This is a genomic window from Arthrobacter sp. P1_H7, assembly GCF_056405215.1.
This window is the reverse complement of sequence record NZ_JBFUCO010000001.1, coordinates 1-56,595: the sequence shown is the minus strand read 5'-3', so window position 1 is coordinate 56,595 and position 56,595 is coordinate 1. Positions and strand designations below refer to the sequence as shown.

Annotated in this window: 54 protein-coding genes, 1 tRNA gene and 1 rRNA gene (1 of these 56 only partly in view); 23 read left to right on the top strand and 33 right to left on the bottom strand. The window is 67.5% G+C overall.

The annotated features are described in order from the left end of the window. A protein-coding gene (locus tag AC1DXI_RS00280; RefSeq protein WP_476936973.1) for a pyruvate carboxylase crosses the window boundary here: on the bottom strand, positions 1-1,605 show its 5' portion. Its footprint begins 1,791 nt before the window's first position; 1,605 of the gene's 3,396 nt are visible here — the first part of the coding sequence; it begins with the start codon at positions 1,603-1,605; its stop codon lies off the left edge, out of view. Positions 1,606-1,922: 317 nt separating this feature from the next. Between AC1DXI_RS00280 and AC1DXI_RS00275 the strand changes: the two genes are divergently transcribed. Beyond that, positions 1,923-2,792: a ParA family protein gene (locus AC1DXI_RS00275; RefSeq protein ID WP_026538785.1), complete on the top strand. Its 870-nt coding sequence runs from the start codon at positions 1,923-1,925 to the stop codon at positions 2,790-2,792. Between the two features lie 98 nt (positions 2,793-2,890). Here the strand turns inward: AC1DXI_RS00275 and AC1DXI_RS00270 are convergent, their stop codons facing one another. The 5 genes from AC1DXI_RS00270 to gcvH all read right to left on the bottom strand — a co-directional run bounded on the left by AC1DXI_RS00270 (position 2,891) and on the right by gcvH (position 6,105). Next, complete coding sequence (locus AC1DXI_RS00270; protein ID WP_018772320.1) at positions 2,891-3,487, bottom strand: MerR family transcriptional regulator; 597 nt, start codon at positions 3,485-3,487, stop codon at positions 2,891-2,893. A 351-nt stretch (positions 3,488-3,838) separates the two neighbouring features. After that, a complete protein-coding gene (locus AC1DXI_RS00265; RefSeq protein ID WP_018772319.1) occupies positions 3,839-4,342 on the bottom strand; it encodes a bifunctional nuclease family protein in 504 nt (167 codons plus the stop codon). Next, complete coding sequence (gene ftsR, locus AC1DXI_RS00260; RefSeq protein ID WP_026266235.1) at positions 4,342-5,064, bottom strand: transcriptional regulator FtsR; 723 nt, start codon at positions 5,062-5,064, stop codon at positions 4,342-4,344. Before ftsR ends, AC1DXI_RS00265 begins: the two co-directional genes overlap by 1 nt. A gap of 17 nt (positions 5,065-5,081) precedes the next feature. Further along, positions 5,082-5,558 (bottom strand): FHA domain-containing protein, encoded by a 477-nt coding sequence (locus AC1DXI_RS00255; RefSeq protein WP_018772317.1) that lies wholly within the window; start codon positions 5,556-5,558, stop codon positions 5,082-5,084. A 160-nt stretch (positions 5,559-5,718) separates the two neighbouring features. Next, positions 5,719-6,105, bottom strand: a complete 387-nt coding sequence (gene gcvH / locus AC1DXI_RS00250) for a glycine cleavage system protein GcvH (RefSeq protein ID WP_018772316.1) — start codon at positions 6,103-6,105, stop codon at positions 5,719-5,721. A gap of 196 nt (positions 6,106-6,301) precedes the next feature. Between gcvH and AC1DXI_RS00245 the strand changes: the two genes are divergently transcribed. Next, positions 6,302-7,171 carry an Fpg/Nei family DNA glycosylase gene (locus AC1DXI_RS00245; protein WP_476936972.1) on the top strand — a complete coding sequence of 290 codons (870 nt, stop codon included), beginning with the start codon at positions 6,302-6,304 and terminating at the stop codon, positions 7,169-7,171. A gap of 107 nt (positions 7,172-7,278) precedes the next feature. Here AC1DXI_RS00245 and AC1DXI_RS00240 read toward each other — a convergent pair. The 9 genes from AC1DXI_RS00240 to AC1DXI_RS00200 all read right to left on the bottom strand — a co-directional run bounded on the left by AC1DXI_RS00240 (position 7,279) and on the right by AC1DXI_RS00200 (position 15,535). Next, positions 7,279-7,355, bottom strand: a tRNA-Pro gene (locus tag AC1DXI_RS00240). A gap of 148 nt (positions 7,356-7,503) precedes the next feature. Then, positions 7,504-9,054 (bottom strand): ribosome biogenesis GTPase Der, encoded by a 1,551-nt coding sequence (gene der / locus AC1DXI_RS00235; RefSeq protein ID WP_476936971.1) that lies wholly within the window; start codon positions 9,052-9,054, stop codon positions 7,504-7,506. Then, complete coding sequence (locus tag AC1DXI_RS00230) at positions 9,051-9,731, bottom strand: lysophospholipid acyltransferase family protein (RefSeq protein ID WP_476937038.1); 681 nt, start codon at positions 9,729-9,731, stop codon at positions 9,051-9,053. The genes der and AC1DXI_RS00230 overlap by 4 nt, the downstream gene beginning before the upstream one ends. 73 nt (positions 9,732-9,804) lie before the next feature. Beyond that, positions 9,805-10,548, bottom strand: a complete 744-nt coding sequence (cmk, locus tag AC1DXI_RS00225; protein WP_043423204.1) for a (d)CMP kinase — start codon at positions 10,546-10,548, stop codon at positions 9,805-9,807. Next, a complete protein-coding gene (locus AC1DXI_RS00220) occupies positions 10,548-11,657 on the bottom strand; it encodes a prephenate dehydrogenase (RefSeq protein ID WP_018772311.1) in 1,110 nt (369 codons plus the stop codon). Before AC1DXI_RS00220 ends, cmk begins: the two co-directional genes overlap by 1 nt. 2 nt (positions 11,658-11,659) lie before the next feature. Continuing rightward, positions 11,660-12,943 carry a pseudouridine synthase gene (locus AC1DXI_RS00215; RefSeq protein ID WP_243179547.1) on the bottom strand — a complete coding sequence of 428 codons (1,284 nt, stop codon included), beginning with the start codon at positions 12,941-12,943 and terminating at the stop codon, positions 11,660-11,662. Between the two features lie 110 nt (positions 12,944-13,053). Further along, positions 13,054-13,716: an SMC-Scp complex subunit ScpB gene (scpB, locus tag AC1DXI_RS00210; RefSeq protein WP_476936970.1), complete on the bottom strand. Its 663-nt coding sequence runs from the start codon at positions 13,714-13,716 to the stop codon at positions 13,054-13,056. Next, the gene (locus AC1DXI_RS00205) at positions 13,713-14,591 is read right to left on the bottom strand and encodes a segregation and condensation protein A (protein WP_476936969.1); all 879 of its coding nucleotides are present in this window, start codon (positions 14,589-14,591) and stop codon (positions 13,713-13,715) included. The genes scpB and AC1DXI_RS00205 overlap by 4 nt, the downstream gene beginning before the upstream one ends. A 44-nt stretch (positions 14,592-14,635) precedes the next feature. Next, positions 14,636-15,535: a ParA family protein gene (locus AC1DXI_RS00200; protein ID WP_018772307.1), complete on the bottom strand. Its 900-nt coding sequence runs from the start codon at positions 15,533-15,535 to the stop codon at positions 14,636-14,638. A gap of 230 nt (positions 15,536-15,765) precedes the next feature. On the opposite strand from AC1DXI_RS00200, the gene AC1DXI_RS00195 reads away from it, so the two are divergent. From AC1DXI_RS00195 to AC1DXI_RS00145, 11 genes are all read left to right on the top strand, one after another. Continuing rightward, a complete protein-coding gene (locus tag AC1DXI_RS00195) occupies positions 15,766-16,095 on the top strand; it encodes a hydrogenase maturation nickel metallochaperone HypA/HybF (protein ID WP_018772306.1) in 330 nt (109 codons plus the stop codon). A 65-nt stretch (positions 16,096-16,160) separates the two neighbouring features. Continuing rightward, entirely contained in the window at positions 16,161-17,066 is a 906-nt protein-coding gene (gene hypB, locus AC1DXI_RS00190) for a hydrogenase nickel incorporation protein HypB (protein WP_476936968.1), read from the top strand. 55 nt (positions 17,067-17,121) lie between these two features. Beyond that, positions 17,122-18,180: an NADH-quinone oxidoreductase subunit B family protein gene (locus tag AC1DXI_RS00185; protein ID WP_476936967.1), complete on the top strand. Its 1,059-nt coding sequence runs from the start codon at positions 17,122-17,124 to the stop codon at positions 18,178-18,180. Positions 18,181-18,205: 25 nt separating this feature from the next. Further along, positions 18,206-19,999 carry a nickel-dependent hydrogenase large subunit gene (locus tag AC1DXI_RS00180; protein WP_018772303.1) on the top strand — a complete coding sequence of 598 codons (1,794 nt, stop codon included), beginning with the start codon at positions 18,206-18,208 and terminating at the stop codon, positions 19,997-19,999. A 6-nt stretch (positions 20,000-20,005) separates the two neighbouring features. Next, on the top strand, positions 20,006-20,980 hold the full coding sequence (locus AC1DXI_RS00175) for a NifU family protein (protein WP_476936966.1): 975 nt from the start codon (positions 20,006-20,008) through the stop codon (positions 20,978-20,980). Positions 20,981-21,023: 43 nt separating this feature from the next. Next, positions 21,024-21,764, top strand: coding sequence for a DUF5947 family protein (locus tag AC1DXI_RS00170; RefSeq protein WP_476936965.1), 741 nt, complete (start codon positions 21,024-21,026; stop codon positions 21,762-21,764). Beyond that, positions 21,757-22,398 carry a DUF6084 family protein gene (locus AC1DXI_RS00165; RefSeq protein ID WP_476936964.1) on the top strand — a complete coding sequence of 214 codons (642 nt, stop codon included), beginning with the start codon at positions 21,757-21,759 and terminating at the stop codon, positions 22,396-22,398. Before AC1DXI_RS00170 ends, AC1DXI_RS00165 begins: the two co-directional genes overlap by 8 nt. Next, complete coding sequence (locus tag AC1DXI_RS00160; protein ID WP_476936963.1) at positions 22,395-23,936, top strand: hypothetical protein; 1,542 nt, start codon at positions 22,395-22,397, stop codon at positions 23,934-23,936. The genes AC1DXI_RS00165 and AC1DXI_RS00160 overlap by 4 nt, the downstream gene beginning before the upstream one ends. After that, on the top strand, positions 23,933-24,052 hold the full coding sequence (locus AC1DXI_RS00155) for a DUF6893 family small protein (protein WP_018772298.1): 120 nt from the start codon (positions 23,933-23,935) through the stop codon (positions 24,050-24,052). Before AC1DXI_RS00160 ends, AC1DXI_RS00155 begins: the two co-directional genes overlap by 4 nt. 8 nt (positions 24,053-24,060) lie before the next feature. Continuing rightward, positions 24,061-24,633 carry a hydrogenase maturation protease gene (locus tag AC1DXI_RS00150; protein ID WP_476936962.1) on the top strand — a complete coding sequence of 191 codons (573 nt, stop codon included), beginning with the start codon at positions 24,061-24,063 and terminating at the stop codon, positions 24,631-24,633. Between the two features lie 13 nt (positions 24,634-24,646). After that, positions 24,647-24,904, top strand: coding sequence for a HypC/HybG/HupF family hydrogenase formation chaperone (locus AC1DXI_RS00145; protein ID WP_476936961.1), 258 nt, complete (start codon positions 24,647-24,649; stop codon positions 24,902-24,904). Positions 24,905-24,957: 53 nt separating this feature from the next. Here AC1DXI_RS00145 and AC1DXI_RS00140 read toward each other — a convergent pair whose 3' ends face one another. After that, positions 24,958-25,728 carry a DUF6390 family protein gene (locus AC1DXI_RS00140; RefSeq protein WP_476936960.1) on the bottom strand — a complete coding sequence of 257 codons (771 nt, stop codon included), beginning with the start codon at positions 25,726-25,728 and terminating at the stop codon, positions 24,958-24,960. A gap of 194 nt (positions 25,729-25,922) precedes the next feature. On the opposite strand from AC1DXI_RS00140, the gene AC1DXI_RS00135 reads away from it, so the two are divergent. The 3 genes from AC1DXI_RS00135 to AC1DXI_RS00125 are packed head-to-tail and all read left to right on the top strand — an operon-like array spanning position 25,923 to position 28,918. Then, positions 25,923-27,110, top strand: coding sequence for an ABC transporter substrate-binding protein (locus tag AC1DXI_RS00135; protein ID WP_476936959.1), 1,188 nt, complete (start codon positions 25,923-25,925; stop codon positions 27,108-27,110). Further along, positions 27,070-28,176, top strand: a complete 1,107-nt coding sequence (locus tag AC1DXI_RS00130; protein ID WP_476936958.1) for a FecCD family ABC transporter permease — start codon at positions 27,070-27,072, stop codon at positions 28,174-28,176. Before AC1DXI_RS00135 ends, AC1DXI_RS00130 begins: the two co-directional genes overlap by 41 nt. Then, positions 28,169-28,918 carry an ABC transporter ATP-binding protein gene (locus AC1DXI_RS00125; protein ID WP_476936957.1) on the top strand — a complete coding sequence of 250 codons (750 nt, stop codon included), beginning with the start codon at positions 28,169-28,171 and terminating at the stop codon, positions 28,916-28,918. The genes AC1DXI_RS00130 and AC1DXI_RS00125 overlap by 8 nt, the downstream gene beginning before the upstream one ends. Before the next feature lie 117 nt (positions 28,919-29,035). Here AC1DXI_RS00125 and AC1DXI_RS00120 read toward each other — a convergent pair whose 3' ends face one another. After that, a complete protein-coding gene (locus tag AC1DXI_RS00120) occupies positions 29,036-30,409 on the bottom strand; it encodes a cation:dicarboxylate symporter family transporter (protein ID WP_476936956.1) in 1,374 nt (457 codons plus the stop codon). Positions 30,410-30,546: 137 nt separating this feature from the next. Between AC1DXI_RS00120 and AC1DXI_RS00115 the strand changes: the two genes are divergently transcribed. Together AC1DXI_RS00115 and AC1DXI_RS00110 are read left to right on the top strand one after the other, a co-directional pair. After that, complete coding sequence (locus AC1DXI_RS00115; RefSeq protein ID WP_476936955.1) at positions 30,547-32,259, top strand: sensor histidine kinase; 1,713 nt, start codon at positions 30,547-30,549, stop codon at positions 32,257-32,259. Beyond that, complete coding sequence (locus AC1DXI_RS00110; protein ID WP_476936954.1) at positions 32,256-32,975, top strand: response regulator; 720 nt, start codon at positions 32,256-32,258, stop codon at positions 32,973-32,975. The genes AC1DXI_RS00115 and AC1DXI_RS00110 overlap by 4 nt, the downstream gene beginning before the upstream one ends. A 277-nt stretch (positions 32,976-33,252) precedes the next feature. Here AC1DXI_RS00110 and AC1DXI_RS00105 read toward each other — a convergent pair whose 3' ends face one another. Next, on the bottom strand, positions 33,253-34,701 hold the full coding sequence (locus AC1DXI_RS00105) for an SLC13 family permease (RefSeq protein ID WP_476936953.1): 1,449 nt from the start codon (positions 34,699-34,701) through the stop codon (positions 33,253-33,255). Positions 34,702-34,711: 10 nt separating this feature from the next. Then, the gene (locus tag AC1DXI_RS00100; protein WP_476936952.1) at positions 34,712-35,830 is read right to left on the bottom strand and encodes a PrpF domain-containing protein; all 1,119 of its coding nucleotides are present in this window, start codon (positions 35,828-35,830) and stop codon (positions 34,712-34,714) included. Between the two features lie 241 nt (positions 35,831-36,071). On the opposite strand from AC1DXI_RS00100, the gene AC1DXI_RS00095 reads away from it, so the two are divergent. Then, positions 36,072-37,010: a LysR substrate-binding domain-containing protein gene (locus AC1DXI_RS00095; RefSeq protein ID WP_476936951.1), complete on the top strand. Its 939-nt coding sequence runs from the start codon at positions 36,072-36,074 to the stop codon at positions 37,008-37,010. Positions 37,011-37,027: 17 nt separating this feature from the next. Here the strand turns inward: AC1DXI_RS00095 and AC1DXI_RS00090 are convergent, their stop codons facing one another. Further along, a complete protein-coding gene (locus AC1DXI_RS00090) occupies positions 37,028-38,938 on the bottom strand; it encodes an AMP-binding protein (RefSeq protein ID WP_476936950.1) in 1,911 nt (636 codons plus the stop codon). Positions 38,939-39,125: 187 nt separating this feature from the next. Between AC1DXI_RS00090 and AC1DXI_RS00085 the strand changes: the two genes are divergently transcribed. From AC1DXI_RS00085 to AC1DXI_RS00070, 4 genes are all read left to right on the top strand, one after another. After that, positions 39,126-39,785: a GntR family transcriptional regulator gene (locus tag AC1DXI_RS00085; RefSeq protein WP_370124970.1), complete on the top strand. Its 660-nt coding sequence runs from the start codon at positions 39,126-39,128 to the stop codon at positions 39,783-39,785. Then, positions 39,778-41,298, top strand: coding sequence for an MmgE/PrpD family protein (locus tag AC1DXI_RS00080; protein WP_476936949.1), 1,521 nt, complete (start codon positions 39,778-39,780; stop codon positions 41,296-41,298). Before AC1DXI_RS00085 ends, AC1DXI_RS00080 begins: the two co-directional genes overlap by 8 nt. Further along, the gene (gene prpB / locus AC1DXI_RS00075) at positions 41,299-42,201 is read left to right on the top strand and encodes a methylisocitrate lyase (protein WP_476936948.1); all 903 of its coding nucleotides are present in this window, start codon (positions 41,299-41,301) and stop codon (positions 42,199-42,201) included. A gap of 62 nt (positions 42,202-42,263) precedes the next feature. Then, positions 42,264-43,403, top strand: coding sequence for a bifunctional 2-methylcitrate synthase/citrate synthase (locus tag AC1DXI_RS00070; protein ID WP_476936947.1), 1,140 nt, complete (start codon positions 42,264-42,266; stop codon positions 43,401-43,403). 93 nt (positions 43,404-43,496) lie between these two features. Here AC1DXI_RS00070 and AC1DXI_RS00065 read toward each other — a convergent pair whose 3' ends face one another. From AC1DXI_RS00065 to rrf, 13 genes are all read right to left on the bottom strand, one after another. Continuing rightward, positions 43,497-43,979, bottom strand: coding sequence for an 8-oxo-dGTP diphosphatase (locus tag AC1DXI_RS00065; protein ID WP_018772283.1), 483 nt, complete (start codon positions 43,977-43,979; stop codon positions 43,497-43,499). A gap of 35 nt (positions 43,980-44,014) precedes the next feature. Then, positions 44,015-44,794, bottom strand: coding sequence for a hypothetical protein (locus AC1DXI_RS00060; protein WP_476936946.1), 780 nt, complete (start codon positions 44,792-44,794; stop codon positions 44,015-44,017). 2 nt (positions 44,795-44,796) lie between these two features. Next, entirely contained in the window at positions 44,797-45,300 is a 504-nt protein-coding gene (locus AC1DXI_RS00055; protein WP_476936945.1) for an RNA polymerase sigma factor, read from the bottom strand. Positions 45,301-45,430: 130 nt separating this feature from the next. After that, a complete protein-coding gene (gene xerD, locus AC1DXI_RS00050) occupies positions 45,431-46,420 on the bottom strand; it encodes a site-specific tyrosine recombinase XerD (RefSeq protein ID WP_476936944.1) in 990 nt (329 codons plus the stop codon). Positions 46,421-46,470: 50 nt separating this feature from the next. Then, the gene (locus AC1DXI_RS00045) at positions 46,471-47,136 is read right to left on the bottom strand and encodes an NUDIX domain-containing protein (RefSeq protein ID WP_476936943.1); all 666 of its coding nucleotides are present in this window, start codon (positions 47,134-47,136) and stop codon (positions 46,471-46,473) included. Between the two features lie 27 nt (positions 47,137-47,163). Continuing rightward, a complete protein-coding gene (locus tag AC1DXI_RS00040; RefSeq protein ID WP_476936942.1) occupies positions 47,164-48,957 on the bottom strand; it encodes a CTP synthase in 1,794 nt (597 codons plus the stop codon). Positions 48,958-49,056: 99 nt separating this feature from the next. Then, positions 49,057-50,793: a DNA repair protein RecN gene (recN, locus tag AC1DXI_RS00035; protein WP_476936941.1), complete on the bottom strand. Its 1,737-nt coding sequence runs from the start codon at positions 50,791-50,793 to the stop codon at positions 49,057-49,059. A gap of 3 nt (positions 50,794-50,796) precedes the next feature. Next, positions 50,797-51,834, bottom strand: a complete 1,038-nt coding sequence (locus AC1DXI_RS00030; RefSeq protein WP_476936940.1) for an NAD kinase — start codon at positions 51,832-51,834, stop codon at positions 50,797-50,799. A 22-nt stretch (positions 51,835-51,856) separates the two neighbouring features. Then, the gene (locus tag AC1DXI_RS00025; protein ID WP_476936939.1) at positions 51,857-52,669 is read right to left on the bottom strand and encodes a TlyA family RNA methyltransferase; all 813 of its coding nucleotides are present in this window, start codon (positions 52,667-52,669) and stop codon (positions 51,857-51,859) included. Continuing rightward, positions 52,666-53,034, bottom strand: a complete 369-nt coding sequence (locus tag AC1DXI_RS00020) for a hypothetical protein (RefSeq protein ID WP_476936938.1) — start codon at positions 53,032-53,034, stop codon at positions 52,666-52,668. The genes AC1DXI_RS00025 and AC1DXI_RS00020 overlap by 4 nt, the downstream gene beginning before the upstream one ends. 9 nt (positions 53,035-53,043) lie before the next feature. Continuing rightward, entirely contained in the window at positions 53,044-54,033 is a 990-nt protein-coding gene (locus AC1DXI_RS00015) for an HAD-IIA family hydrolase (protein WP_476936937.1), read from the bottom strand. Between the two features lie 4 nt (positions 54,034-54,037). Further along, positions 54,038-56,116 (bottom strand): hypothetical protein, encoded by a 2,079-nt coding sequence (locus AC1DXI_RS00010; protein ID WP_476936936.1) that lies wholly within the window; start codon positions 56,114-56,116, stop codon positions 54,038-54,040. 383 nt (positions 56,117-56,499) lie between these two features. Then, positions 56,500-56,595 (bottom strand): 5S ribosomal RNA (gene rrf / locus AC1DXI_RS00005); the annotation flags it as partial.

Genomic DNA, 56,595 nt, shown 5'->3' with positions numbered 1-56,595 from the left:
GAAGGTGGTGTCCGTGACGGCCACGGCGTCCTGCGCGCGCAGGGCACGGGCAAAACCTTCCGGGCCGAGTTCCAGGAGCCGCTGGCGGGATCCTGGCCGGGCCGCGGCATCATCCAGGGCCGGAAGCTTGTCCGCCGGGTCCGTGTGGACCTTGAGTTCGCCGTTGGGCTTGTTGACCGTGACGTCGGCGAGCCAGGTCAGCAACTTGGTGCCGCGGTCTGCCGAGACCCGTGCCTTCAGCAGCTGGGGCCGTTCGTCAATGAACGAGGTGGCCACATCCCCGGCGACGAAGTCGGGATCGTCCAGGACGGCCTGCAGGAAGGAGATGTTGGTGGACACGCCGCGGATGCGGAATTCGGCGAGGGCGCGGCGGGCCCGGGCGACGGCGGCCGGGTAGTTGCGCCCGCGGCAGGTCAGCTTGACCAGCATGGAGTCGAAGTGCGGACTGATCTCCGCACCCGAGTAGACGGTTCCGCCGTCGAGCCGGACGCCGGCGCCGCCGGCCGAGCGGTAGCCGGTGATCTTGCCGACGTCGGGCCGGAAACCGTTGGCCGGATCCTCCGTGGTGATGCGGCACTGCAGGGCGGCGCCCTTGAGCTGGACGCTCTCCTGGGACAGGCCCAGGTCCGCGAGGCTCTCACCGGCGGCGATGCGCAGCTGCGCCTGGACGAGGTCGACGTCGGTGACTTCCTCGGTCACCGTGTGCTCGACCTGGATGCGCGGGTTCATTTCGATGAACACGTGCTGGCCGGCGCGCTCCCCCACCGTGTCGACAAGGAATTCGACGGTACCGGCATTGACGTAGTTCAGCGCCTTGGCGAACTTCACGGCGTCGCGGTACAGCGCCTGCCGGATGCCTTCGTCGAGGTTCGGGGCCGGGGCGATTTCCACCACTTTCTGGTGGCGGCGCTGGATGGAGCAGTCACGCTCGAAGAGGTGCATGATGTTGCCCTGGGCGTCGGCCAGGATCTGGACCTCGATGTGACGCGGGCGCAGGACGGCCTGTTCCAGGAACATGGTGGGGTCGCCGAACGCGGCGTCGGCTTCGCGCATGGCGGCCTGCAGGGCCTCCGGGAGCGCCTCGCGGGTGTCCACGCGGCGCATGCCGCGCCCGCCGCCGCCGGCGACGGCCTTGGCGAAGATGGGGAAGCCGATTTCATCGGCGGCGGCGATCAGTTCGTCCAGGTCCTTCGACGGCTGGCTGGACTTGAGCACCGGGACGCCGGCCTTGCGCGCGGCCTCGAGGGCGGCAACCTTATTGCCCGCGAGTTCCAGGACCTCTGCCGGCGGGCCGACGAAGGTGATGCCGGCCGCCTTCGCGGCCCGTGCCAGGCGCGGGTTCTCGGAGAGGAAACCGTAACCGGGGTAAATGGCGTCCGCCCCGGACTCCTTGGCGACGCGCACCACCTCATCAACGTCCAGGTACGCCCGGACCGGATGCCCCTCCTCGCCGATCAGATACGCCTCGTCGGCCTTCTGGCGGTGAATCGAGTTGCGGTCCTCGTGCGGAAACACAGCGACAGTCTTGGCACCCAGCTCGTAGCTCGCGCGGAAAGCGCGAATCGCGATTTCGCCGCGGTTGGCCACCAGAATCTTAGAAAACATACTTCTCCTGCTTCATCGCGGGCGTATCGGTAAGTGCTCACAGTGTCTAAGACCTGTGCGGGCAAACACAAATCATTGTGGCGACCGTCACAGCATTATCCGTCACGGACGCCCCGATGGGCAGGGCCCCGGCGTTGGAGCTCTCCCCGCCGGCCCGATTGGCGGGGTTCCGGCGCCCCACGCCGGATGAAACGGGTTTCGCCGGAGCATCAACATATGATGAGTGGGTGGGTGGCGCATGCACGCCCCGGCTCCGAAGAACGCAGGAGCCGGCACGACCCCGTCTCGGCAACCGGCGTTAGGTATTGGTTTTTCAAGTGCAAGTAGTGAGCATCAGCAGCCTCAAAGGCGGTGTCGGCAAGACATCCGTGACCACCGGACTGGCGTCGGCGGCATTGGCCGCCGGCATCCCCACCCTCGTCGTCGACCTTGACCCGCACGCTGACGCCAGCACCGCCCTGGGCGTGAGTCCGGACGACCAGCTCGATATCGGCAGGATGCTGAAGTCGCCGCGGCGGGCACATCTGGCGGACAACGTGGTTCCCAGCGGCTGGGTGGAACATGCCCGGCTCAACGGCCGCGGCAGCGCCAACGGCAGAAAACAGCCTGGCGCGGCAACCTCCGTGCTGGACGTGGCCGTCGGCTCTGCCTACACCGGCATCTACGACCGGCCCGACCTGGGCCGGCGCGACCTCCGCCGGCTCTCTGCTGTCCTGGCTGGTGCCGGGAACTATGAACTCGTCCTGGTCGATTGCCCGCCGTCATTGAACGGCCTGACCCGGATGGCGTGGTCCGCGAGCGACAAGGTGGCCCTGGTGGCCGAGCCCGGGCTCTTCTCGGTGGCCGGCACGGAACGCACCATGCGCGCCATCCAGCTGTTCCGGCAGGAATTCGCCCCCAAGTTGTCCCCCGCCGGCATTGTGGCCAACCGGGTGCGCAGCAGTTCGGCCGAGCACACGTTCCGGCTTGCGGAGATGGAGTCCATGTTCGGCCAGCTGCTGCTGAGCCCGCACATCCCGGAGCAGGCCAACTGGCAGCAGATCCAGGGCGCGGCCCACTCCATCCACCACTGGCCCGGAGACTCGGCCAAGAATGCCGCCGGGCTCTTCGATGCCCTGCTGCAGAACCTGCTGAATCAAGGCGGCGTGGCCCCGGCCGGTACTGTCCGCGACCGCAGCCTGCGGTAGCCAGGGACTGCCGCATACAGCCCAACAGACTGAGGCCGCCTTCCCTGTCCGGGAGGCGGCCTCAGTCGTGTCTGTACTCAGTCTTGTCGGTGGAAGCGCTAGCCGATCTTGCGGGCCGCCCGGCGTTTGCTCAGTTCGTCGTCGGGAAAGGACTGGTCTGCGGCGTGTTCGCTGGGCAGGGCTGCGAGGCTTCCTTCAACTTCGCGCCATACGCGGCCGACGGCGATGCCGAACACCCCCTGGCCGCCCTGGACGAGATCGATGACTTCATCTGCCGATGTGCACTCGTAGACGCTCGCACCGTCGCTCATGAGCGTGATCTGGGCGAGGTCTTCGACGCCGCGCTCCCGCAGGTGCTCCACGGCGGTGCGGATCTGCTGCAGGGACACGCCCGTGTCCAGGAGCCGCTTGACCACCTTGAGGACCAGGATGTCGCGGAAGCCGTAGAGCCGTTGCGAGCCGGAGCCGGCCGCGCCGCGGACGGCGGGCTCAACGAGTCCGGTGCGTGCCCAGTAGTCGAGTTGGCGGTAGGTTATGCCGGCCGCTTTGCAGGCCGTGGGTCCGCGGTAGCCCGCGTCCTCGTCCAGAACGGGAAGATCCTCGGTGAACAGCAGGCCTTGGGCACCGCTGGCGGGCACAGCAACGCCGGCCGTTGCGGCCTGCTTCAGCTCGCCTGCTTCGCCTTTCGGACTCACGTGGACCCTCCTTGTCGTGGGTTCCCCTGGGTAAGTTGCATCGGCAGCAATAGATGTGGACAGCTGCATGACACAGGATGAATACTTCATCCGTGTAATTCAGCCGGGGCTGCACTTTCCAGTGTGACTTGCGCGGCTACCGTATGCAATGGGAACTTGTACCTCCGACGTTAGGCCTGCCGGGGCCCAAGGTCAAAGACGTTGGGGCTATTCCGCGGGCGTGTCGAAAGTTTCATCCTCGACTTTAACGTTTGGTGCCGCCACAGCTGTCACGCGCGTTTCAGAAACCTCACCAGTCACAAACATGCCCGCAGTCCTGGCAGCTTCCCTGACGCGGTTGCCCGGGCAGGATCAGCCGCCGAAGTCTTCGGGTTCGACGTCGTCGAGGAACTCGCGGAAGCGCCGCAGTTCACCTTCTTCGTCCACGGCGGGTCCGGGGTGCGTGTCCTCGCCCTCGTCGTGTTCGGTGATCCGGACGCCGGCCTCATCCATAACGGCGTCGGCGCACCAGATCCGACACTTGGCGCGCAGGGCCAGCGCCAGGCCATCAGAGGCCCTGGAGCTCACGGTGGTTCCGTTCTCGAACTGAAGCTGCCCGTAGAAAATGTTGTCCTCCACCGCCACGATGTTGACGCTGACGATCGTGTGGCCAAGGGCCTCGACAACGTCAACGAGGAGGTCGTGGGTCATCGGCCGGGGCGGGATGACTCCCTGCTGGGCCAGGGCGATGGCGCTGGCCTCCGGGGTCCCGATCCAGATGGGGACGTGGCGCTCCCCATGGATTTCCTTGAGCAGGACAAGCGGCTGGTTGGACGGCAACTCAATCCGCACGCCGACAATCTCCACCTCAATCATCAGATGTCCATCCTTGAGATGCGGTCGTGGACCAGCGCCTGGTGCAAGGACAGGCAGAGGTCGCTGATTTCCCGGGCCGCCTCGGCGGCCCGGGCGTGGGAGGCTGCGTCCTTGCGGGAGGTCAGGGTGGCCACCGCACGCTCCACGAGCCCGAATTCGCGGTCGGCAGCCGCCTGGAAGGGCCGCAGGTGGCGGGGTTCCAGGCCATGGCTCTCCAGCTGGACGCAGGCCCGCGCGACCTGCAGCGCGTGTTCGTCGAACTTGCCGTTGACGTGCCCGATCAGGCCGTAGCTCAGGAGGGATTCGAGCAGCGGGACGCTCGCCCCGGATTCGGCGCGGAGCTGCTCCTCGCTGAGCCGGCGCGCCCGGCTCTGCAGCTCGGAGGCGAGCTCCTCGGAGACAATCCGCGGGGACAACGTGACGCCTGCCGGCAGGTTCTCCGGCCGTTCGCCCCGGTCGATCGCATCAAGGTAGTCCTTGATGACCTTCAGTGGCAGGTACTGGTCACGCTGGAGTGAGAGGACGAAGCGCAGCCGTTCGACGTCGTTCTCGGAATACTGACGGTAGCCGGCAGGGGTCCGCTGCGGGTTGATGAGTCCCTTTTCTTCAAGGAACCGGATTTTTGACGCAGTCATGCTGGGGAAGTCGTCGCTCAATTGAGCCAGGACTTCCCCGATGTTCAGAACCTGGGGTCCGCGCCGATCCGCATGTGCCGTGGCCACAGGCAACTACCCCGGAATCAGACGTTGCCTGCTGCGCGGGCAGGGCTGAGGTAGAAGGTGAGGCGGAATTTGCCGATCTGGACCTCGTTGCCGGACTTCAGTTCCACCGAGTCCACGCGGTCATGGTTGACGTAGGTGCCGTTCAGGCTCCCGGTGTCCACGACCTCAAAGCTGCGCGCCGTGCGGCGGAATTCAACGTGCCTGCGGGAGACAGTGACGTCGTCGAGGAAGATGTCGGCGTCCGGGTGGCGGCCCGCCGTCGTGACGTCGGAGTCCAGCAGGAACCGCGCACCGGCGTTGGGGCCGCTGTGCGCCACAAGCAGGGCCGATCCGGAGGGAAGGGCCTCGACGGCTGCCCGTTCCTCGGTCGAGAGCTTCGGCGTGAAATTGGGTTCGTCGCGCACCGGAGTGAGGTTGATCGACGTGGTCTCCGAAGCCTTCACTCCACCCGTGCCGTAACCGTCACCGGTGTCGTTCCGTTCGTGCCCAAACATTGAGTCCTCCTCATTCGTTGCAGGTGTCCCCCCTGCAAACAACGCATGCCGTCCGGAAAAGCCTCGCAGTCCCGGTAATGAGGCCCTTCGGCGGGGCGCGGCTTTGTTTTGTTATCCCAACAACACTCGCCGGCGGCCCCGGCCCGAATGACCTCTGTCTTTAGCCTACCTGTTGTTCATACTCGGATGCACTGAGCAGGGACTCGATCGCGTCGGCTTCCGCGAGCTTGATTTCGATCAGCCAGCCCTCACCGTACGGATCGGAGTTAATCAGGGCAGAATCGGTGTCCAGCGACTCGTTCCGGGCCACCACCTCGCCCGTCACCGGGGCGTAAATGTCGCTGACGCTCTTGGTGGATTCGACCTCTCCGACGACGTCGTTGGCCTTGATGGTGGTTCCGACCTCGGGCATCTGGGCGTAGACGACATCCCCGAGGGCGTCCTGGGCAAAATCGGTGATACCCACGCGCACAACCCCGTCGGCGTTGGGGGCCGAAACCCATTCGTGTTCTGCGGTGTAGGACAGGTCTTCGGGAATGATGCTCATGACGGGCCTTTCATCGGGTCAATCACCTGGGCGGCGGCAGTCGTTTGTTCTAGCCGCCGCTGAAAGTATAGGCATATCGGGCAGTGGCCGGGGAGGCATCTGCGAAGATGGTGCGATGGCAGAACATGCGCCGCTGGAGGTCGGGAATGTGAACAACCGGGGCGCCGGGACCGTCCGGGCACGCCAGGGCTAGCCCATGCCTGAGCTTCCGGAGGTTGCGGCCCTAACGGACTTTTTGGACGAGCACCTGCGAGGAGCAGTGGTGACCAAGATCCAGCCCGTCTCCTTCGCCGTGCTCAAGACGGCGGACCCTCCGTACTCCGACCTCCAGGGCAACGCGGTCACTGCGGTGCGAAGGTTCGGCAAGTTCGTCAGCATGGAAGCGGACGGGCTGCATTTTGTCTTCCACTTGGCGCGGGCCGGCTGGGTCCGCTTCACTGACTCCCCCACTGACGCACAGCTGAAAATGGGCAAGGGTCACATCGCGCTGCGGCTTACGTTCTCGGGCGGTTCCGGCCCGATGGGCATGGACCTGACCGAGGCGGGGACGAAAAAGAGCCTTGCGGTCTACGTGGTCCGCGATCCGCACGACGTACCGGGCATCGCGGCGCTCGGACCGGATCCGTTCAGTCCGGACTTCGACGTCGATGCCTTCGCTGGGATTCTCGGTTCCAGTTCCCAGCAGATCAAGGGCGTCCTGCGGAGCCAGGGCATCATCGCCGGGATTGGGAATGCGTACAGTGACGAGATCCTGCACGCCGCCAGGACCTCGCCGTTCGCGATCGCCAAGTCGCTGGACCGGACGGACGTGGAGCGACTCTACGACGCCATCCACACCATTCTGGGAACGGCGGTGGCGGAAGCCAAGGGCAAGGCGCCCAACGAGCTCAAGGACGCCAAGCGGAGCCACATGCGGGTCCACGGCCGGACCGGCGAACCGTGTCCGGTGTGCGGGGACACGGTCCGGGAGGTTTCCTTTGCCGATTCCGCCCTGCAGTACTGCCCGACGTGCCAGACGAAGGGAAAGATCCTGGCCGACCGCCGGACCTCCCGCTTCCTGAAATAGCGGAACACCGCGCAGTTTCCTGAAATAGCGGAACACTGCGAGCCCACGCGTCCGGGAAACAGAAAACCCCGCCATTCCTTCATCAGGAATGGCGGGGTTTCAGCTGTTGGTCGGGCTGACAGGATTTGAACCTGCGACCCCTTGACCCCCAGTCAAGTGCGCTACCAAGCTGCGCTACAGCCCGCTGGTTCCACCGTTCTCCGCCCGGAAGTCGTCCCGGATTCGCTCCAGGTTTTCTTCCAAGCAGTCCGGCCGAACCACCTCCAAAAGCTTACACGATCCGGGAGGGTGCCTGTGACAATTTCAGGCTGTCACGGCAAGGTGTGTCGGAATTAACGTTTCTTGCCACGCTTTTCGCGCACACGCATGTTGACCTCGATCGGCGTGCCCTCGAAGCCGAAGGTCTCCCGGAGGCGTCGGGTGATGAAGCGGCGGTATCCCGGATCCAGGAATCCGGTGGTGAACAGCACGAACTTCGGCGGCCGGCTCGAGGCCTGGGTGCCGAACAGGATGCGCGGCTGCTTGCCGCCGCGGACCGGGTGCGGGTGCGCTGCGACGAGTTCGCCCAGGAACGCGTTGAGGCGTCCGGTGGGGATGCGCTTGTCCCAGCTTTCCAGGGCAATGTCCAGGGCCGGGACGAGCCGGTCCTTGTGCCAGCCGGTCTTGGCCGAGATGTTCACGCGCGGGGCCCAGGCCACGTGTGCCAGGTCCTGCTCGATTTCGCGTTCCAGGTAGCGGCGGCGCTCGTCGTCGAGGAGGTCCCACTTGTTGAAGGCGAGCACCAGGGCGCGGCCGGATTCAACGGCGAGCTGCAGGATGCGGACATCCTGCTCGCTGAGCACTTCGTCCACGGCCAGGAGCACGACGGCGACCTCGGCCTTTTCGAGTGCGCTCTGCGTCCGCAGGGAGGCGTAGAAGTCTGCGCCCTGGGCCATGTGCTGGCGGCGCCGGATGCCGGCGGTATCCACGAAGCGCCACGTGCGTCCGCCGAGTTCGATGAATTCGTCGACCGGGTCGCGGGTGGTGCCGGCGGTGTTGTCCACCACCACACGCTCGGAACCGGCGAGCTTGTTCAGCAGCGAGGACTTCCCGACGTTCGGGCGGCCGATCAGGGCGATACGGCGGGGTCCGCCGGAGCGCTCGAGGCCTTCAATCAGGGAGTACTCCGGGAGGGTGTCCATGACGTGGTCCAGGAGGTCGGCCACGCCGCGGCCGTGCAGGGCCGAGACCGGGTACGGTTCGCCGAAGCCCAGGCCCCACAGGGTGGCCGAGTCGGCCTCCTGGGCGAAGTCGTCCACCTTGTTGGCCACCATGATGACCGGCTTCTTCGACTTGCGCAGCATCTTCACGACGCCTTCATCCGTGGCGGTTGCGCCCACGGCGGAGTCGACGACGAACAGGACGGCGTCGGCAAGTTCCACGGCCATCTCGGCCTGCTCCGCCACGCGGGCGTGGATGCCGCGGGCGTCGTGCTCCCAGCCGCCGGTGTCCACCACGGTGAAGTTGCGGCCGTTCCAGTTTGCCGAGTACATGACACGGTCGCGGGTGACGCCGGGGGTGTCTTCGACCACTGCCTCGCGGCGGCCCAGGATCCTGTTGACCAGGGTGGACTTGCCCACGTTGGGCCGGCCGATGATGGCCAGGACGGGGTCCAGTTTGACCGGACCGTCGAAGTCCTCATCGTCGAAGTGGCCGCTCAGCAGGGCGGCGTCGTCTTCGTCGAGCTCGTAGTCGTCCAGCCCGGCACGCAGCGAGGCCGCGCGGAGTTCCGCTTCGTCATCGTCCAGGGCGGCAAGGTTTTCAGCCACCTGGTCGGTGCCGGTGGGCGTGTATTCGTCTTCGCCGGCGCCAAAATTGCCGGAGGTTTGAGTCGTATCGCTCATTGCACTTTCCTTAGGTGGTGATCTGCCGGCGTCCCGGCTACTGCTTCATGACGTTCATGCGGGGATTCCGCGTGGGGCAGGGGCTGCCCGGTTCTTAGTACTGAGTCCTGGACATGGCGCGCTAATGCGGCCCGGATTTCGGTTCCCGCCCTGTCCATTGAAACACGCCCGGTCTCGCCGGGCCGGCGGCTGACGTTGATGGCCCCGCCGAAGCTGACATGCAGCCGCCGGCGCGGTGACGGCACCGTGTCCAGGTGTTCGCCGCCGATTCTTGTGCCCAGGATGGCCACGGGAACCACTGTGGCGCGGGAGTTAAGCGCCAGCCAGGCGACGCCGTTGTTGATCGCGGCGGCCTCACCGCTCCCCCGCGTGCCTTCGGGAAGAATCCCGACGCACCGTCCGGCGTCGAGCAGGCTCCGGGCCGTGGCCAACGCCGCACGGCCGCCGCGGCGGTCGACGGGCAGCTGGCCTGACGCCGCCAGGACGCGGCCGAGAAGCCCGGTGAACATCTCCTGCTTGACGAGGATGTGCATGGGCCGGGGCGAGGCGCCGAACATGACGGGCCCGTCCAGGAAGCTGATGTGGTTTCCCGCGAAGATCACGGGACCGGCCGCCGGGACGTTGGAGCGTCCGGTGACCGAGGTGCGGTAGACGAGGTGGTCCAGGATCCAGCCCACGGGCCGGCTCCACGCCGTCGTCCAGTGGCCGGGCAGGGAGTCGGGCGCTGTCTCCGGCTGTCCGGCGCGCCCCTCAGTCACCGTGGACGGCCCGGAGCGGAACAGGAGAGTGGTTGACCACGGTGTCCACGATGTCGAGGGCGGCCTGGACCGTCCCGTCAAAGTCCAGTTCGGAGGAGTCCAGGGTCACGACGCCGTCGGCGGCCGTGGTGAAGTTCACTACGGTGGAGTCCTTGGCATCGCGGTGCGTGACCTGGGCTGCCAGCTGCTCGGCGTTCTGGCTGCCGCCCAACTGGATGCCGCGGCGTCGCAGCCGGGCTTCCTCGCTGGCGGTCAGCAGCATCCGCACCTCGGCATGGGGCGCGACGACGGTGGTGATGTCCCGGCCCTCCACCACCATGCGGCGGTGGTGCTTTTCGATCAGCTCGCGCTGCCGGCGGATCAGTTCCGTCCGCGCGCCCAGGGTGGTGGCGACGGCGCTGACTGCCGCGGAAATAGCGGGTTCACGGATGGCCAGGGTGACATCGTGCCCGCCGACGCGGACGTACTCTTCCTGCGGGCTCGTGCTGATTTCCAGCGGCAGCGTCTCGGCGGCTGTCTCGACGGCGGCCCCGTCGTCCAGGTCCGTGCCGCTTTGCAGGCAGAACCACGTCAGGGCGCGGTACATCGCGCCGGTGTCGAGGTAGGCCAGTTTCAGCCGGCGGGCCACCTCCTTGCTCACGCTGGATTTGCCGGAGCCGGAGGGGCCATCGATGGCAACCACAAGGCTTTTTCCGGGACGGAGCACGTCCACTGTCTCGATGAGTTCCTGGGTCATTACTGGAGTACCCGCCATCCACGGTCGTTGAGGGCTTCTATCAAAAGGTCGTGCTTGTTGGGCAGGACGGAAATTTCCACCATCCCCACATTCTGCCCCGAAGAGTGGTCGAGGCGGAGGTCTTCGACGTTGACGCCGATCTCGCCGATCTCGGTCAGCAGCTTGGCGATCTGTCCGGGGGTGTCATCCACCAGCACCGTCAGCCACGAGTATGCCTGCGGGGGTCCGCCGTGCTTGCCCGGGATCCGGGACTGGCCGGCGTTGCCTTCGCTGATCAGCTGGGCAAGGTCCAGCCTGGCGCCGGGAGCGGTCGGTGCCTCCAGGGTGCCGATCAGCCGGTTGAGGTCCTCGCGGACTCCGTGCAGGATCTCCACCACCTTTTCCGCGTTCGCGCCCAGGATCTGGACCCAGAGCGTGGGATCGCTCGCGGCGATGCGGGTGACATCCCGCAGCCCGTTGCCGGCCAGGGACAGGGCGTGCAGGGGCGTGCCCTGCAGGCGGCTGGCCACGAGCGAGGACATCACCTGCGGCAGGTGTGAGACGAGCGCCACGGCTGCGTCGTGCTCGTCGGCGGCGAATTCGGACACGACGGCGCCGAGATCGCCGGCCAGCGCACGCGCCACCCGCAGCGACTCCGGCAGAGTCTCCTCCGCCGGGCACACGACCCACGGCATGGACGTGAACAGCTCGCCGCGGGCCGCGACCGGGCCGGATTTCTCGCGCCCGGCCATGGGGTGGGTGCCCACGTAGCGGCCCAGGTCAGCTCCGCGGCTGCGGAGATCGGCCAGGATCCCTGCCTTCACGCTCGCGATGTCCACCACGACGGCGTGCGGGTAGTCCTGAAGCGCCTTGGCAACGACGTCCGCCGTGACATCCGGCGGTGCGGCCACGACGACGAGCTCCGGCGCCTCCCCCTCGAGGCGCGCCAGCGGCAGGCCGGCGCCGATGTCGACGGCGACGGCCTGGTTGGTCGGCGAGGGGTCTGATAGGAATACAGCCACACCCCGCCCCCGCAGCCCCAGCCCGATGCTGGTGCCCAGAAGCCCGGAGCCCAGGACGAGCACCGGGCCGTTCAAGTGGCCGCGGCCGTGCGTGCGGAAGGCGGACATGCTTACAGCCCCACGGAGGCCAGCAGGTGGCCGACTTCCTGCTTGCCGAGGTTGCGGATGCTGCCCTGGCGCTGGTCGCCGAGCCCGATGGGGCCGACCTTGACGCGCACCAGGCGCAACACGGGGAAGCCGACGGCGTCGAACATGCGCCGGACGATCCGGTTCTTGCCCGAGTGCAGCACGACCTCGATCAGCACGTGGCCGGGAGTTGAGTCGACGAGCTTGAAGGAGTCCACCGAGGCGATGCCGTCCTCGAGTTCGACGCCGCCTTTGAGTTCGGCCCCCACGCCCTGCGGGAACGGCCCGCGGACCTGCACGAGGTAGGTCTTGGGCACTTCGTAGGACGGGTGCGTCAGGCGGTTGGCGAGCTCGCCGTCGTTGGTCAGGAGCAGCAGCCCTTCCGTGGCGACGTCGAGCCGGCCCACGTGGAAAAGGCGTTCGCCGTGGTGGTTGCGGACAAAGTCGCTGATGCACGGACGGCCGTCCGGGTCCTCCATGGTGGAGACAACGCCCTTGGGCTTGTTGAAGACCATGTAGACCATGTTCTCGTCCAGCTGGATGCGCAGTCCGTCGACGTGGATCACTGCCGTCTTCGGGTCGACACGCACACCGAGTTCGGTGACCACCTGGCCGTCGACCTCGACGCGGCCCTCGGCGATCATTTCCTCGCAGACCCGCCGTGAGGCGACGCCGGCGGAAGCCATGACCTTCTGGAGGCGGGTGCCGTCGGCGTCGTGCAGCTCAGACTGCGGCACCTCGGCGCGGGGTCCGCGCTTGCGGGCCGGCTTGCGCACGGGCCCGAGGTTCTGGCCGAAGCGTTCACTGCCGAAGGCGCGGGAACCGGTGGCCTTGGCCGCTCCGGCGCCCACGCGCGGCTTGGGCTTGAGGGCGCCGGGAGTGCCGGGAGCCTTGCCGAAGCCGGGCTTGCGGGCGGCTGCCTTGCGGGCTGCCTCCTTGCCGGAGGGCGCTTTCGACTTCCAGTCAGCGGAAGCCGGGCGGGCAGTCGACGGCGCGCCGTCGGGACCCTGCAGGTCCGGATCGATAAAGGCCTCTTCGCGAGGCTTGGGGTGCTTGAAGGGGCGGTCTCCGCCGCCCTTGTAGCCGGCTCCGCCGCTGCGGCCGGCGCCGCCCTGGGAGCTGCGGCCCGCGCCGCCCTTGTAGTCGGCTCCGCCGCTGCGGCCCGAACCGCCCTGTGCGCCGCGGCCTGAGCCCTGCGCTGAGTTTTGTCCGGCACTGTTACGTCCCGAACTGTTACGTGGTGAACCCTGGCGTCCCGCCTGTGTCATGACCCGTCCTTCGTTTGTTGGCCGACGGCCGCTGTCTCCCGACAACACCCGCCGACTGGGCAAAATGATTCTGCCCTAGTGGATACTCGTGCGCAGGCAGTTGTTCCTGCCTACATTCTTCCAGCGTCGTAAAACTCTTCGATGCCTTCAAGCCCCGGAAGGTGGGGTGAAAGCTGTGGCAATTCCGCCACCGAGCCGATTCCCATTCGCTCCAGGAAATACGACGTCGTGCGGTACAGGATTGCTCCGGATTCAGGATCGGTTCCCGAGTCCTCGATCAGCCCCCGCTGCGTCAGCGTCCGCACGACAGAGTCAACGTTGACTCCTCGAATTGCAGACACCCGCGCCCTAGATACGGGCTGGCGGTAAGCGATGACGGCGAGCGTTTCGAGCGCCGCCTGCGTCAGCCTGGCTGTCTGGCCTTCCAGCACGAAGTCGCCAACGATCTCGGCGAATTCAGCGCGGGAATAGATCCGCCAGCCTCCGGCGATATTCCGCAATTCAAAACCCCGGGCGGTGGCGCTGAAGCCGTTCAAACTGGCATCGTCCACATCCGGGGCATTAACAGTATAACCGTTATACTCCCGCTGCAGTTCAGCCAGCAGGGTCTCGACGACGTCGACCGTCAGGTTCAGTCCGGCTGCCAGGGCCTGGGCCGTGGCCGGTTCGTCGATCACCATCAGGACCGCTTCGAGGGCCGCGCGGGCGCCCCCTGGCAGGCTCGCGACGTCCGGCCCGGCCTCGCGGGCAGCGTCGGGGAGTCGTTCGTTCACGGTTGGTCCTCGTATTCTTCACTCAGGTTTTCGCTGCTCCACCCCTGGGTATCGGCCGTCCAGTGCACCGTCAGCTCCCCCAGCGGCAGCAGCTGGTCAAAGCCCACCGCCCGGTCGCGGAACAGCTCCAGCAGCGCCAGGAACCGCGCCACCACCACCAGCGTGGATTCGGCGTCGGCGATCAGGGCCCGGAAGCTCAGCGGCGTGCCCAGCCGCAGCCGGTTCCCCAGCAGCTCGGCCTGTTCCTTGACGCTGACGGGCGCGCCGTGCAGGTGCGCGAGGCCTACTTCGGTGGGGGCTGCCTCCTTGGGTTTGAGGGCCGCCTCGGCCAATGAGGCGAACTGGGCAGGGGTGTGCCGCCACAGCAGTTCCGGAAGCAGGGCAGCGAAGTGCCCCTCAAGGGCAACCTGCCGGGGATAGCGCCGGGCCTCAAGCTCGAGCGTGGAGCCGATCATGCCGGCCACCTGCTTGAAGGCCTTGTACTGCAGCAGCCGGGCGAACAGGAGGTCCCGGGCCTCCAGCAGGGCAATGTCCTCATCGTCCTCAACCTCGCCCGCGGGCAGCAGCCGGGCCGCTTTGAGGTCCAGGAGGGTGGCCGCAATCACCAGGAATTCGCTGGCCTCATCCAGGGCCCACTCCTCCCCCAGCTGCTGCAGGCCCCTGATGTACTTGATGAATTCGTCAGTGACCGTGGACAGCGCCACCTCGGTGATGTCCAGCTGGTGCTTGGAGATCAGGCCGAGCAGGAGGTCGAACGGGCCGGTGAAGTTGGCCAGCCGCACTTCGAATCCGGGCTTTTTGACGCGCGGTTCTGCTGGGCCCTCCGGCCCCGCGGCCCGCGCGGATTCCGCGCGCGTGTCGAGCTCCGCTGGCATGTCGAGATTCGCTGGCGGAGAAAAGGCGCCTGCCACGACCCTGGCTAGGGCGCGCCGCCGCGCGAGATCAGCTCTTTGGCCAGGCGGCGGTAGGCGTCGGCACCGACGTGGTTGCCCGCGTAGGTAGTGATGGGCTCGGCCGCGACCGTGGCGTCGGCAAATTTGATCGAGCGCTTGATGACGGTTTCGAAGACCTTGTCGCCAAAGGCCTCCACCAGGCGGGCAATCACCTCGCGGCCGTGCAGGGTCCGGGCGTCGTACATCGTGGCGAGCACGCCGTCGACCTGCAGGCGCGGGTTGAGGCGGTCCTGGACCTTGTCGATGGTTTCCACGAGCAACGCCACGGCGCGCAGGGCAAAGAATTCACAGATCAGCGGGATGATGACGCCATGGGCGGCGGTCAGCGCGTTGACGGTGAGCAGGCCGAGCGAGGGCTGGCAATCGATCAGGACGACGTCGTAGTCGTCCTCGACCTTTTTCAGGGCCCGGTCCAGCACCTGTTCGCGGGCCACTTCGTTGACCAGCTGTACCTCGGCGGCGGAGAGGTCGATGTTGGCCGGGAGCAGATCCACGTTTTCCACGCCGGTCTTCTGGATGGCGTCGCGGATGTCCACCTTGCGGTCCATCAGCACGTTGTACACGGTGAGGTCGAGCTCGTGCGGGTTGGTGCCCAGGCCGGCGGACAGGGCGCCCTGCGGATCGAAGTCGACCAGGAGCACGCGGCGGCCGTATTCGGCCAGGGCTGCGGCGAGGTTGATCGTGGACGTGGTTTTGCCGACCCCGCCCTTCTGGTTCACCATGGCGATGACCCGCGCAGGACCGTGGGAGGACAGCGGCGCGGGCTCCGGAAAGTCGCGTTGGGGCCGCCCGGTGGGGCCCATGACGGCGTCTTCCAGATCGAGTTCGGTGCCTTCCAGAGTTGCTGAACCCTGTTCGCTGCTCACGTATCTATCCACACTTTCGATGACGGTGATTGTCGTGCTTCATTTTGCCGCTTCCGGGCTCCCGGACGGGGGGGGGCCGCCGGCCACGCCCGGGGGGCGCCAAGGGCGAGGCCCGCAGGCGCGCAGCGGGGGGCTGAAGCAGGCAGGCGGGCCCGCGCTCCGGCGGCCCCGGAGATATTGAAGTTTGTACCCCGCAGGCCTACATTGAAACGACGAGGTGGCAGCGGCTCATGCACGAACTTTCGATCACGCAAAGTCTTGTGGAGGCGGTCCTGGACCGGACCGGTGGCCGCTCCGTGACGGGCGTCAACCTGCGGATCGGACCCTTGAGCGGCGTCCTCCCGGACGCCGTGCGCTTTTGCTTCGACGTCGTGTCAGCTGACACGCCGCTGGCCGGGGCAACCCTGACGATCGATGAATCCGAGGGCCGGGCCAGGTGCCGCAGCTGCCGCGACGAGTTCGTCCTTGAGGACATGTTTCTGCTCTGCCCCTGCGGCAGTGCCGATGTCGAAGTCGTCAGTGGCCGGGAACTCCTGGTCACCTCGGTGGAGGTTGCGTAGACATGTGTGCGACGTGCGGATGCGGCGACGACGCCGGCCCCAGAATTTCGGACCTCGACGGAACTGTGCACGAAATTGTGCACGACACTGCGCACGCTGCTGCAGCCCCGCACGAACATCCGCATCCCCACGATCACGAGCACGATCACGGCCATCCCCACGATCACGAGCACGATCACGGCCATCCCCACGATCACGAGCACGATCACGGCCATCAGCATCTCCAGTCCCCCGGGACAGCCGACGCCGGGCACAGCCCCGCGGCGGAAGGACGGACCCTCATCTCCCTTGAGGAGAACCTTCTCGCCAAGAACGACCTCCTGGCTGCACGGAACCGGGGCTGGCTGGAAGGACGCGGCGTCCAGGCCTTCAATGTCATGAGTTCCCCCGGGGCCGGCAAGACCACGCTCCTGGTCCGGACCATCAGGGAACTGGCCGGCGAACTGGAAATCGGTGTCATTGAAGGTGACCAGGAGACCTCGCTGGACGCCGACCGGATCCGGTCCACCGGGCGGCCGGTGATCCAAATCAACACCGGAGCAGGCTGCCACCTGGACGCCGGGATGCTGCAGCGGGCGCTGGGTGAGCTGGACCCGGTCCCCGGATCGACACTCTTCATCGAAAACGTGGGCAACCTGGTGTGCCCGGCATTGTTCGACCTCGGCGAATCGGCCCGGGTCGTCGTGATCTCAGTTACGGAGGGCGATGACAAACCGCAGAAATACCCCCACATGTTCCTGGCTGCCGACCTGGTGATCATCAACAAAGCAGACCTGCTCCCCTATGTGGAGTTCGACGTCGAGCGTTGCGTGCGCCAAGCGCGCTTGCTCAATCCCGGCGTCGACGTCCTGACCCTGTCAGCTACCACCGGCGACGGCATGGACGGCTGGCTGGAGTGGATCCGGAAGAATCCCCACCTGGCGACGGCTGCCGCCGGGAGTGCGCCGCGCTCTGGCGGACTACGCGTTTGACCGTTGACGCAACATTCGAGCCGCAGCCACAAGGCGGGCTCCGAAGGAGGCAACGATGCCTACAGCTACTGCATTGAAAGCGGAAGAAACCTTGATCCACGTCCTGTGGATCAATGCCGGACTCAGTTGCGACGGTGACTCCGTGGCCCTGACGGCGGCAACCCAGCCAAGCGTCGAGGAGATAGCCCTTGGGGCGCTCCCCGGACTTCCCAAGATTGCCATGCACTGGCCGCTGATCGACTTCGAATGCGGCCCGCAGCAAGGCGCCGACGACTTCCTCGAGTGGTTCCGCAAGGCGGACCGCGGCGAGCTGGAGCCGTTCGTGCTGGTGGTGGAGGGGTCCATCCCGAATGAGAAGCTGCACGCCGCGGGCGGCTACTGGGCGGCCTTCGGCAACAACCTCGACACCGGACAGCCGATCACCACCAGCGAGTGGCTGGACCGGCTGGCGCCCAAGGCGACGGCGATCATCGCCGCCGGGACCTGTGCGACCTACGGCGGCATCCATGCCATGGCCGGGAACCCCACCGGGGCCATGGGGGTGCCCGACTATCTCGGGTATGACTGGCGGTCCAAGGCCGGGATCCCGATCGTGTGCGTCCCGGGCTGCCCCATCCAGCCGGACAACCTGTCCGAAACCATGACGTATCTGCTGTACCAGGCCACCGGACAGGCTCCCATGATCCCCCTCGATGAGGCGCTCCGGCCTACCTGGCTGTTTGGCCAGACGGTGCACGAGGGATGCGACCGCGCGGGCTACTACGAACAGGGTGACTTCGCCACCGAATACGGGTCCCCAAAGTGCATCGTCAAGCTCGGCTGCTGGGGACCAGTGGTCAAGTGCAACGTGCCCAAGCGCGGCTGGATGAACGGAATCGGCGGTTGCCCCAACGTGGGCGGCATCTGCATCGGCTGCACGATGCCGGGATTCCCGGACAAATTCATGCCGTTCATGGACGAACCTCCCGGCGGCAAGCTGTCGACCGCGTCAGTCATGCCGTACGGCAGGACCATCAGGACACTGCGGAACATCACGAAGCACACGCTGGACCAGGAACCCCGCTGGCGCAAACCCGGTAATGATCTGCTGACCGGCGCCAAGCGGACCTGGTAGGGACCCTAGGCAGAGAGGCAATGCAATGACGTCGACGATTCCGATGCCCTCGGCGGACGGTACCGCGGGCGAGAACCTGGTGGAGATGGCCTGGGACCCGATCACAAGGATCGTCGGCAGCCTCGGCATCTACACCAAGGTCGATTTCAAGAACAACCAAGTGGTGGAATGCCACAGCACGTCCTCGATTTTCCGCGGCTATTCCATCTTCATGCGCGGCAAGGACCCCCGGGACGCTCATTTCATCACGAGCCGGATCTGCGGAATCTGTGGCGACAACCACGCCACCTGTTCCTGTTACGCGCAGAACATGGCCTACGGGGTGAAGCCGCCCCACCTCGGCGAATGGATCGTCAACCTGGGCGAGGCTGCCGAGTACATGTTCGACCACAACATCTTCCAGGAGAACCTGGTCGGCGTGGACTACTGCGAGAAGATGGTCTCCGAAACCAACCCGTCGGTGCTGGCCAAAGCCGAGAACACCCCGGCCCCGCACGCCGCCGAGCACGGCTACCGCACCATCGCGGACATCATGCGCTCGCTTAACCCGTTTACCGGGGAGTTCTACCGCGAGGCGCTGCAGGTGAGCCGGATGACCCGGGAAATGTTCTGCCTCATGGAGGGACGGCATGTCCATCCCTCCACGCTTTACCCCGGCGGCGTGGGCACCGTGGCGACGATCCAGCTGATGACGGACTACATCACCCGGCTCATGCGGTACGTGGAGTTCATGAAGAAGGTCGTACCGATGCACGATGACCTCTTCGACTTCTTCTATGCTGCCCTGCCCGGGTACGAGCAGGTGGGGTTGCGGCGCACCCTGCTGGGCTGCTGGGGGTCCTTCCAGGATCCGGAGTTCTGCAATTTCGCCTACAAGGACATGACGGAGTGGGGCCGGAAGATGTTTGTCACCCCCGGCGTCGTGGTGGACGGCAAACTCGTGACCACGGACCTGGTGCGGATCAATCTGGGGATCCGGATCATGCTGGGCTCGTCCTACTACGAGGACTGGGGCGACCAGGAAATGTTCGTCACCCGCGATCCGCTGGGCAACCCGGTGGACCGCCGGCATCCCTGGAACCAGCACACCAACCCGCGGCCGCAGAAGCGCGACCTCGAGGACAAGTACAGCTGGGTGATGTCGCCGCGGTGGAATGACGGCGAAAGCAACCTGGCGCTGGATACCGGTGGCGGCCCGCTCGCCCGGCTCTGGTCGACCGCCCTTGCCGGGTTCGTCGACACCGGCTACCTCAAGTCAACGGGCAGCAGCGTCCAGATCGAGCTCCCCAAGACTGCGCTGAAGGGCCCGGTGACCCTGGAATGGAAGATCCCGCAGTGGAGCAACACGCTGGAGCGGAACCGCGCCCGGACCTATTTCCAGGCTTACGCGGCCGCCGCCGCACTGCACTTCGCCGAAAAGGCCCTCGAGGAGATCCGCGCCGGCCGCACCAAGACGTGGGAGTCCTTTGAGGTGCCGGAGGAAGCCATCAGCTGCGGGTTCACCGAAGCTGTCCGCGGCGTGCTCTCGCACCACATGGTGATCCGCGACGGCAAGATCGCCAACTACCATCCCTATCCGCCGACGCCGTGGAACGCCAGCCCGCGCGATTCCGAGGGAACACCGGGCCCGTATGAGGACGCGGTGCAGGGCCAGCCCATCTTCGAGGAGAACGACCGCGATCATTTCAAGGGCATCGACATCATGCGCACCGTCCGCAGCTTCGACCCCTGCCTGCCGTGCGGCGTCCACATGTACCTCGGCGACGGGCAGACGCTGGACTTGCTGCACTCCCCCACGCAGTCGCTCACCGGTGAGTAGCCCGCCATGGACCGGGAGAATCTGTTGGGCTCGGCAGGTGAACGGATCAGTTCCCTCCTGGACGCGCTGGGCTCCGGCGGTCCGGTGGCCCGGGAGCGGGCAGAGGAACTCGTCCGGCAGGTGACGGAGCTGTACGGCGCCGGGCTGGAACGAATCCTGCACGTGCTCGATTCACAGGGTGTGCTCGGGCCCGGAACGGTCTCCGCCCTCACGTCCGACCCGCTGGTGTCCGGCCTGCTCCTGATCCACGGGCTGCACCCCGTAGACCTGCCCGGCAGGGTCGCCGGCGCCCTCGACTCCGTCCGGCCCTACCTCGGCTCGCACGGCGGGGACGTGGAACTGCTCGACATCAGCGAAGAAGGCGTCGTCCGGCTGAGGCTGCTGGGCAGCTGCCAGGGCTGTCCGTCGTCGTCAGTGACGCTCAAGCTCGCCGTCGAGGACGCGATCGAATCCGCGGCGCCCGAGGTGACCGGCATCGAAGTGGAGGAGGCGGCTCCCGCCGCCGTTCCCGCCCTCATCCCGGTCGGCGCCCTGCGCACGCGGCTGGACAGGCTGGGCGGCCCACCCGACGCCGGCACTCGCAGTGCCGCGCCGGACTGGGCGGTCCCCGACGCCGGCCTGCCGGCCTCAGGCACGTGGCAGGCGGTCCCGGCCCTCGCTGAGCTGGAGTCCGGAGCCGTGGCGGGATTCCTGGTGGGGGGCGTGGAAGTGCTCACGTGCCGGATCGGCCCGGACGTCTACGCGTTCGTGGACCGCTGCCCGCGGTGCACCCACTCCATGCCGGGCGCCTCGCTGCAGCGGGCGCTGGCGGCCCCCGTGGGCGGGGGGCTGTTGCGCTGCCCGCACTGCCGCAGCCACTTCGACGTCCGGAAGGCCGGGGCCTGCCTCGAGGACAAGGGGCTGCATCTCGATCCCCTCCCGCTGCTGCTCCGCGACGGCGTTCCCTCGGTGGCCGTCCCCACCACCGCGGACCCGCTGTGAAAGGCCGGCACATGAACGCCGCGGCACGGGAACGGAGCCGGGCATGACGGCGCCAACGGGAACCGGGAACCAGCCGGCCGGCAGCGCCGGAATCAACAGCGCCGGAATCAACAGCACCGGAGCCAACAGCGCATCGGCGCTCGCCGTGCTCCGCCGGATAGCTTCCACCCGCCCGGCCCAGACTGCCGGCGAGCGCTGCGAGATGTGCGCAGAGCCCATCCCGGACGCCCACCAGCACGTGGTGGATCTGGAGAGCCGCTCCCTGCTGTGCACGTGCCGGCCCTGCTATCTGCTGTTCACGGACTCGTCGGCCCATCTGCGCTACCGTTCCGTCCCCGACCGCTACCTCTCGTTCGAACCCTTCGAGCTCGGCCAGGCCCAGTGGGACGAGCTGGAAATCCCGGTGGGGCTGGCCTTCTTCTTCTTCAACTCGGCCCTTGGCCGGACTGCCGCCTTCTATCCGAGCCCTGCCGGCGCCACGGAGTCGGAACTTCCCCTGGACGCCTGGGCCTCGGTCCAGGCGGCCAACCCGGCCATCACCGTGCTCGCCCCTGACACGGAGGCCCTGCTGATCCGCTCCCCCGGCCCCGACCGGGAACGGGCGGACTGCCACCTGGTCCCCATCGATGCGTGCTACGAGCTGGTGGGCCGCCTGCGGCGGGTGTGGAAGGGCTTCGACGGCGGCCAGGAGTCCCGCCAGGAGCTCGCGGGATTCTTCGACCGGATCAGCAGCCGCAGCAGGCCCGCCCCCGCCGCGGCAGAGCCGGAGGGACGCCATGGTTGAGCTCGAATTCAGCGTGCTGGACATCGCCCCGGAGCCCTATGCGGCCGCACCCCAGCTGACCGCTCGCCTGCGGGTCCAGGAGAAAAGCGGCGCCGCCGTCCATGCCATGGCCCTGCGGTGCCAGGTGCGGATCCTGGCCCAGCGCCGCGGCTACAACGCCGACGAGGAAGCCGGGCTGCTGGAACTCTTTGGCAGCCGCGGACGGTGGCCCACCACGCTCAGGCCCTTCATCTGGATGCACAGCGGCGTCCTGGTCCAGGGATTTGCGGACAGCGTCGACGTTGACCTGCCGCTGCCCTGCACGTTCGACTTCGAGGTCGCCGCAGCAAAATACCTGAGCTCGCTGCGGGACGGGACGGTTCCGCTCGAGTTCCTCTTCTCCGGGACGGTTTTCACGCGCGGCTCGGCGGGCTTCGGCGTCGAGCAGGTTCCTTGGGACCGGGAATCGAGGTACGACCTGCCCGTGGCGGCCTGGCGCTCGCTGATGAACGCATTCTTCCCGAACCAGGGGTGGATCCGTCTGGACCGCGACGTCCTCGCGGCCCTGGCCAGGTACAAGGCGGTCCACGGCCTGATTTCCTGGGAAGCCGCAATCGAGGGGCTGCTGGCCGGGGCGGGTGACCCGGTACCGTGAACACCGGGCTCAGTCTGGCACGCGCCGTCGCCGATGCCGTCCTCTACGAGGGGTACCTCCTGTACCCCTACCGCGCTTCCTCCGCCAAGAACCAGGCCCGCTGGCAGTTCGGGGTGCTCGGGCCGCCGGGCGCGGCAGAGTCCGGTGCCGGCGAAGAGCCGGACATGGCAGCGGATTGCCTCCTCCAGCCGGGACCCGCCGCCCGGGTCGACGTGCATCTGCGCTTCCTGCACCTCCAGAGACGGTCCGCCGAACGCGCGGATGAAGGCGGCTTCACGCCCGTCGACGAACTCACCGTCGGCGCTTCCCGGTGGCTCAGCTGGGACGAGGCAACGGATCAGGAGATCACCCTCGGGCCGTACAGTCTCGGCCAGCTCGCCGCGGGCGTGTGCGCCCAGGTCAACGTGCCGGCGAGCGAGGACATCGAGCCCGTGCTGGACTCCGCCGGCACCACCGCCGGCAGGCTCGTGCGCCGGCGCCGGGATCTTCGTGGCGAGGTGCGCCTGATGGCGACGCAAGTGGCGGCGCCGGGGCGGGCTGCCGAAGCCGATGCCGCAACCGAGCCGGCCCACGGTCCGCTGTGGCGGCTCAGGGTCACGGTGGAGAACGCGGCGGCAGCGACCGCCGACAAGCGTTCTGCGATCGAGTACTCGTTCATCGGAGCCCATGTCCTGCTCGCCGTCCACGATGCCGACTTCCTGTCGGTGATCGATCCGCCGGGATGGGCGGCGGAGGCGGCGGCTTCGTGCAGCCAGCACCGCTGCTGGCCCGTGCTCGCCGGCCCCGAGGGGCAGCGTGATGTCCTGCTCCTTTCCCCGATCATCCTTTATGACCATCCGGCGGTGGCACCGGAAAGTACCGTGGAACTGTTCGATGCGACGGAGATCGATGAAATCCTGACCTTGCGGGTGCTCACCCTGACCGATGAGGAAAAGGCGGAAGCCCGGTCAACCGATGCCCGGGCCGCGGCAATCATCGAACGCTGCGAAAACATGACCTCAGAGGAACTCGAGCAGCTGCACGGCATCCTGCGGAATCCGCACGATGCCGTGCAACTGGCGGAGCCGCGCGGACCCGGGAGGATCGGAGGCGGCGGCTTCCCTGGCCCCTCAGTCCCGGACTATCAGGAATTTTCCGTTCCTGAGTTCTCCGTTCCCGAGTTTTCAGTTCCCGGCGGCGCCGACGCGGGCACCGACGCCGGCACGCCGTGGTGGGATCCCGCCCGGGACGCTGCCGTGGATCCGGAATCGGACACCGTCTTCATCGACGGCGTCCCGATCTCACGCGGCAGCCGGGTGCGGGTTGTTCCGCTGCGCCGCGCCGACGCCCAGGACCTCTTCTTCGCCGGTAAGGCGGGACGTGTCACCGGAGTCCACTTCGACGTCGACGGCGGAACGCACGTCGCGGTGGTCCTCGAGGCCGACCCCGCCGCCGAACTGCAGGAGTGGTACGGCCGGTATCTGTATTTCGCCCCCGAGGAACTCGTGCCGCTCGCCGCGGCACCGGCCCCGGACAACGGAAAGGAACCATCACCATGAAAGCTCTGGGCATCATGACAGTCGTGCTCCTGCTGGCCGCGGGCCTGGCGGCAGCCGTCGTCGGCCTGCGTTCAATTCCGGACATCAAACGCTACGTGCGCATGCGGAGCATGTGAGGCCCGGCGTGAGCGGGGTTCTCGTCGCGGGCGTGGGGAACGTGTTCCTTCGCGACGACGGATTTGGACCGGCCGTCGCCCGCCGACTGGCCGAGGAGGTTTCCGGCCTGCCCGGCTGGGCGCCGGAGGAGGTCCAGGTGCGGGACTACGGGATCCGCGGGCTGCACCTCGCCTACGATCTCCTGGACGGGGTGGACGCGCTGGTGCTCGTGGATGTGCTCCCGGCCCCGGCGGACGGGAGCACAAGCGCCGGAACGCTCCGGATCCTGAAGATCCGGACGGAGGACCTGGAAAGCGGCGGACCGCTGACGCCAGCCGGCCTTCGTGTCAATCCAGCCTTCGATCCGCATGGCATGGATCCGCTGGCTGTCCTCCGCCGTCTCCGTGTTTTGGGCGGATCGCTGCCGGAGACCTATCTGGTCGGCTGCATCGCGGGGCGAACGGACGAGGGCATGGGACTGTCCGAGGACGTGTCCCGTGCCGTCCCGGCGGCCGTGGAAGCAGTCCGCACCCTGGTCACAGCCCGCATCACGAACGCAGGCGCAGCGCCCGCGAGCGCGGTTCCGGATGAAGCTGGCTGAGGAGGAACCACAGATGTGTTTGGGAATACCGGGCCGGATCATCGAAGTGATCGACGGCTACAACGGGCAGCTCGCCCTGGTGGATGTGGCCGGAGTGGAGCGCAAAATCAACATTGGCCTCCTCGACGACGGCCCCTTGGCGAGCGGCACGTGGGTCCTGATCCACATGGGCTTCGCCCTGGAGCGTGTGGATCAGGATGGTGCCGACCGTGCGATGACGGGACTTGAGCTCATGGGAAGGGGCCCGGACCCCACCGACACGGTCCCGTAGCCTTCGCTCCCCACTGGCTGGACTCCCCCCACTGGCGGAACTGCAGGCGCCCGCTATTCGAGGGCGATCGCGGCGCCGCGGTGCTCCACGCCGGAGTTGGCGATCTTGAGGTGGCGCGCAAAGTAGTGCTGGAGCCGGTGGAGCTGGGCCGGCGAGAGCCGGTCGCACACCCAGTCCCAGTGGAGGGACACCATGTCCCCGGGCGTGAGGTCAGCGATGAAGCCGGACCCGGCCACGGCATACTTGGCCGTCTCGATCACCGGTTCCCCCAGCGACAGCCCCATCCCGTCCCACGCAAGGGGCCGCGAGCGCACGAGGGCGCTGTCCCCTTCGACGGCCACCACCTCGCCCCACCGGATGCGGCATTGGTCAAGGACATTCAGGGCCGTGGATGAGCGCCGGTCATCGCGCAAGAGTCCTGTCCACGGATAGATTTCCAGGACGTGGAAGCTGTGGTGCGGGACGCCGCCGGCCAGGACCCCTTCCATCAGGTGCGGGAACTGATGCCCGGTCCGTGCGCGGAAGCGGTCCTCCATGGAATTGCCGATGCTGCGCACACCCACGGTGTCCAGCAGCGTGTTTCCCACCCAGTAGGCCTCCACCACTGCGTAGTCCAGCGGGTCCGGGTTGCCGGTGGCACCGGCGATGAGCTCCAGGTACGGCCAGGCGCCGGCGAACCCCTTGGCAAGTTCGCGCAGGCCCGCGTCGGTCACCCCGGACTGTCCGTAGTGCAGCAGCGCGTCGCTGTCAGGCGGCCCGCAACTGCCCCGCGAATTCGGCGGATAAGCGTAGCGGACAAACAGTTGGGCGCCGTTGATTTCCATCCCGTGGCCTCGTTTCACAGGGGATATGAGCGAGGCTAGCACCGGCGCCCCTCGGCGAACAATGCCCGCGTTGCCGGCATTGACACCCCTGCGCATTCGGCGGATGCTGTGAGGAAATGCCGCACCGGGATCCTTGCTGTGGCCGGCGCGGAGCGAATGGCCGTTGCGCGCGGTCCTTCCCGGGAGGTAGGCCGATGAGCATCCCCGAAGCCAACCGACGATCTGTACTGGCAGCGGCTCTCTACGGCGGAGGGGCGCTGTTCCTCGCTTCCTGCGCCCCGGCCGGCACACCGCCGCAGTCAACGCCACAGTCAACGCCACAAGCAGGCACTGCAGGTACTGCGCCACCGGGTTCCGCCTCCGGCGCTGCCGGGATCCAGGTCACGGACCAGCGCGGGACCGTACTGAGTTTCGACCGCCCGGTCACCCGGGTGGTGACCATCCCCATGCCGGCCGCCTCCCTGCTGGCCGCCGTCGACCAAGGCGCCGGCCGTCTCGCCGGGATGCACAACGCCTCTTGGGTGGCGATGCGCGACGGCGCCATGGGCGCCATGTACCCGGAGGCCCTGAACATCCCGCACGACATTGCCACGACCGACTTCACGCCCAATGTCGAAAGCATCCGGGCACTGAACCCCGACGTCGTGGTCCAGTGGAGCGATGCGCAACTGACGGCACCACTGGAACAGGCCGGGATGAAGGTCCTGGGCATTACGAACACCGGCACGCAGCAGGACGTGGACACGTGGACTGCGCTCTTCGCAACGATGCTGGGGCGCCCGGACCGGGCTGTGCAGATGAAGGCGCGCAGCGACGGGCAGCAGAAGGCCATCCAGGCCGAGGCCGCCGCCCGCGGCACCGGCGGCCCGGGCATCATCTACTTCAACAGGTTCAGCGGCGGACTCAAAGTGGCCGGGAACGGCAGTTACAACGACTTCTACATCAAGCTCATCGGGGCACACAACCCCGCCACCGGCCCGCAGGGGCTCCAGGGCAAGGGCATGGTGGGCGTGGACGTCGAACAGGTCCTTGCCTGGGATCCGGAGATCATCCTGCTCGGTAACTTCGACGACGCGATGCCCGCCGACGTCTACGGCAACCCCGTGTGGCAAAGCGTCTCCGCCGTGCGCTCCCGCCGCGTCTACAAGGTCCCGCTGGGCGGCTACCGCTGGGATCCCCCCGGCCAGGAGTCACCACTGATGTGGCGCTGGCTCACCGATGTCAGTTTCCCTGCCGGCAACCGCTCCGCGCTGAGGGACGAGACAAACGGCTACTTCGATTTCCTGTACCGCTACCGGCCATCGGCGTCGGAGCTGGACAAGATCCTGTGGACCGAAGCCAATGGCACCTCGGCCAACTACCGGCAGTTCGATGCTTCGTGAGGCCCAGCCTCTGACCACGGGACACCCTGGCGGCCGCCGGGGATCGAAGCTGCGCCAGCTCATCGGTCCCTGCCTGCTCGCAGGCGCCGTCCTGGCAGCCGTGTCCGCGCTGGCCCTCGCCAGCGGCCGCTACAACGTGCCCCTCGACCACGTCGTACAGATCCTGGCCTCCCGAATAGTTCCCTTCGGCCCGGACCTTCCCGCGGCCGAGGAAAACGTGGTGCTGCAGGTCAGGTTGCCCAGGGTCCTGCTCGCCCTGCTGGTCGGCGGCGCCCTCGCAATCGGCGGTGCAGCGCTGCAGGCCGTGTTCCGCAATCCCCTGGTCAGCCCGGAGGTCATCGGTGTCTCATCGGGAGCCTCCTTCGGCGGTGCCCTGGCCCTGCTGCTGGGCCTGGGCCCCGTCGCCCTCGTGGGCGGGTCGTTCGGCTTCGGGTTGCTGGCACTGGGAATCGTCTTCCTCATCACGTCCGGGCGGGGCGGCGCCCACATCCTCATGGTGGTCCTCGGAGGAATCGTCACGGCCTCGTTCTTCTCCGCCCTGGTGGCCCTGGTGACGTATCTGGCGGACCCGTTCACCACCCTGCCCGCAATCGTCTTCTGGTTGCTCGGCAGTGTCTCCACCGCTACGTGGGCGAAAGTGCTGGTGGCCCTCATTCCGATCGCTGCCGGCGGCGTCGTCCTGCTGGCCCTGCGGTGGCGGATCAATGTGCTCTCGCTCGGGGACGATGACGCCACCGCCCTGGGGCTCCGTCCGCGCCCCCTGCGCTGGGTGGTCCTGGCCGCCGTGGCCCTCATGGTTGCCGGCGCCGTCGCCGTCAGCGGCGTCATCAGCTGGGTGGGGCTGGTCATCCCGCACCTCGCACGCATGTGGGTGGGCCCGGACCACCGCGTGCTGCTGCCGGTCTCATTCCTGCTGGGCGGGGCCTACCTGATCGCCATCGACACCATTGCGCGCACCGCCACGGCCGGGGAAATCCCGTTGGGCGTCCTGACCGCCCTGATCGGGGCACCGGTCTTCTTCGTACTGTTGCGCCGGAACCGGGAGAGGATCTGGGACGGTGCTTGAGCTGCGCGGGGCCGGGTTTGGCTATTCACCGCAGAACTGGGTGTTCAAGGATCTCAGCTTCTCGGTGCCCCCGGGCACCGTGACCGCAGTTCTGGGGCCCAACGGCAGCGGCAAGACAACCCTGGTGCGCTGCGCGGCAGGCATGCTGGCCGTACGGGAGGGTGCGGTGCGCAGGTCCGAGACGGCCGGCTATGTTCCCCAGGCGCGCGGCAGCACGTTCGGCTACCCCGCCCTGGACATGGTGGTCATGGGCCGTGCCCGCCACATCGGCGTCTTCCGCTCCCCCGGCAGCCGGGACAGGGCCGCCGCGCTTCACGCCATGGACCGGGTGGGGATCGCCGCCCTGGCCGACCGGCTGTTTCCGACCCTGAGCGGGGGCGAGCAGCAGCTGATCCTCATTGCACGGGCCATCGCCGGCGGTTCGCGGCTCCTCGTCCTGGATGAGCCGTCCACCGGGCTGGACCTGAAGAACCAGGTCAGGGTCCTACAGCTCCTGAGGGAACTTGTGCGGACCGGGATGTCGCTGCTCGTGAGCACACATCACCCGGACCACGCCCTGTTCCTCGCAGACTCGGTGGTCCTCATGGGCGCCCAGGGTGTGGTGACCGGGCCTGCCGGTCCGCTCCTCGCCGATGCGCAGCTTTCGGCGCTGTACGGCGTCCGCGTCAGCACCCTGAACTACGACGACGCCGGCACGCCCCGCCGCACGGTGGTCACCCCGTTCGGCGCCGACGAGGGCTGATCCGAACGCCCAAGCGCCCGGCCGCTGGGCTGCCGGGCGCTTGGGCGTCACCGAGCGGTATTGCGTCCGGCCGGGGCCGGGGATCGCGGCCGCGACCGGGAAGGTGCAGGCGTGCGGTCAGGCGTGCGCCAGGACCGGTTGTGCCGGCTGTGCCGGCTGTGCCGGCTGTTCGGCGTCCTGTGCACCGGAGTGGTCGGCCAGCATCGTCTCTTCGTCGAACGGCTCGGCACCGGCGAGGACACGGTCCACGCGTCCGCCGTCGATCTCCTTGACCCAGGTGCCGATCAGCACTGTGGCGACGGCGTTGCCGGTGAAGTTGGTCAGGGCGCGCGCCTCGGACATGAACCGGTCGATGCCGACGATCATGCCCACACCGCCCAGCAGTTGGGGTGCGTGCGCCTGGAGTCCGGCGGCCAGCGTGGCCAGCCCGGCGCCGGTGACGCCGGCGGCACCCTTGGAGGCGATGATCATGAAGACCAGCAGGGAAACCTGGGCGCCCAGGTCCAGCGGCGTACCCATGGCATTGGCGACGAACAGCGCGGCCATGGTCAGGTAGATGGCGGTCCCGTCCAGGTTGAAGGAGTAGCCGGTGGGGACCGTGACACCCACGACCGGCTTGGACACGCCGAGGTGTTCCATCTTCGCGATCAGGCGGGGCAGCGCGGCTTCGGAGGAGGACGTGGAGAAGATCAGCAGGTATTCGCGGCCGAGGTACTTCATGAGCTTGAAGATGCTGACGCCCGCGACCGCCTTGAGCAAACCGCCGAGGATCACGACGATGAACAGGGCGCAGGTGATGTAGAAGGCGCCCATCAGGGTCGCCATGCTGATGATGGCCTGGAAGCCGGTGGCACCGACCACCGCTGCGATCGCGCCGAAGGCTCCGACCGGGGCCAGCCACATGATCATGATGAGGATGCGGAACACGAGGGCCTGTCCGTAACCGACGGCCTTGAGGATCGGGGCTCCCTGCGGGCCCATCTTCTGCAGCGCGAAGCCGACCAGGATCGCGGCGAGGAGAGTCGGCAACACGGGAATGTCGCCCGGGATGATGCCCAGCAGGAAGTCAACGGTGCTGTCGACTGCCGCCTTCTTGTTCGGATCATAGGGGGCGAGCTTGAGGCCCTCGCCCGGGTGGATCAGGTTGCCGACCACCAGGCCGATCCCCAGGGCGAACGTGGACATGACCACAAAGTAGGCGAGCGCGAGGCCGCCGACTTTGCCGACCGTGGCGGCCTTGGCGATGGAGCCGATGCCCAGCACGATTGTGCAGAAGATTACGGGCGCGATCATCATCTTGATGAGTTTGATGAAGCCGTCGCCGAGCGGTTTGAGGGATTTGCCGACCTCGGGGAACAGCAGACCGATAACGGCACCCGCAATCACGGCTACGATGACTGCGATGTAGAGGTAGTGGGACTTGTCCAGTCCCTTGCGCTTCTTGGCCGGAGCGGCGGCCGGTGCTGCTGACTCTCCTCGTTGAGAGGCCATGGTGTTCTCCTTGGATAGGCTGGACTTGGTGCGGTCCTGGCTGTGGTCCGCTCTTGTCCTTCTTGCGTGTAACCCCATCATTGATGAGAAGGTGACGCGCATCACCCTTGCGTTCATATTGGTCATGGAAGGTGTTGATGATCCGGCGCTGGAGCATCGCCCGCAGGCTGTTTGCGGCCAATCTGCTGTTCGTGGTGGCCCTGACGGCGATCGTTGGCACGGCGGTGTTCATCGACGCGCGCGATCACGCCTACGACGAGGCCGGACGCCGGATGGCCGGCATCGCCACCACCGTCGCCGACGCCCCCTTCGTCCTGGCGGCGGCGGACACGGCCGATCCCACGGCCCTGCTGCAGCCGTATGCCCTGGAGATCATGAACGACGCCGGCGCGGATTTCGTCACGATCATGGCCCCGGACCGCACTCGCTGGACCCACCCGCGCGATGAGGAACTGGGCAAACCGTATATCGGCTCCATCGACGCGGCCCTCCACGGCCAGGTGTTCACGGAAGTCATGGCCGGTACCCTCGGCCCGTCGGTGCGCACCATCGCCCCGGTCAAGGATGCCGACGGCAAGGTCCGGGCGCTCGTGGCCGCGGGCGTGACGGTCCGGACGGTGGACGTTGCACTCTCCGGCCGGCTCCCGGCGCTGCTGGCCATCAGCCTGGCGCTGCTGGCCGGCGGTTCGGCGGCGGCCTGGCTCCTGGGCCGGTACCTGCGCCGGGTGACCCGCGGCTGGGGCCCGGAAGAGCTGGGCCAGCTCTTCGCGTACTACGAATCGGTGCTGCATTCGGTGCGTGAGGGCGTGATCCTCATCGATCCCAAGGGCAAAGTGGTGATGTATAACGACCAGGCCGCCGAACTGCTCGGGCTGAGGAAACAGTCCGCCGACGGCGTTCCCCCTTCCGGCGCGGACGGCGCCGGCGCTGCGGGGGGCGGGCGCCAGGCGGCGCCCTCCCTCGCGGAGTTGCCGCTGGCCCCCAGCCTCAAGGAGCTCTTCGAATCGGGGCGGACCGCCCTGGATGAGATCCACCTGACCGGCTCGCGGATCCTCGTGGTCAACCAGGGCCCCGCGGTGGGACCCGAGTCTGCCGGCGCCCGCCAGCGTGGAGCGGTGTCAGGCGCTGCCGTCTCTGGCGCTCCTGTTTACGGAACCGTTGCCACTATCCGGGACCGTACCGAAATCGAATCCCTGGGCAGTGAACTCGAGACCATGCGCACGCTCTCGGACGCGCTCCGCGCCCAGACCCATGAGCACGCCAACCGGCTTCACACCATCGTCTCGCTCATGGAACTGGGCCGGGGTCCCGAGGCGCTGGACTTCGCCACCAAGGATCTGGAACTCAGCCAGCGCCTGAGCGATGACCTGGTGAGTTCCATCGAGGAACCGGTGCTCGGGGCCCTGATCATGGGCAAGGCAGCCGAAGCAAACGAACGCGGCGTCGAACTGACCCTTAATACCGGCGGTTCGACGGCGGTGACGGGGCTGGCCGTGCAGGACCTCGTGGCCATCCTGGGGAACCTGCTGGACAATGCCATCGACGCCGCGGCCGAGGCGCCGGCACCCAGGCTCGTGGAGCTGACCGTCGAGACCACCGGTTCCGCCCTGGAGATCACGGTGGAGGACAGCGGTCCCGGAATCGACCCGGCGGCCGTGGAGGACGTCTTCCGGCACGGCTTCAGCACCAAGACCCCGGGACCGTTCGGACGCGGCCTCGGCCTGGCCTTGGTCCGCCAGTCCGTGCAGCGGCTGGGCGGTACCATGACAATCACCAGCCCGGCCGGAGCACTCTTCCGCGTCACGCTGCCGGTCACAACACCGCCGGTCACAACAGAGGGACAGCCATGAGCGAGATCCGGGTGCTCGTCGTCGAAGATGAGCCCATTGCTGCCGCGGCGCACGCCGCCTACATCGAGAGGCTGGACGGTTTCACCCTGGCCGGTTGCGCGCCCGACGGGCAGTCCGCCCTGCGCCTGCTCACCGAATTCTCCGCGGCCGGCAATCCGGTGGAGCTGGTCCTGCTGGACATGAACCTGCCGGACCTGCACGGGCTGGACATCGCACGCCGGATGCGGGCGGCGGGACTGTTCGCGGACATTATCGCCATCACCGCCGTGCGGGAGCTGAACATCGTCCGCAGCGCGGTGGCCACGGGCGTGGTCCAGTACCTGATCAAGCCGTTCACCTACGCCACGTTCGCGGACAAGCTCGCCAGCTACCGGCAGTTCCGCGAGCAACTGGCCTCGCCCCGGACGGGAAAGCCCGGGACCGGGGCCTCCCAAAGTGATGTGGACCAGGCCTTCGCGAGCCTGCGGGCCCCCTCCGAAGTGTCGCTGCCCAAGGGTTTGTCCGTCTCCACGCTGGAATCAGTAAAGGACTTCATCAAGCACCAGGCCGGGGCCGTGTCGGCCAGCGAGGTCATGGAGTCGCTCGGCATGTCCCGGGTCACCGCCCGGCGCTACCTCGAGTACCTCGCCGACGCCGGCACAGTCTCCCGCGCGGCCCGCTACGGCACCCCCGGCCGGCCGGAGAACGAATACCGCTGGAACCGGCCGCAGACGTAGGCCTGCCGCTCCCCCGTTCCCGCCATCGAGGGGCACTTGACGGCAATGATTCCGGTTAATGCCATGCGGTCGCTGTTGAAGTGCCAAGGCAGTGGGGCGGCGCGCGTTGCGAATAGGCGATGATCCGGGTGATCATCATTCGCCGCCCCACTGCGGTCTGGTGCTGGCGGACTCTGTGTCCAGGCCTTCTTCGTGGTTACGTGCCGCAACCGAAGGCTTCATTCAATGCGGCGGGGTCGGCCTGGACCAGGCAGCCGCGTCGCCGTTGGCCGTGCGGTTACATGATGCCGGTGGGGACCAGCAGGACCCAGGCGAGGGCCGGGGCTACGAGCACCACTCCCCCCGCATAGGCCATTAGCTGCCGGTAGACTCGCTGCCTATCGTCGTCGCGGGCGTTGGCGACGACCAGTGCACCGTCGGTGGAGAAGGGCGAGACATCCACCACCGTGGCCGCGATCGCCAGCGCCGCGACCGTTCCTGAGGCGCTCAGCGAGCTGGTAGCCAGAAGCGGACCGGCCAGGGGAATGAACGCGGTCAACAACGCCGTGGAGGAGGCGAAGGCTGAGCCGACGCCAATGACGTAACAGAGGACCAGCGCCACCAGCAGCGGTGCGCCCAGCGCCAGAGCCTGCTCGGCGAGGGTATCAATGACGCCAACATGCTGGAGCAGGGAGACATAGGTGATCATGCCGGCCACCAGCAAAACGGTGGACCAGGAGACGCCGCCTATAAACGTTTGGTGTTCCCTGATGTTTACCAGCGCCAACAGGAGTCCGGCAGAGAGCGCCACAAAGCCGATCGGCAGGTGGAACCCCAGGGTGCACACGAGCATCACCGCGATCAGTGCCAGCGTGAGGATCTGTTGCCCGCCAGGACGGCTGGTCCGGGCGGTGTCGACGTCGGCATGCTGGCCGCCTTCGCCGTCTCGCAGCCTGCCCAGGAGGGCAAACAGGACGATAGTGAGCACGGAGAGAATGAGATTCAGAGCGAAGCTTGCAATAAAGAGTGCGCCCTGGGAGATGGGAAATCCGTTCTTCAGAGCGATATCGTGCACTAGCACACCGGCAACAGACAGCGGGGAAAAGCCGCCGGCGTGCGCTCCGTTGATGATAAATGCGCCCATCAGTACGGGATGGATCCGGGACTCGTAGGCGAATCCAATGGCCGCCGGTGCCAGCAGCGCAACGGCGGCCGGTGAGAAGGTGCCCAGGGACGTGAGCGCAGCAGCGATCAGGAAAAACACCCAGGGCAGCAGCATAGTCTTGCCCCTGACGAGGCGCACGCAGGTCTGGACGATGATGTCGATGGTGCCGTTCCGCTGGGCCATGCTGAAGAAATAGGTGACTCCGATGATCGTCACGACAATGCTGGCGGGGAACTCTTCGAGGATCTGTTTGTCCGTCATTCCGAGCATGAAATAGCCGACGCCGAAGGAGGCGACCAGCCCCATCACCCCGATGTTCAGCGGCCATTTTGTGGCGACGATGAACATTATGACGAGGATGACGAGCGGGATGATTTGGACAGCGGTCATGGAGTGCTCCGGTTGCGGGGTGGCCGAGGGGTTGAAGATATCACCCCCCAGCACGAGCGCAATCAAAGCCAGGAACGCGAACCCGGCGGCCGCCGCCGCCAGTAGGATTCGGCGGCGACGGGTTGGACGCGGGGCGTCGTTGTCCCGGGTCTCGTCCGCAGCGACAGCGGTGCGGTGCTCAGTCTTGGTCATGATGGTCTCCTCAGCGGGTGGCTCCCGCGAGGGAGGCAGCGACGGCGCTGCCGGGGACCTCGGGGAGATGGATGATGGTTGTGGCGATGGTGCGGGCTGTGCGGTCGACGCCTACGAGGAGCGTCCCGTCGTGCTCCTCGCTCCAGGTCTCAATGACCCCGGCGGGGGTGCGGAGCCGGAGCGTGCTCCCCAGGGAGTCGCCCGTGATGGTGTGCAGCACGGTGCCGGGGGTGCGGGCGGCCAAGGTCAGGGCGATGCTGCCGGTGATGGCCAGGGCCGGGTGGGGCTTGCCCATGGAGAGCATCATGACGTTGGCGTCGCAGCCGGGGTCGGCCTGGGTCGGCGCGGCGACAACGGCGAGCTTGGGGATGGCCCGGGCCGCTTCGGCTGTCGTGCGGACCAGCCCCATCCGCACCGCCGCCTGACGCCGAATCTGCTCCAGGGTATCCAGCTGCAGCTCCACTCCGGCGCGCCAGCTGTCGTATCTGGCCGGGTCCAGGCCCAGCTCTTCGGCGTTGACGATCACCACGGGCGCTCCGGCGTCGACCATCGACACGGTCCAGAAGGTTCCGCCGGCGGTGAGGGTGTCAGTGGCCGCTCCGGTGGGCAGCAGCGCACCGGTGGTCCTGCCGGCAGGGTCCTGGAAGCCGAGCCCCACAGCGTAGCCGGGGAAGGGTACGCCTGGCATCCGGGCGTCCGGAACGGAGGCCAGGGCTCCGGCAGGGGTCGCCACACTCTGGACGATGATTTGGTTGGTGTTGGTGTTGCGGGTGACGATCCGGGTGACGTCTCCGTTTGGGAGCACCCAGCCCTTCTCGATGGCGTACAGACCCACCACCGCCGAGCCGTTCCCGCAGTTGCTGCCCCAGTCCACCGCGGCCTCTTCGACGCCCACTTGGGCAAAGGTGTACTCAACGTCGACGTCGCCACTGACGGGCCGGTGCAGGATCACGGCCTTGCTGGTGGTCGAGGTGGCGCCGCCGACGCCGTCGATCTGGCGCGGGTCCGGGCTGCCAAACAGCCGCGGCAGCAGCACATCGAGGCTGGTGCCCCCCGCCTGGAGATGCTCCGCTTCGAACACCCAGCACTTACTGGTGCCTCCGCGCATCCATTGGGCTTCGATCTTCATGGTGATTCCCGCTTCTCCTCGTGCCTCAGACTTGAATGAGGACCTGAAAAGAGATTGAGCCAGATCACAATTTTAGACAATGTTGGATTTTTTCAGGGGCATGTAGAATTGCTTAAATCATGGACTGCTGGAGGGTTATTCCTCGACTCCTAAGCGTCCGTTGCCAGGAATAGGGCTCGAAGTTCTCAATGGAGGCCCCGCCCCAGCAGGGAATGAACCAAAGGCGAAGAAGGGTGAAGCGTTGCTTAACGACGAAGGTCAGGATTTGTTCGACATAAGGCGGCTGGCGCTCCTGTTGGAAGTCGTGGAGCAGGGCTCCATCACAGCGGCGGCCGAGTTGATGATGTACACGCCCTCGGCCGTCTCCCAGCAGTTGCGCAAGCTCGAACAGGAGGTGGGGCAGCCCCTGCTCACCCGTCGCTCCCGCGGGGTGGTGCCCACCGAGGCCGGCCAGGTTCTGGCCGGCCACGCACGCAAGATTGTCTGGCAGATGCAGGCAGCCCGGTCCGACCTGGGCCAGATTGCCGGCCTCAGACGCGGGTCCCTGAGCGTGGGGACATTCCCAACCCTGGCCGGATCCTTCCTGCCCATAGTCATCCGGACCTTTAAGAAGCGCTACCCGGCCATCAGCCTCTCTTTGCGCAGCGCCCGCTTCGATGAACTAGTCGCAGATCTGCAGTCCGGGGTCACGGGTCTGTGCCTGCTCTGGGATTACCCCTGGAATCCGTTCCGGGACGATTCCATCCGCGTAACCGAGGTATTCCGGGAGAGCACCGTTATCCTGGTGGCCCGCAGCCACCCCCTCGCCGAGCGGGAACAGGTGAGCATGGAGGACCTGCGCAACGAGTCCTGGATCGTGCGCGCCGAGGCCCACCCCGTCGTGGAGGTGCTGCAGCGTTCCGCTCACGACGCCGGGTTTGAACCGGAGATTGCCTTCCTGGCCAACGACTACCAGGAGGCCCAGGCCATGGTCAGCGTGGGAATGGGCGTGGCCATGGTGCCCAAGACCGCCGTGGCACTTCAGCATCCCGATGTGAAGGTGCTGAGTCTGGGTTCCGCTGCCCCGCTGCGGAGGATACTGCTGGCTCAGCGGGAGGACAAGGTCTACGCCCCGGCCGAGGTGGCCTTCCACTCCACCCTGCTGGAAATCGCCCGCGAACGGGCCGGCGACTATCACTAGACCACAAGGCTCCCCCGCTACTCGGTAGCGGCAGGGCGCAGGGTCTCGAGCAGCGCCTCGATCACGCCGGCGTCCTCGATCGTGGAGGGCACCACGTAGTTCTCGCCGTCGGCGATCTGGCGCATGGTCTTGCGCAGGATCTTTCCCGAGCGGGTCTTGGGCAGGGCGTCCACCACAGTGACGTGCTTGAAGTCCGCCACGGCCCCGATGTCGCGCCGGACCAGGGCGATCAGGTCCTTGGCCAGGATGTCCTCCTCAACGTCCACTCCGGATTTGAGGACCACGTAGCCGCTGGGACGCTGGCCCTTGATCGGGTCGGCGAGGCCGATCACGGCGCATTCGGCGACCGCCGGGTGCTGGCCGATCACCTGTTCCATGGCGCCGGTGGAGAGCCGGTGCCCGGCGACGTTGATGATGTCGTCGGTGCGGCCCATGACAAAGACATAGCCGTCCTCGTCCCGGTAACCGGAGTCGCCGGTGGCGTAGTAGCCCTCGAACGCCTGCAGGTAGGAGGAAATGTAGCGGTCGTCGTTGCGCCAGAGCGTGGTGAGGGTGCCGGGCGGCAGCGGCAGGCCCAGGACGATGTTGCCTTCCGTGCCGGCCTCGACGTCGCCGCCCGCGCCGTCGACGATGTTGAGCTTGAAGCCGGGCATCGGGACGCTGGGCGAGCCGGCCTTGATCGGCAGTCCGCCGAGGCCGCGGGGGTTGGCGCAGATGGCCCAGCCCGTCTCCGTCTGCCACCAGTGATCGACCACCGGAACACCGAGCACCCGGGAGGCCCAGTGGAAGGTGTCGGTGTCCAGCCGCTCGCCGGCCGCGAACAGGGTGCGCAGGCTGGAAATATCGTACTTGTCCAGGAGCCGGCCCTCCGGGTCGGCCTTGCGGATGGCCCGCAGCGCGGTCGGCGCCGTGAACAGCACGTTGACTTTGTGGTCCTGGATGACCCGCCAGAAGGCGCCGGCGTCGGGCGTGCCCACCGGCTTGCCTTCGTACAGCACGGTGGTGGCGCCGGCCAGCAGCGGCCCGTACACAATGTAGGAGTGGCCCACCACCCAGCCGACATCCGAGGCGGTCCACATGACGTCGCCGGGGCCGATGTCGTAGAGGTTTTCCATGGTCCATTTCAGGGCCACGGCGTGGCCGCCGTTGTCCCGCACCACGCCCTTGGGCGAGCCGGTGGTGCCCGAGGTGTAGAGGATGTACAGCGGGTCCGTCGCCGCGACGTCCACCGGGGCGGCAGCCTCGGCGGAAGCCATCTCGGCATCCCAGTCGAGCCACCCGGGGTGCCCGGCCGCCATGGAGGAAACCGACGAACCGAAGCCCTCCCTGGCTTTGACCAGGACGGGCGTGTCCGGGGCGCCGGCGATGCCGAGGGCCTCGGCGACGGCGGGCAGGTATTCAATCCGGCGCGACGGCTCGATGCCGCCGGACGCCGTCACCACCGCCGCCGGGGCCGCGTCACGGATGCGGGCGGCAAGTTCCTTGGGGGCGAACCCGCCGAAGACGACCGAGTGCACGGCGCCGAGCCGTGCGGTGGCGAGCATCGCGATCGCCGCCTCGGGGATCATCGGCATGTAGATCACCACACGGTCGCCCTTGCCGACGCCGCTGCGGCGCAGGACACCGGCGAACCGGGCCACGAGGTCGGTCAGCTCCGCATAGGTGTAGCTCTGCCGGGTGCCCAACATCGCAGAGTCGTAGACCAGGGCGTCCTGCTCGCCCCGGCCCTGGGCGACGTGCCGGTCGAGGGCGTTGTACGACGTGTTCAGGACCCCGTCCGGAAACCAGTCGTAGAGCGGCGCCCGGCCCGCATCGAGGGCCTGCCGCGGTGGCGTCTGCCAGGAGATCCCGCGCGCGGCCTCCAGCCAGAACTCTGCGGGATGTTCCAGGCTCCGTTCGTAGGCGGCCCGGTAGCTCTTGGTGACCATGACGTACATCCTGTCCACGACGTTGTGATGCAGCCATGGTAAACCGGGGCAGACCGGCGATACAAGGGTTATGTATACAGTACTCAGCTATTTCTCGGCTGCAACCGGCAATTACTGGGCAAAGCGCCGCCGCGTGTATACACTGTTGGTGTTCCATCCCGACAAAACCACCACCGAAGGAGGCAGGATGCGCGCCAGCGACAAGGCCTACGCGGCCCTCCGCGACGACATCATCGAATGGCGCCTCCTGCCCGGAACCGTGCTCGCGGAGGTGGAACAGTCGGCGCGCCTCGGCATCTCCCGCACCCCGCTGCGGGAGGCCCTGAGCCGGCTCACCGCCGAAGGGCTGACGACGACGGCGGGCGGGCGCGGCGTCGTCGTCACCGACATTTCCCTGGACGACATCGACGAACTGTTCGAACTGCGCGAAACCCTCGAAGGCAGGGCCGCCGCCCTGGCCGCCGAGCGCGGCGACCCCGCAACGTTCGAACAGCTGCGGCGCGAACTGCTCCAGGCGCCGGAACTCATCGGCGGGCAGGATCCGGCCCTGCACGACTACTACGGGCTGGTCGGACGGCTGGACGCGGCCATCGACGCCGCCATCTCCAACGCCTATCTCGTCCAGGCCATGCGCAGCCTCCGCGTCCACCTCGTGCGCGTCCGGCGCCTGGCCGCCGACGACGCCGCCCGGCTCACGGCCGCGGCCGCCGAGCACGCGGCCATCGCCGAGGCGATCGCAGCCGGGAACCCGCGCCTGGCCGAGGCCGCCACCACGCTTCACCTGCACCGCAGTCTTTCGCACGTCAAAGCCACCCATACACCTCAGCAAAGGGAGCACCATGGTTAAGGAACACCACGTCCGCGTTTACAAGAGCGAGGAAAACCTGGGCCGCGGGGACCAGCTCGCCTACAAGATCGCCAAGGTCGCCGCGGATCCCGTGGAGGTCACCGATGAGGTCACCGACATGGTGATCAACCGGATCATCGACAACGCGTCGGTGGCGATCGCGTCGCTGAACCGCGCCCCGATCGTCGCGGCCCGCGCCCAGGCCCTCACCCACGGCCCCAGCACCGGCGGCAAGGGCTCCAAGGTCTTTGGCATCGAGGAACGCGTCTCCCCCGAATGGGCCGCCTGGGCCAACGGCGTCGCGGTCCGCGAACTCGATTACCACGACACCTTCCTGGCCGCGGATTACTCGCACCCGGGTGACAACATCCCTCCGATCCTGGCCGTCGCCCAGCACGTCGGCTCCAGCGGCCGGGACCTGGTCCGCGGGATCGCCACCGGCTACGAGATCCAGGTCAACCTGGTCAAGGCCATCTGCCTGCACAAGCACAAGATCGACCACGTGGCCCACCTCGGCCCGTCCGCCGCCGCCGGCATCGGCACACTGCTGGGCCTCGACGTCGAGACCATCTTCCAGTCCGTCGGCCAGGCGCTGCACACCACCACCGCCACCCGGCAGTCCCGCAAGGGCGAAATCTCCACCTGGAAGGCGCACGCCCCCGCGTTCGCCGGCAAGATGGCCGTCGAATCCGCGGACCGGGCGATGCGCGGCCAGACCTCCCCCGTGCCGATCTACGAGGGCGAAGACGGCGTGATCGCCTGGATGCTGGACGGCCCGGACGCCTCCTACACCGTGCCGCTGCCCGAGGCCGGCGAGGCCAAGCGGGCCATCATGGACACCTACACCAAGGAACACTCGGCCGAATACCAGGCCCAGGCGTGGATCGACCTCGCCCGCAAGCTCAACGGCGAACACCCCGAGGTCACTGACCCGGCCAACGTCGAGTCCGTGCTGATCAAGACCAGCCACCACACGCACTACGTGATCGGCTCCGGCGCCAACGACCCGCAGAAGTACGATCCCACGGCCAGCCGCGAGACGCTGGACCATTCGATCCCGTACATTTTCACCGTCGCCCTGCAGGACGGCACCTGGCACCACGTGGACTCCTACGCCCCGGAACGCGCCGCCCGCCCCGACACCGTGGAACTCTGGCACAAGGTCACCACGGTCGAGGATCCGGAATGGACCCGGCGCTACCACTCCCTGGACATCGCCGAGAAGGCCTTCGGCGGCACCGTGGAGATCACGCTCAAGGACGGCACGGTCATCACCGATGACATCGCGGTGGCCGACGCCCACCCGCTGGGCGCCCGGCCGTTCGCCCGGGAGCAGTACGTCAACAAGTTCCGCACCCTCGCCGCCGGCCTGGTGGCCGATGAGGAGATCGAGCGCTTCCTTGCCGCCGCCGCGCGGCTCCCCGAGCTCGCCGCCGGCGAGCTGGACCAGCTGAACATCCAGGCCGCCGACGGCGTGATCGACCTCGCCGGCGCCCCGAAGGGACTCTTCTAAATGTTGTATTCGAAGGTCACGCCGGAGCAGAAGCGCATCCGGTTCCGCGAACTCCTCGCGTCCGGCACCATCGCCCAGTTCCCCGGCGCGTTCAACCCGCTCTCGGCGCGGCTGATCGAGGAGAAGGGCTTCGCCGGGGTGTACATTTCCGGCGCCGTCCTCGCCAATGACCTGGGCCTGCCGGACATCGGGCTGACCACCCTCACGGAGGTGGCCACCCGCGCCGGACAAATCGCCCGGATGACGGACCTGCCGGCCATCGTCGACGCCGACACCGGCTTCGGCGAGCCCATGAACGTGGCCCGGTCGGTCCAGGAACTCGAGAACGCCGGCCTGGCCGGCTGCCACATCGAGGACCAGTTCAACCCCAAGCGCTGCGGCCACCTCGACGGGAAGAACGTCGTGGACCTGGAGACCGCCACCAAGCGGATCCGGGCCGCGGCCGACGCCCGCCGCGACCCGAACTTCCTGATCATGGCCCGGACCGACATCCGCGCCACGGACGGGCTCGAGGCCGCCCAGGAGCGCGCCAAAGCGCTCGTGGAAGCCGGCGCGGACGCGATCTTCCCCGAGGCGATGAAGGACCTGGCCGAATTCCAGGCCATCCGCGACGCCGTCGACGTCCCGGTCCTGGCCAACATGACCGAATTCGGCCAGAGCGCCCTGTTCACCGTGGAGGAGCTGGCCGGCGTCGGCGTCAATATGGTCATTTATCCGGTGACGCTGCTCCGTAGTGCCATGGGCGCTGCGGAGCGTACTCTGGAATCGATTAAGGCCGACGGAACCCAGGAGGCACAGGTTGGAAGCATGCTGACCCGTGCGCGTTTGTACGATCTCGTTGATTACGAGGCTTACAACCGTTTCGATACCGGAGTCTTTAATTTCCAGATCCCCGGCAAGTAAGCCCCGCATAGAACCTCCGGCACGTGCCGGTATACAGGCGTTAGGAACAAAGGAGTTTCAGCATGGCTGAACAGGACATTAAAAAGGGCCTCGCCGGCGTCGTGGTAGACTACACCGCGGTCTCCAAGGTCAACCCGGACACGAACTCGCTGCTGTACCGCGGCTACCCTGTCCAGGAACTGGCTGCCAAGTGCAGCTTCGAGGAAGTCGCGTACCTGCTCTGGAACGGCGAACTGCCCAACGCGGAGCAACTCGCGGAGTTCACCGCCCGGGAACGCGCCGGGCGGGCCCTGGATCCGGTCGTCAAACAGGTGATTGACGCGCTGCCCACCACCGCCCACCCCATGGATGTCTGCCGGACTGCCACGTCAGTGATGGGGGCCCGGCACCCCCTCGCCGAGGACGCCTCGCGCGAAGCCAACCTGGCCAAGGCCATCGATCTGTTCGCGGCAATGCCCGCCGTGGTGGCCTACGACCAGCGGCGCAGGCGCGGCCAGGACGTGGTGGAACCCCGCGAGGACCTGGGCTACGACGCCAACTTCCTCTGGATGACGTTTGGTGAGGAAGCCGTTCCCGAAGTAGTCGACGCGTTCAATGTCTCCATGATCTTGTACGCCGAGCACTCCTTCAATGCCTCCACTTTCACGGCACGGGTCATCACATCCACGCTCTCGGACCTGCACTCGGCCGTGACCGGCGCCATCGGCGCCCTCAAAGGCTCGCTGCACGGCGGGGCCAACGAGGCCGTCATGCACACCTTTGACGAGATCGGCATCCGGCCGGAGGAGTCACTGGAGGACGCCCACGTCCGGGCCAAGGCCTGGATGGAGGACGCCCTGGCCCACAAGAAGAAGGTCATGGGCTTCGGCCACCGCGTCTACAAGCACGGCGACTCCCGGGTGCCCACCATGAAGGCCGCCCTGGACAAGATGATCGCGCACTACGGCCGGCCGGAGCTGCTGGGCCTGTACAACGGGCTCGAAACGGCGATGGATGAGGCGAAGGGGATCAAACCGAACCTCGACTACCCGACCGGACCCACGTACCACCTCATGGGCTTCGACACCGCCACCTTCACTCCGCTGTTCGTCGCCAGCCGCATCACGGGCTGGACGGCGCACATCATGGAGCAGCTGGATTCGAACTCCCTGATCCGTCCGCTGAGCGAGTACAACGGCGTCGAGGAACGGCACCTGGCGTAGCAGGGCTTCCTGCGAAACGCACGAGACCGGACAGCCAGCACGGGCCGGCCACCCATTGATGGGTGGCCGGCCCGTGCTGCTTCGTCCCGGACCTCAGCGTGGCGGGATCCGGACCGACGCCACGGTCTCGTTGTCCTCGTTGAGGACCACGACGACGTCGATCGTTTCACCTGCCAGCGCCGGGGGCAGCCAGTGCCCCGCATCCTGCCACATCCGCTCCAGCGGTAAGAACGCTGCGTCGAACCACTCGGGCGTGATTTCCGGGCTCTCGGCGGGTTCGCCTTCCCACCGCCGGGTGGTGAAGAGCCGGCACGACATGTTCCAGTCCGGCCTAGCGGGAAAGATGAACTCGACGATGCCGGCGTGGGCCAGGTCCTCTTGGAGCACCACGATGCCGGCCTCTTCCCAGACCTCGCGGACCACTGCCTCGGCGTCGCTCTCCCCCGGCTCCACGTGGCCGCCGATGCCCACGATTTTGCCGATGCCGAAGCCGGTCCTTTTCAGGCCCAGCAGCACCTCGGTGCCGGTCCCCGCATCACGGAGCGGGAAGCAGAGAGTGACTGGCGTGAGCTTCATGTGCCCAACCCTATAGCTGCCGCAGGCTGCCGGCGCTATCCGGCGGCCGGACCATCGCCGACAAGCTGTGGCCTCAGTTCGACGGGTATCCCCTTATCCGCGAATTCTTTGTCCATGGCCTGCTGCGGCGTGACTTGCTGCCCGTTTTGCGAGACATCATTGTTCAAAGCCTGGAACTTCCAGGTGAAGACGCTGGACCATTCCTGCCGGAAGTCGCAGAGGAAACGCCCGTTCTGCAGTTTGGCAATCTGATACCACGCGTTGCCGCCGTCGAGCCCGAGCGCCCGGACCCCATCATCGGAGATGGAATACGCGAGCCAGCCATCGGCGCAGCCCAGCACCGTGTAGTAAGCCTGCTCGGCGCCGGGAATCGGTTGGATTGCCCGTTCCTGGTCATTGCGCTGCTGGTCGACGTTCGCCATGGTGCAGGCGACGCCGCCGGTGCTCAAGGCTCCGGCTGCGGCACTCGCTGTGGGGGACGATGCGGCCGGTGAGGCAGTGGACGGGGTTGGGGACGACGGCGACGGGCTGGCGGAGACCGTCGGCGCCGGGATGCCCGTCCGGGCCGGCCCGGGTGCTGGTTGCGGCATCAGATTGCCGCCGACAACCACCGCGCCAACGACGGCTGCAGCGGCCAGTACAGTTGCGGCCGCAGCCCGGACGGCATTGCGTCGCGCCGGAGTGCGCCCTGCCAAACGGACGATATTCGGATCCGTGGAAAATACGATCGAGCGGGCAGGGTCGCTTCCGGGCTCTGCTCCCGGCGCTCCCACCCGAGGTTTCGCATCCTTCATGAGCTGTTCGATGCGGTCCATGGCTAGTCCTTCCGTTCGGTCATCAGATGTGAGGGGGCAGCTTTCGCGAACGCCCGGCGTGCACGGTGCAGGCGAACCGCAGCAGCGGAAGAAGAACATCCCAGCGTCTGCGCCAGTTCAGCGATGGTCAGCTCGTCCCAGTAGCTGAGCATGAGGACCTCGCGGTCCCGCTCCCGGAGCTGAACCAGCACCTCTGCCACGGCGGCCCGTTCTTCATCGTTCGGCTCGGGGACTTGGTGGCGGACCTCATCTTTGAGCCGTTCGACGAGTTCCTGGCGGCGACGGCGGCCCTTGTACTCATTGCCGATCACATTCCGGGCCGTCGCCAACAGCCAGCCAATGCCGGGCGGTTCGGCGAGCTCCTTTTCCCAGGCAATTCTGAAGACGTCCGCAGCCAGTTCCTCGGCGCGATGCCGGTCACTGATACGGCAGGCAATGTAGCGGTATACCCGCGCGGAGTGCTGAGTGTGCAGATCAATGAATGCTTGCTCTTTGGCAGCCAACATGGTGGTTCCCCCGGACATCGGATGACTTCTTCCTGATGTCTAAGTGTCCTGTGAATGGTGTTTTCTTACACGGACCGGCAAAAAAGTTTGCAGGAGCCGGCGCACCGTGCCGGAACCCGCGGACTTTGCCTTAGCCCAGGGCGCGCGGGTGTGCGGCGGCGTAGATCTCCCGCAGCGTATCCGCCGTCACCTGGGTGTAGACCTGCGTGGTGGTCACCGAGGCGTGCCCCAGCAGTTCCTGGACCACCCGGACATCGGCGCCGCCTTCCAGCAGGTGGGTGGCGAAGGAGTGCCGCAGCGTGTGCGGCGAAACGTCTTTGGTGATGTGGGCCTTGTCCGCCGCCGCCTTCAAAATGGTCCAGGCGCTTTGCCGGCTGATCCTGCCGCCGCGGGCGTTGAGGAACAGGGCAGGGGTGCCCTTGCCCTTGGCGGCCAGCAGGGGCCGGCCGCGGACGAGGTAGGCGTCCAGGGCGCGTGCCCCATAGGACCCCAGCGGGACGAGGCGTTCCTTGGAGCCCTTGCCGAAGAGCCTGACGATCGCGGGCCCGTCGCCACCGTCTGACTCGCCGGCGGTTTGCAGGGAGATGTCGTCAACATCCAGGCCCACGGCTTCGCTGATGCGGGCACCGGTGGAATAGAGGAACTCGAGCAGCGCGCGGTCGCGCAGGCCGGTTGCCGTATCCGTACCGGCCGCCTCCAGGATCCGGGTGACCTCGTCGACGCTGATGGCCTTGGGCAGCCGCTTGCCGGGCATGGGCGGGTGGACGTCGCTGGCCGGGTCGGTGGTCGTGACGCCTTCGAGGGCCCAGAACTTGTGGAGCCCGCGCACGGCCACCACCGTCCGGGCCGCCGAACGGATGCCCAGGGCGGAGCCGCCGTCGGACCCGTCGGAGAGCGCCTGAACGAAGCCGGTGACGTCGTGCCGGGTGATCTCGGCCGGGCGCTCCCGGCCGGCGTGGGCCAGATGCCTGGCGTAGCGGGCCAGGTCCCGCCGGTAGGCGGAGAGGGTGTTGGCCGCGAGGCCCCGCTCCACGCCCATGTGCTGCAAGTAATCAGTGATTGCGCGGTCGATCGCCGTCAACGGCCGGGCGGGCGGGCGCTCGGGAGCAGTTGCCTGCACCGGGGCCGGATGTTGAACAGGAGCCGGCGGCTCGGCAATCAGCGGTTCCACTAGCGGCGCTGGCTGGGATGGGCGGGCCAGGGCGCGTCGGCCGGGCGGAGGCTTTCAAAGTTGCCCGCGCGGGCGGCGGCAGCGGCCAGGACGCCGACGACGGCCGACGGGTTGTGCAGGCGGCCGTCAAGGACCGCCTGCACGGCCTCGTCCAGCGGGGTCCAGTGCAGTTCGATTTCGGCTTCCTCGTCGGTGCGGACGTGCCGCTCATGTCCGGGCACCTCGCCCAGGCCGCGGGCCAAGTAGATGCGGATGGCCTCGCTGGAGGAGCCCGGGGAGTTGAAGAAGTCCGCCAGCACGTTCCAGCGGTCCGCCACGAGGTCCGCTTCCTCGGCCAGTTCGCGGGCGGCCCCGACGACGAAGTCCTCCCCTTCGACGTCAAGCAGCCCTGCGGGGATCTCCCAGAGGTCCATGCCGACGGGGTGCCGGTACTGCCGGAGCAGCAGCACGTCGCCGTCGTCGTTCATCGGGAGAACCGCCACCGCGCCGGGATGGTCGATGTAGTCCCGGACCAAGGTGTCGCCGTCGTCGTTGAGCTGGAAACTGTCGCTGACGACGTCCCAGATCCTGCCTTCGTACACCTTCCGGGATGACAAAAGACGGCGCGGGCTCGGCTCATCCGAAACCTGCCGTGCAGCATTGGGGGTCTCAGACATACCGGGCATCGCGCCGTCCTTTGATTCAGTTGGAAATTACTTGGACGCTGCTGCCGACGAGGGCTTGGGCGCGGGTGCCGGGGCATCGGCCTTTGCGCTGGCGCTGCTGCTTGCAGCGGGCGCGGCGTTTGCGGCCCGCTGGTGGCCAAGGGCAGCCTCGATCAGGCCCGCGAACAGCGGGTGCGGGCGCGTGGGCCGCGAGCTGAGCTCCGGGTGCGCCTGCGTGGCCACGTAGTACGGGTGGACGTCGCGGGGAAGTTCCACGAACTCGACCAGCTTGCCATCGGGCGACGTTCCGGAGAACGACAGGCCCTTGGCGGCGATCTGGTCGCGGTACTTGTTGTTGACCTCGTAGCGGTGGCGGTGCCGTTCGCTGACCTTCGTGGCGCCGTAGGTCTCGGCGACGACAGAGCCTTCGTCGAGCTTGGCTTCGTACAGGCCCAGGCGCATGGTGCCGCCGAGGTCGCCCTTGCCGTCAACGATGTCCAACTGCTCTTCCATCGTGGCGATGACGGGGTACTTGGAGTCCGGTTCGAACTCGGACGAGGATGCTCCCTCGAGGCCGACTACGTTGCGGGCGTATTCGATCACCATGCACTGCAGGCCCAGGCACAGGCCCAGGACGGGGAGCTTGGTTTCGCGGGCGTACTTCAGGGCGCCGAGTTTGCCTTCCAGGCCGCGGATGCCGAAGCCGCCCGGAACGCAGATGGCGTCGACGCCGGCCAGGGACTGCACGGCGCCTTCGAGGGTTTCGCATTCGTCCGAGGGGACCCAGCGGATCTTGACCTTGGTGTCGTTGGCGAAGCCGCCGGCGCGCAGGGCCTCCGTGACGGACAGGTAGGCGTCCGGCAGGTCGATGTACTTGCCCACGAGCGCGACCTCAACTTCGTGCTTCGGGTTGTGGACGGCGTCGAGCAGCTTGTCCCAGCTGGTCCAGTCCACATCCTTGAACGGCAGGTCCAGGGCGCGGACGATGTACGAATCCAGGCCTTGGGAGTGCAGGGTCTTCGGGATGTCGTAGATGCTCGGTGCGTCCGGGCAGCCGATCACGGCGTCGATGTCGACGTCGCACATGCGGCCGATCTTGTCGCGCATCGGCTGCGGGACTTCGCGGTCCGACCGGATCACGATTGCCTCGGGCTGGATGCCGATGGAGCGCAGCGCGGCAACGGAGTGCTGCGTCGGCTTGGTCTTCAGCTCCTGCGACGGGCCGATGTACGGCACGAGGGACACGTGGAGGAAGAACACATTTCCGCGGCCGATGTCCTGGCGGACCTGGCGGGCGGATTCGAGGAACGGCTGGGACTCGATGTCGCCCACCGTGCCGCCGATTTCGGTGATGATGACGTCGGGGGCGTTCTTGCCCTCGGCGGGAAGCCGCATGCGCCGCTTGATCTCATCGGTGATGTGCGGGATGACCTGGACGGTGTCGCCGAGGTATTCGCCGCGGCGTTCCTTCGCGATGACGGTCGAGTAGACCTGGCCGGTTGTGACGTTGGCCGATCCTTCGAGGTTTTCATCGAGGAAGCGCTCGTAATGGCCGATGTCCAGGTCCGTTTCGGCGCCGTCGTCGGTGACGAAGACTTCGCCGTGCTGGAAGGGGTTCATCGTGCCCGGATCCACATTCAAATAGGGATCGAGCTTTTGCATTGTTACAGACAGACCGCGTGCCCGCAGGAGGTGGCCGAGGCTCGAAGCCGTCAGTCCCTTACCGAGCGAGGACGCTACACCACCGGTGACGAAGATGTGTTTGGTCGTCTTGGACGAGCCCGGAAACCGGGAATTTACACGAGAGTTTGATCGCTGCACCACGGGGTTTGAGCTTATCATCAATTCGGCCTTCCACGGGTTCCTTGGCGGGATCCCGATGTGATTGTTGTCCTAGCAGCGGTCCTTGCGGGATTCCTTGCGGAGGTCCCTCCGGCCCGCCTAGCTCTGCGGGAGGAGTTTGGCGTCGTCCAGCAGCTCCTGGGCGTGGGCCTGTGCTGATTCGGAGTCCTCTTGGCCGGCCAGCATGCGGGCCAACTCGCGGACGCGCTCAGCCTCGTCCAGCAGCTGCACGTCGCTGGAGGTGAAGCCGGTGGCGGTAGCGCCGTCAGCGCCCCGCACGGAGGTCTTGGTGACCCTGATGTGCTGGTTCGCGAACGCGGCCACCTGCGGCAGGTGGGTCACCACGAGGACCTGGACGTGCTGGGCCAGCATCGCCAGCCGGCGCCCGATCTCGACGGCGGCACGGCCGCCGACGCCGGCGTCGACCTCGTCGAAGACAAACGTCGGGACGGGATCGACGGCGGCCAGCACCACCTCGATGGCGAGCATGACACGGGAGAGTTCACCGCCCGAGGCGCCTTTGCCCAGCGGCCGGGCGGGAGCGCCGGAGTGCGGCTGCAGCAGGAAGGAGATCTCATCGGCCCCGAACGGTCCCAGCTGGCCTGTGGGCTCCACGTTGATGACCAGGGTGGCATCTGCCATGGCCAGCGCCGTGAGCTCGGCGCTGACCCGCGCGGAGAGGTCTTTGGCTGCCTTCGTGCGGGCCTTGCTGATCGCGGCGGCCTTCTTGCGGAGCTCGGTTTCTGCCCGGGTGACCTCGGCGTCCAGCGATTCGATCCGGGTGGAGTCGTCCTGAAGTTCCTCGTGCCGGGCCCGGGCCTCCGCGGCCCAGACCAGCACCTCGTCGATGCTTGGCGCGTACTTGCGGACCAGCTTGGCCAGCGCGGCCCGGCGGTCTTCGATTTCGGCGAGCCGTTCCGGGCCCTCCGTGTCAAGGGCGGCCTGGTAGCTGGCGAGTTCCGCGGCAATGTCGTTGAGCAGGAAACCGACCTCGGCCAGCCGTGCCGCGGCAGAGCCCAACTCCTCGTCGTGTTCGGCTACGTGCTCCAGGGTGCGTTTGGCGGCGTCCACGAGGGTGGTGGCGTCGGCTTCTTCACCGAAGTCCTCGGCGATGAGCGCTTGGTGGGCGGTGCTGGCCGCGATCCGCAGTTCCTCGACGTTGGCCAGTTTCACGGCCTCGGCCTTGAGGGCATCGTCCTCCCCCGGCTGCGGGTCCACGGCGTCGATCTCGGCGAGGGCAACCTGCAGCGACTCGGCCTCGCGGAGGCGTTCACGCGCGGCACTGCGCAAGGAGTCCAGTTCGCCCTGGCTGGCATGCCAGTGGGCGTGGAGGTCCTGATAGGCGGCAAGTGCGGCCGCAAGGCTCTCGCCCGCGAACTTGTCCAAGGCGCCGCGTTGCGCCACTGGGCTTTTGAGCCGGATCTGGTCTGACTGTCCGTGCACCACCACGAGGGTTTCGCCAATTTCGGCCAGCACCCCGACCGGCGCGGCGCGTCCGCCCAGATAGGCGCGGCTGCGGCCGTCGGCTCCGACGCTGCGGGCAAGCAGCAGTTCCACACCGCCGTCGAACTCCTCCACCTCGGCCCCGGCTTCCCGGGACCGAGCGACGGCAGCGTGGCCCGCGTCGAGCTTCAGCACGGCCTCGGCCGAGGCGCTCTTCGCGCCGCTGCGGACGGCGCCGGCGTCGGACCTGGCGCCGAGGAGCAGCCCGACCGCGGTGACCACCATGGTCTTGCCGGCGCCGGTTTCACCGGTCACCACGCTGAGGCCCGGGCCCAGCGGCAGGGTGGCGTCGGTGATGACGCCGAGGTCGCGGATACGCAGTTCTTCAAGCATGGTTCACTTCTCGGTTGAGGGATCTGGCGATGGATCGGGCCCGTCAGCAGTTCCCTCGTGGCGCGGCGAGGGCAGCGGCGGCATGGGACGGGGCGTGCGGATGATCGGGAGGGGGCCGGTGTGGATGGCCCGGGTTTGGGGCACGGGGCCGCGCCAGCCCTGGATGGGGAGCTGGAACTTGCGCACGAGCCTGCCCGAGAAGGGGGTCTGGTGTGTCCTGGCCAGCCGGACGGGCGTCGCGGAGCGGGTCACTTCGACGCGCGCGCCGGGCGGCAGATCCACCGAGCGGCGGCCGTCGCACCAGAGGACGCCCTGGGCATCGGTGCGGTTCAGGATCTCGACCGCGAGCCTGGACCGGGGCGAGACCACGAGCGGCTTCGCGAAGAGGGCATGGGCGCTGATCGGCACGATCAGGAGGGCCTCGACCTCGGGCCACACCACAGGACCGCCGGCGGAAAACGCGTAGGCCGTGGAGCCTGTGGGCGTGGCCAGGACCACGCCGTCGCAGCCGAATGAGGTCAGGGGGCGTTCGTCGACTTCGGTGACCACCTCCAGCATCCGTTCCCGGTTGCCCTTTTCGATCGCGGCCTCGTTCAGGGCCCAGGTGTGCCAGATCTTCTGCCCGCGGACCCAGACCTGGACGTCGATCGTCATGCGCTCCTCCACCGTGTAGTCACGGCTGGCGATCCACTCGACGGTCTGGGCGAGGTCGGCCCGTTCGCTCTCGGCCAGGAATCCCACGTGGCCGAGGTTCACCCCGAGCAGCGGCACGTCGACTTCGCGGACCAGCTCGGCGGCCCGGAGGATGGTGCCGTCCCCGCCGAGCACCATGACCAGTTCCACCTCGGGCAGCTTCACGTGGTTGTGAAGGACCTCGACCGGGTGGTCGAGCCGGCCGAAGAAGCGGACCATGTCGCCGAGCTCGTTCTCCTGCAGCACGGGGACCAGGCCGGATTCGTGCAGCAGGGCACACGCTTCCCAGGCAGCCTTGAGGGACTCCTCGCGCCCTGTGTGGGCCAGGATCAGGACACGCCTGCTCATCAGGTTCCGCCTTCTGGTGGTACTAGTGGTTCGGCCAGATTGTTCCGAGCAACGCAGCAACGGCTGCGTCCCGCTCCTCGATCTTAGGCGGGACTTCCGACATCGCGCGTTTTATCCACAGGAAGTATTCGACATTGCCGTCCTGGCCCGGCAGCGGGCTTTGGGCGAGGCCTGACAGGGCCAGGCCCGCGTCCACGGCGGCGGCAGCCACTTTGCCCACGGCGAGCCGGCGTTCGCGTTCCGAGGTGACCACGCCGGTCCGGCCCAGCCGGTCCTTGCCGATCTCGAACTGTGGTTTGACCATGAGGACAAGGTCGCCGCCGGGTGCGGTGCACGCCGCGAGTGGCGCCACCACAAGCGTCAGCGAGATGAAGGACAGATCAGCCACCGTCAGCGCAGCCGGCCCGCCGATTTCCGCGGGCGCCATGTAACGGACGTTGAGTCCTTCGTGCACGGAAACCCGGGTGTCATTCCGGATTTCCGGCACCAGCTGGCCGTGCCCAACGTCGACGGCCACCACGTGGGCGGCACCGCGCCGAAGCAGCACATCGGTGAACCCGCCGGTGGAGGCACCGGCGTCGAGGCACCGTTTGCGTGCGACGTCGATGGCGGGAAAGGCATCCAGCGCGCCGGCCAGCTTGTGCCCGGCGCGGCTGACGTAGCCGTCCTCGGCCGAGGCCGTGACGTCCAGCGCGGCGTCATCCGCCACCTGCAGTGACGCCTTGGCGAGGACCTCGCCGCCGGAGCTCACCTTGCCCTCGGAAATCAGTCGGGCGGCATGGGTCCGGGACCTGGCGAGCCCCCGGCTGACAAGCGCCTGGTCCAGCCGGCTCACGATCCCCCGTCCCCCGCGGCGTGGATACGGCGCGCCACACCGGCGTGGCCGGCCACGTCTTCGTTCAGGGCCTCCAGCAGGGCATCGTGCATGCCGGCATAGACTTCGCCGTGTCCGGACACAGGCGTCTGCCGCACGGCCCCGAGGAGGTCCAGCACGGCGTTGACGGCCGGATCCAGGACTGGTGCCTGCGGCTCTCCGGCTTGTTGTCCGTGTGCCGCGTGTTCTGGTGCCGCGTGCCCACGCAGGTCCGCCGGGAACTGTTCCGACGGCAGCTCTGGCCACGCGACGTCGGACGCAGGGGTCGGCGCCCCAGCCGGCTGTTGGTGTGGGGCTCGGTTTAGTCCCGGGTGTAGCTCGCTCATGTGTACAGCCTAGTGATCGGACCACTCGAGGACCGGAGCCAGTGCGCTGGTCGTCTCGGGGTTCGCGGCCCACCAGGCCGAGCAGGCGGCACGCCACGAATCGAGGTCGGCGGGGTCGCCGCTGATGTGGACGGACTGCCCCCGCACGATCGCCGAGGCCGTGCCGCTGCGGAACCGCCCGGCGTCGTGCTCTACGGCAGGGTATGGCGCGTACAGGCCGGTCAGGTCATTGATGAGGAAATCGGGGCGTTCCACAGACCGTGCGGCGAGGATCGATTCCCTTGTGTCCACTCCGGTCAGCACAGCGACGGTGGCGAAACCGGCGTTGTTGCCGCCCAGGATGTCGGTGTCCAGGCGGTCACCGACGACCAGCGGCCGGTCCGCCGCCAGCCGCTTGGCGGCCGTGTGGAACAGCGGTGCTTCGGGTTTGCCTGCCACGACCGGACTCTTGCCGGTCGCGGCCGCCACGGCCGCGACGAGCGTCCCGTTGCCGGGGGCGATTCCGCGCGCCTGGGGAATGGACCAGTCCGTGTTGGTGGCCACCCAGAGGGCACCGCCGGCGACGACGTACGACGCCTCGGCGAGGTCTTTCCACCCAAGTTCCGGGCTAAAGCCCTGCACGACGGCGACGGGGTCATCCTCCGCGCCGCGGACAGGGACCAGGCCAACCAGTTCAATTTCCTGGGCCAGTGCGGCACTGCCCGTGATCAGCACGTGCGCTCCGGCCGGCAGCAGCGAGGCCAGCAGCGCTGCCGCCGCCTGCGAGGAACTCACCACCTGGTGGTCTTCGGCGGGGGCGCCGAGATCGCGCAGGTGTTGGGCCACCTGCGCCGGAGAACGGGAGGCGTTGTTGGTGACGTAGCCCAGCCCGACGCCGACCCCTGCCAGCCGGCGCAGCGACTCGACGGCCCCGGGGATGGCGTTGGGGCCGGCATAGACAACGCCATCGAGGTCGGAGAGCAGGGCATCAAAGGTGGAGATCAGGGCGGTACCCGTCATGCGATTAGTCCTCCACACGTTCGTGCCGGGCAGGCTCTGAGTCGTCCAGGAGTTCCTGGTCCGCGTCAGCGTTCGGTTCCAGGGTGGCCTCGTCATCGGTTTCGTCGTCAGCTTCGTCGAGCACGTCGGCTTCCACTGAGTCCAGGTCGGATTCGGCGTCGTCAGACTCGAAGTAGTCGGCTTCGGCGTCGTCGGCACTGTCGTCACTGGCGGGCTCATCGCCCGCGTTCAAGCCGGCCACTCCGGCTGCGGCGCCGGTGGCTTCTGCCGCGGCAGCGGCAGCGGCGGCACGCGGGGCGCGCTCTTCGGTTCCGGCGTGCGTGTCGGCATGCTCCTGCGCGCGGAGGCGGCGCTGCCGTTCCTCTTCGCGGGCTTCTTCTTCCTCGTCCCAGCCGAGATCGATGATGTCGGGTTCCTCGTCAGCCCCAAGGCCCAGCGCGTTTTCTGCCACAGTGGCCTGGCGTTGCCATTTGGCGGCTTCGGCTGCGCGGCCGGCTGCCGTCAATGCGTCAGCGTAGGCACGGAACAGCCGGGGGCTGTAGGAAAAGGCGCGGTTGATGTCCAGCTGCGGGATTTCCAGTTCGGAAACCGCGGCGTCGAGCTGCCCGAGGTCGGTGCGGGCCCCGGCTGCGACGATAGCCAGTTCCACCTTGCCGGGGGCGTCGAGATCCTTGGCTTCGTCGGACCGGGCCATGTCCAGGGCACGGTCCGGGCGGCCAAGGCCCCGTTCGCAGTCGGCCATGACCGGCAGGTGCATGTTGGAGCCGCTGATCCGGCGGTAGGTCCGGAATTCCCGGAGCGCTTCACCGTAGTGGCCGGCTGCGTAGGCGGTCAGGCCAACAGCTTCGCGGACGGACGCAAGGCGTCCGCCGCGGCGGCTGGCTGCCAGGGCATGCTGGAAGGCAAGCTCAGGTTCCTCGTCCAGGAGCCGACCCGCCATGACGAGGTGGCGGGCCACCCATTCGGCGCTGGTGCCTTCGAGGGTCTTGATCTGGTGCTGGGTGGCGCGGTCAAGTTCCTTGCCCGTGACGTCCTCGTCGATCTGGGGTGAACGTTCCCGGTCCGGGCGGTTGGCACTGCGGAGATCGCGGGCATTGGGCACGCGAACCGGACGGTCCTCGGGGCGGTCGCGCCCATACTGGCGCGGGCCTGAGTCACCACGGTCGAAGCCCCGTGCGGGACGATCCTCGCGGGTGCCGAAGGGCTTGCGGTTCTCGCCGCTGCCGTACGGCTTGCGGTCACGATCGCCGCCGCCACCGAAGCTGCGCTGGCCGCCGCCTTCACGGGGAGCCCGATCACCATACGGCTTCCGGTCACCGCCGCCGCTGTACGGCTTACGCTCACCATAGGACGGGCGTTCACCGCCACCGAAGCTGCGCTGATCTCCGCCTTCACGCGGAGCCCGATCACCATACGGCTTCCGCTCACCGCCGCCGCTGTACGGCTTACGCTCACCATAGGACGGACGTTCACCGCCACCGAAGCTGCGCTGGCCGCCGCCCTCACGCGGAGCCCGATCACCATACGGCTTGCCCTCACCGCCGCCGCTGTACGGCTTACGGTCGCCATAGGACGGACGGCTATCGCCACCGAAGCTGCGCTGGCCGCCGCCCTCACGCGGAGCCCGATCACCATACGGCTTGCGCTCACCGCCGCCGCTGTACGGCTTACGCTCGCCGCCGCCGAAGCCGCGCTGCTCTCCGCCTTCACGCGGGGCACGGTCGCCATAGGGCTTGCGCTCACCGCCGCCGCTGTACGGCTTACGCTCGCCATAGGACGGGCGGCTGTCGCCGCCGAAGCTGCGCTGGCCGCCGCCCTCACGGGGAGCACGATCACCATAGGGCTTGCGCTCACCGCCACCGCTGTAGGGCTTACGCTCGCTGTTTCCGAAGCCGCGCTGCTCTCCGCCCTCACGCGGAGCACGATCACCGTACGGCTTACGGTCACGGTCTTCCCTGGACCGGAATCCGCGGGGTTCGCCGCCGGAGTTGCTGGTGCCGCGGAAAGGGGCTCCACCGGAACTGCGTCCGCCAGAGTTGCCGTGGGCCTTGCCGCCGCGGTTGCCATCATTGTGCTCAGCCATGCTGGAATCCTCCTGTTGCGAGCTGACCACTGGCGCAATCGCAGCCGCTCTGTTCCGTGTTTCGTTTCCTACGCAACCCGAAATCAAGCGCTTCGAAGTCCGTACATCTCCCCCAATTCTAGGCGAGCAACCCGCCCCCGGCTAACGGCATCGCGCCAACGGGGCCCGCGGTGGGAAGTCTCACAACTTCCTGCGGCACTTGTGTCCGCGGCCTCCGGCTGCCGGCAGGTGGGTGGCGGGCAGGTGGGTGGCGGGCAGTTGGTGTTCGACGGCGGTTGTGGCCTTCTTCCCCACTTCAGATCCGGGTCGGGCCCTGAGCGTGTTTGTGGGTTAAATGCGGGAGGACCCCAACCTGGTGGTTGGGGTCCTCGACCTGAATGGTGTTCCGGCGGTGACCTACTCTCCCACACCCTCCCGGGTGCAGTACCATCGGCGCTGTGGGTCTTAGCTTCCGGGTTCGGGATGGGACCGGGCGTTTC

Coding starts and splice junctions, on each gene's coding strand:
- AC1DXI_RS00265 (WP_018772319.1), bottom strand. CDS start 4,342: ATGATTGAGGTGGAGATTGTCGGCGTGCGGATTGAGTTGCCGTCCAAC.
- AC1DXI_RS00255 (WP_018772317.1), bottom strand. CDS start 5,558: ATGTTTGGGCACGAACGGAACGACACCGGTGACGGTTACGGCACGGGT.
- gcvH (WP_018772316.1), bottom strand. CDS start 6,105: ATGAGCATCATTCCCGAAGACCTGTCCTACACCGCAGAACACGAATGG.
- AC1DXI_RS00245 (WP_476936972.1), top strand. CDS start 6,302: ATGCCTGAGCTTCCGGAGGTTGCGGCCCTAACGGACTTTTTGGACGAG.
- der (WP_476936971.1), bottom strand. CDS start 9,054: ATGAGCGATACGACTCAAACCTCCGGCAATTTTGGCGCCGGCGAAGAC.
- cmk (WP_043423204.1), bottom strand. CDS start 10,548: ATGACCCAGGAACTCATCGAGACAGTGGACGTGCTCCGTCCCGGAAAA.
- AC1DXI_RS00220 (WP_018772311.1), bottom strand. CDS start 11,657: ATGTCCGCCTTCCGCACGCACGGCCGCGGCCACTTGAACGGCCCGGTG.
- AC1DXI_RS00215 (WP_243179547.1), bottom strand. CDS start 12,943: ATGACACAGGCGGGACGCCAGGGTTCACCACGTAACAGTTCGGGACGT.
- AC1DXI_RS00205 (WP_476936969.1), bottom strand. CDS start 14,591: ATGCCAGCGGAGCTCGACACGCGCGCGGAATCCGCGCGGGCCGCGGGG.
- AC1DXI_RS00195 (WP_018772306.1), top strand. CDS start 15,766: ATGCACGAACTTTCGATCACGCAAAGTCTTGTGGAGGCGGTCCTGGAC.
- AC1DXI_RS00185 (WP_476936967.1), top strand. CDS start 17,122: ATGCCTACAGCTACTGCATTGAAAGCGGAAGAAACCTTGATCCACGTC.
- AC1DXI_RS00180 (WP_018772303.1), top strand. CDS start 18,206: ATGACGTCGACGATTCCGATGCCCTCGGCGGACGGTACCGCGGGCGAG.
- AC1DXI_RS00175 (WP_476936966.1), top strand. CDS start 20,006: ATGGACCGGGAGAATCTGTTGGGCTCGGCAGGTGAACGGATCAGTTCC.
- AC1DXI_RS00170 (WP_476936965.1), top strand. CDS start 21,024: ATGACGGCGCCAACGGGAACCGGGAACCAGCCGGCCGGCAGCGCCGGA.
- AC1DXI_RS00165 (WP_476936964.1), top strand. CDS start 21,757: ATGGTTGAGCTCGAATTCAGCGTGCTGGACATCGCCCCGGAGCCCTAT.
- AC1DXI_RS00155 (WP_018772298.1), top strand. CDS start 23,933: ATGAAAGCTCTGGGCATCATGACAGTCGTGCTCCTGCTGGCCGCGGGC.
- AC1DXI_RS00145 (WP_476936961.1), top strand. CDS start 24,647: ATGTGTTTGGGAATACCGGGCCGGATCATCGAAGTGATCGACGGCTAC.
- AC1DXI_RS00140 (WP_476936960.1), bottom strand. CDS start 25,728: ATGGAAATCAACGGCGCCCAACTGTTTGTCCGCTACGCTTATCCGCCG.
- AC1DXI_RS00135 (WP_476936959.1), top strand. CDS start 25,923: ATGAGCATCCCCGAAGCCAACCGACGATCTGTACTGGCAGCGGCTCTC.
- AC1DXI_RS00130 (WP_476936958.1), top strand. CDS start 27,070: ATGGCACCTCGGCCAACTACCGGCAGTTCGATGCTTCGTGAGGCCCAG.
- AC1DXI_RS00120 (WP_476936956.1), bottom strand. CDS start 30,409: ATGGCCTCTCAACGAGGAGAGTCAGCAGCACCGGCCGCCGCTCCGGCC.
- AC1DXI_RS00115 (WP_476936955.1), top strand. CDS start 30,547: ATGATCCGGCGCTGGAGCATCGCCCGCAGGCTGTTTGCGGCCAATCTG.
- AC1DXI_RS00110 (WP_476936954.1), top strand. CDS start 32,256: ATGAGCGAGATCCGGGTGCTCGTCGTCGAAGATGAGCCCATTGCTGCC.
- AC1DXI_RS00105 (WP_476936953.1), bottom strand. CDS start 34,701: ATGACCAAGACTGAGCACCGCACCGCTGTCGCTGCGGACGAGACCCGG.
- AC1DXI_RS00100 (WP_476936952.1), bottom strand. CDS start 35,830: ATGAAGATCGAAGCCCAATGGATGCGCGGAGGCACCAGTAAGTGCTGG.
- AC1DXI_RS00090 (WP_476936950.1), bottom strand. CDS start 38,938: ATGGTCACCAAGAGCTACCGGGCCGCCTACGAACGGAGCCTGGAACAT.
- AC1DXI_RS00085 (WP_370124970.1), top strand. CDS start 39,126: ATGCGCGCCAGCGACAAGGCCTACGCGGCCCTCCGCGACGACATCATC.
- AC1DXI_RS00080 (WP_476936949.1), top strand. CDS start 39,778: ATGGTTAAGGAACACCACGTCCGCGTTTACAAGAGCGAGGAAAACCTG.
- prpB (WP_476936948.1), top strand. CDS start 41,299: ATGTTGTATTCGAAGGTCACGCCGGAGCAGAAGCGCATCCGGTTCCGC.
- AC1DXI_RS00070 (WP_476936947.1), top strand. CDS start 42,264: ATGGCTGAACAGGACATTAAAAAGGGCCTCGCCGGCGTCGTGGTAGAC.
- AC1DXI_RS00065 (WP_018772283.1), bottom strand. CDS start 43,979: ATGAAGCTCACGCCAGTCACTCTCTGCTTCCCGCTCCGTGATGCGGGG.
- AC1DXI_RS00060 (WP_476936946.1), bottom strand. CDS start 44,794: ATGGACCGCATCGAACAGCTCATGAAGGATGCGAAACCTCGGGTGGGA.
- AC1DXI_RS00055 (WP_476936945.1), bottom strand. CDS start 45,300: ATGTTGGCTGCCAAAGAGCAAGCATTCATTGATCTGCACACTCAGCAC.
- AC1DXI_RS00045 (WP_476936943.1), bottom strand. CDS start 47,136: ATGCCCGGTATGTCTGAGACCCCCAATGCTGCACGGCAGGTTTCGGAT.
- AC1DXI_RS00040 (WP_476936942.1), bottom strand. CDS start 48,957: ATGATAAGCTCAAACCCCGTGGTGCAGCGATCAAACTCTCGTGTAAAT.
- recN (WP_476936941.1), bottom strand. CDS start 50,793: ATGCTTGAAGAACTGCGTATCCGCGACCTCGGCGTCATCACCGACGCC.
- AC1DXI_RS00030 (WP_476936940.1), bottom strand. CDS start 51,834: ATGAGCAGGCGTGTCCTGATCCTGGCCCACACAGGGCGCGAGGAGTCC.
- AC1DXI_RS00020 (WP_476936938.1), bottom strand. CDS start 53,034: ATGAGCGAGCTACACCCGGGACTAAACCGAGCCCCACACCAACAGCCG.
- AC1DXI_RS00015 (WP_476936937.1), bottom strand. CDS start 54,033: ATGACGGGTACCGCCCTGATCTCCACCTTTGATGCCCTGCTCTCCGAC.
- AC1DXI_RS00010 (WP_476936936.1), bottom strand. CDS start 56,116: ATGGCTGAGCACAATGATGGCAACCGCGGCGGCAAGGCCCACGGCAAC.